General features: G+C 64.4%; 47 protein-coding genes and 2 riboswitches (1 of these 49 running past the window's edge). Of the genes, 35 read left to right on the top strand and 12 right to left on the bottom strand.

The annotated features are described in order from the left end of the window. The 8 genes from F7R19_RS24360 to F7R19_RS24325 form a co-directional block, all read left to right on the top strand. Positions 1 to 245 carry the 3' portion of a branched-chain amino acid ABC transporter permease gene (locus F7R19_RS24360; protein WP_061953380.1) on the top strand. 640 nt of this gene lie to the left of the window's left edge, so the window shows 245 of its 885 coding nt (coding positions 641-885); its start codon lies beyond the left edge, outside the window; its stop codon occupies positions 243 to 245. Then, positions 245 to 1,279: a branched-chain amino acid ABC transporter permease gene (locus F7R19_RS24355; protein ID WP_061953382.1), complete on the top strand. Its 1,035-nt coding sequence runs from the start codon at positions 245 to 247 to the stop codon at positions 1,277 to 1,279. The genes F7R19_RS24360 and F7R19_RS24355 overlap by 1 nt, the downstream gene beginning before the upstream one ends. Positions 1,280 to 1,617: 338 nt before the next feature. Continuing rightward, complete coding sequence (locus F7R19_RS30290; protein WP_223505870.1) at positions 1,618 to 2,229, top strand: hypothetical protein; 612 nt, start codon at positions 1,618 to 1,620, stop codon at positions 2,227 to 2,229. A gap of 79 nt (positions 2,230 to 2,308) precedes the next feature. Further along, the gene (locus tag F7R19_RS24345) at positions 2,309 to 3,067 is read left to right on the top strand and encodes a sulfite exporter TauE/SafE family protein (protein WP_150982282.1); all 759 of its coding nucleotides are present in this window, start codon (positions 2,309 to 2,311) and stop codon (positions 3,065 to 3,067) included. Positions 3,068 to 3,454: 387 nt separating this feature from the next. Next, positions 3,455 to 4,603: an ABC transporter substrate-binding protein gene (locus tag F7R19_RS24340; protein ID WP_061953388.1), complete on the top strand. Its 1,149-nt coding sequence runs from the start codon at positions 3,455 to 3,457 to the stop codon at positions 4,601 to 4,603. Positions 4,604 to 4,774: 171 nt separating this feature from the next. Further along, positions 4,775 to 5,827, top strand: a complete 1,053-nt coding sequence (locus tag F7R19_RS24335) for a branched-chain amino acid ABC transporter permease (protein ID WP_061953390.1) — start codon at positions 4,775 to 4,777, stop codon at positions 5,825 to 5,827. 126 nt (positions 5,828 to 5,953) lie between these two features. After that, positions 5,954 to 7,696 carry a branched-chain amino acid ABC transporter ATP-binding protein/permease gene (locus F7R19_RS24330; protein WP_407648863.1) on the top strand — a complete coding sequence of 581 codons (1,743 nt, stop codon included), beginning with the start codon at positions 5,954 to 5,956 and terminating at the stop codon, positions 7,694 to 7,696. A 9-nt stretch (positions 7,697 to 7,705) separates the two neighbouring features. Next, the gene (locus tag F7R19_RS24325) at positions 7,706 to 8,449 is read left to right on the top strand and encodes an ABC transporter ATP-binding protein (protein WP_061953394.1); all 744 of its coding nucleotides are present in this window, start codon (positions 7,706 to 7,708) and stop codon (positions 8,447 to 8,449) included. Between the two features lie 127 nt (positions 8,450 to 8,576). Here the strand turns inward: F7R19_RS24325 and F7R19_RS24320 are convergent, their stop codons facing one another. Then, entirely contained in the window at positions 8,577 to 9,497 is a 921-nt protein-coding gene (locus F7R19_RS24320; protein ID WP_150982280.1) for a LysR substrate-binding domain-containing protein, read from the bottom strand. Between the two features lie 132 nt (positions 9,498 to 9,629). On the opposite strand from F7R19_RS24320, the gene F7R19_RS24315 reads away from it, so the two are divergent. From F7R19_RS24315 to F7R19_RS24285, 7 genes are all read left to right on the top strand, one after another. After that, positions 9,630 to 10,646: a Bug family tripartite tricarboxylate transporter substrate binding protein gene (locus F7R19_RS24315; protein ID WP_150982279.1), complete on the top strand. Its 1,017-nt coding sequence runs from the start codon at positions 9,630 to 9,632 to the stop codon at positions 10,644 to 10,646. A 2-nt stretch (positions 10,647 to 10,648) separates the two neighbouring features. Continuing rightward, entirely contained in the window at positions 10,649 to 11,527 is an 879-nt protein-coding gene (locus F7R19_RS24310) for an N-formylglutamate amidohydrolase (RefSeq protein ID WP_061953400.1), read from the top strand. 233 nt (positions 11,528 to 11,760) lie between these two features. Continuing rightward, positions 11,761 to 13,716, top strand: a complete 1,956-nt coding sequence (mnmG, locus tag F7R19_RS24305) for a tRNA uridine-5-carboxymethylaminomethyl(34) synthesis enzyme MnmG (RefSeq protein ID WP_150982278.1) — start codon at positions 11,761 to 11,763, stop codon at positions 13,714 to 13,716. Further along, positions 13,717 to 14,424 carry a 16S rRNA (guanine(527)-N(7))-methyltransferase RsmG gene (gene rsmG / locus F7R19_RS24300; protein WP_150982277.1) on the top strand — a complete coding sequence of 236 codons (708 nt, stop codon included), beginning with the start codon at positions 13,717 to 13,719 and terminating at the stop codon, positions 14,422 to 14,424. It abuts the gene before it with no gap. Between the two features lie 85 nt (positions 14,425 to 14,509). Then, positions 14,510 to 15,283: a ParA family protein gene (locus tag F7R19_RS24295; protein ID WP_150982276.1), complete on the top strand. Its 774-nt coding sequence runs from the start codon at positions 14,510 to 14,512 to the stop codon at positions 15,281 to 15,283. 32 nt (positions 15,284 to 15,315) lie between these two features. Then, positions 15,316 to 16,209, top strand: a complete 894-nt coding sequence (locus F7R19_RS24290; RefSeq protein ID WP_061953408.1) for a ParB/RepB/Spo0J family partition protein — start codon at positions 15,316 to 15,318, stop codon at positions 16,207 to 16,209. Between the two features lie 444 nt (positions 16,210 to 16,653). Next, complete coding sequence (locus F7R19_RS24285; protein ID WP_150982275.1) at positions 16,654 to 17,151, top strand: ATP synthase subunit I; 498 nt, start codon at positions 16,654 to 16,656, stop codon at positions 17,149 to 17,151. Positions 17,152 to 17,220: 69 nt separating this feature from the next. Here the strand turns inward: F7R19_RS24285 and F7R19_RS24280 are convergent, their stop codons facing one another. Next, on the bottom strand, positions 17,221 to 17,403 hold the full coding sequence (locus tag F7R19_RS24280; RefSeq protein ID WP_150982274.1) for a hypothetical protein: 183 nt from the start codon (positions 17,401 to 17,403) through the stop codon (positions 17,221 to 17,223). 31 nt (positions 17,404 to 17,434) lie between these two features. Between F7R19_RS24280 and atpB the strand changes: the two genes are divergently transcribed. From atpB to F7R19_RS24200, 16 genes are all read left to right on the top strand, one after another. Next, a complete protein-coding gene (gene atpB / locus F7R19_RS24275) occupies positions 17,435 to 18,304 on the top strand; it encodes a F0F1 ATP synthase subunit A (protein WP_061953412.1) in 870 nt (289 codons plus the stop codon). A 62-nt stretch (positions 18,305 to 18,366) separates the two neighbouring features. Beyond that, positions 18,367 to 18,633, top strand: coding sequence for a F0F1 ATP synthase subunit C (atpE, locus tag F7R19_RS24270; protein ID WP_008650162.1), 267 nt, complete (start codon positions 18,367 to 18,369; stop codon positions 18,631 to 18,633). 105 nt (positions 18,634 to 18,738) lie between these two features. Continuing rightward, positions 18,739 to 19,209 (top strand): F0F1 ATP synthase subunit B, encoded by a 471-nt coding sequence (locus tag F7R19_RS24265; RefSeq protein WP_061953414.1) that lies wholly within the window; start codon positions 18,739 to 18,741, stop codon positions 19,207 to 19,209. Between the two features lie 2 nt (positions 19,210 to 19,211). Further along, complete coding sequence (locus F7R19_RS24260; RefSeq protein WP_061953416.1) at positions 19,212 to 19,754, top strand: F0F1 ATP synthase subunit delta; 543 nt, start codon at positions 19,212 to 19,214, stop codon at positions 19,752 to 19,754. A 39-nt stretch (positions 19,755 to 19,793) separates the two neighbouring features. Further along, positions 19,794 to 21,335, top strand: a complete 1,542-nt coding sequence (gene atpA, locus F7R19_RS24255; RefSeq protein WP_150982273.1) for a F0F1 ATP synthase subunit alpha — start codon at positions 19,794 to 19,796, stop codon at positions 21,333 to 21,335. Between the two features lie 71 nt (positions 21,336 to 21,406). Then, complete coding sequence (gene atpG, locus F7R19_RS24250; protein WP_061953419.1) at positions 21,407 to 22,282, top strand: F0F1 ATP synthase subunit gamma; 876 nt, start codon at positions 21,407 to 21,409, stop codon at positions 22,280 to 22,282. Positions 22,283 to 22,315: 33 nt separating this feature from the next. Then, on the top strand, positions 22,316 to 23,719 hold the full coding sequence (atpD, locus tag F7R19_RS24245) for a F0F1 ATP synthase subunit beta (protein ID WP_061953421.1): 1,404 nt from the start codon (positions 22,316 to 22,318) through the stop codon (positions 23,717 to 23,719). 135 nt (positions 23,720 to 23,854) lie between these two features. Continuing rightward, positions 23,855 to 24,271 (top strand): F0F1 ATP synthase subunit epsilon, encoded by a 417-nt coding sequence (locus tag F7R19_RS24240; RefSeq protein ID WP_061953423.1) that lies wholly within the window; start codon positions 23,855 to 23,857, stop codon positions 24,269 to 24,271. Between the two features lie 805 nt (positions 24,272 to 25,076). Further along, positions 25,077 to 26,033, top strand: coding sequence for an alpha/beta hydrolase (locus F7R19_RS24235; protein ID WP_150982272.1), 957 nt, complete (start codon positions 25,077 to 25,079; stop codon positions 26,031 to 26,033). A gap of 87 nt (positions 26,034 to 26,120) precedes the next feature. Next, positions 26,121 to 27,224 carry a uroporphyrinogen decarboxylase gene (gene hemE / locus F7R19_RS24230; RefSeq protein WP_150982271.1) on the top strand — a complete coding sequence of 368 codons (1,104 nt, stop codon included), beginning with the start codon at positions 26,121 to 26,123 and terminating at the stop codon, positions 27,222 to 27,224. 501 nt (positions 27,225 to 27,725) lie between these two features. Further along, on the top strand, positions 27,726 to 30,056 hold the full coding sequence (locus F7R19_RS24225) for a primosomal protein N' (RefSeq protein ID WP_150982270.1): 2,331 nt from the start codon (positions 27,726 to 27,728) through the stop codon (positions 30,054 to 30,056). 199 nt (positions 30,057 to 30,255) lie between these two features. Then, positions 30,256 to 34,230: a trifunctional transcriptional regulator/proline dehydrogenase/L-glutamate gamma-semialdehyde dehydrogenase gene (putA, locus tag F7R19_RS24220; RefSeq protein ID WP_150982269.1), complete on the top strand. Its 3,975-nt coding sequence runs from the start codon at positions 30,256 to 30,258 to the stop codon at positions 34,228 to 34,230. A gap of 162 nt (positions 34,231 to 34,392) precedes the next feature. Beyond that, entirely contained in the window at positions 34,393 to 35,544 is a 1,152-nt protein-coding gene (locus tag F7R19_RS24215) for a branched-chain amino acid ABC transporter substrate-binding protein (protein WP_061953429.1), read from the top strand. A gap of 224 nt (positions 35,545 to 35,768) precedes the next feature. Next, on the top strand, positions 35,769 to 37,715 hold the full coding sequence (locus F7R19_RS24210) for a tetratricopeptide repeat protein (protein WP_150982268.1): 1,947 nt from the start codon (positions 35,769 to 35,771) through the stop codon (positions 37,713 to 37,715). 152 nt (positions 37,716 to 37,867) lie between these two features. Next, on the top strand, positions 37,868 to 39,091 hold the full coding sequence (locus tag F7R19_RS24205) for a cation:proton antiporter (protein ID WP_170292645.1): 1,224 nt from the start codon (positions 37,868 to 37,870) through the stop codon (positions 39,089 to 39,091). Further along, complete coding sequence (locus tag F7R19_RS24200) at positions 39,091 to 40,206, top strand: YbdK family carboxylate-amine ligase (RefSeq protein WP_150982266.1); 1,116 nt, start codon at positions 39,091 to 39,093, stop codon at positions 40,204 to 40,206. The genes F7R19_RS24205 and F7R19_RS24200 overlap by 1 nt, the downstream gene beginning before the upstream one ends. Before the next feature lie 186 nt (positions 40,207 to 40,392). Here F7R19_RS24200 and F7R19_RS24195 read toward each other — a convergent pair whose 3' ends face one another. The 8 genes from F7R19_RS24195 to F7R19_RS24160 form a co-directional block, all read right to left on the bottom strand. Then, positions 40,393 to 40,875, bottom strand: coding sequence for a YMGG-like glycine zipper-containing protein (locus F7R19_RS24195; protein WP_061953435.1), 483 nt, complete (start codon positions 40,873 to 40,875; stop codon positions 40,393 to 40,395). Between the two features lie 152 nt (positions 40,876 to 41,027). Continuing rightward, positions 41,028 to 41,774 carry an MBL fold metallo-hydrolase gene (locus F7R19_RS24190; protein ID WP_061953437.1) on the bottom strand — a complete coding sequence of 249 codons (747 nt, stop codon included), beginning with the start codon at positions 41,772 to 41,774 and terminating at the stop codon, positions 41,028 to 41,030. Between the two features lie 67 nt (positions 41,775 to 41,841). Continuing rightward, positions 41,842 to 43,218: an L-serine ammonia-lyase gene (locus tag F7R19_RS24185; RefSeq protein ID WP_061953439.1), complete on the bottom strand. Its 1,377-nt coding sequence runs from the start codon at positions 43,216 to 43,218 to the stop codon at positions 41,842 to 41,844. A gap of 45 nt (positions 43,219 to 43,263) precedes the next feature. Beyond that, complete coding sequence (locus F7R19_RS24180) at positions 43,264 to 43,812, bottom strand: DUF421 domain-containing protein (RefSeq protein WP_061953441.1); 549 nt, start codon at positions 43,810 to 43,812, stop codon at positions 43,264 to 43,266. Between the two features lie 109 nt (positions 43,813 to 43,921). After that, entirely contained in the window at positions 43,922 to 46,846 is a 2,925-nt protein-coding gene (gene gcvP, locus F7R19_RS24175; protein ID WP_150982265.1) for an aminomethyl-transferring glycine dehydrogenase, read from the bottom strand. A gap of 75 nt (positions 46,847 to 46,921) precedes the next feature. Then, positions 46,922 to 47,302: a glycine cleavage system protein GcvH gene (gene gcvH, locus F7R19_RS24170; RefSeq protein WP_061953445.1), complete on the bottom strand. Its 381-nt coding sequence runs from the start codon at positions 47,300 to 47,302 to the stop codon at positions 46,922 to 46,924. Between the two features lie 113 nt (positions 47,303 to 47,415). Beyond that, the gene (gene gcvT / locus F7R19_RS24165; RefSeq protein WP_150982264.1) at positions 47,416 to 48,543 is read right to left on the bottom strand and encodes a glycine cleavage system aminomethyltransferase GcvT; all 1,128 of its coding nucleotides are present in this window, start codon (positions 48,541 to 48,543) and stop codon (positions 47,416 to 47,418) included. Positions 48,544 to 48,633: 90 nt separating this feature from the next. After that, a riboswitch (glycine riboswitch) is annotated at positions 48,634 to 48,753 on the bottom strand. A 21-nt stretch (positions 48,754 to 48,774) separates the two neighbouring features. Continuing rightward, a riboswitch (glycine riboswitch) is annotated at positions 48,775 to 48,862 on the bottom strand. A gap of 85 nt (positions 48,863 to 48,947) precedes the next feature. Continuing rightward, positions 48,948 to 49,172: a glycine zipper 2TM domain-containing protein gene (locus tag F7R19_RS24160; protein WP_150982263.1), complete on the bottom strand. Its 225-nt coding sequence runs from the start codon at positions 49,170 to 49,172 to the stop codon at positions 48,948 to 48,950. A gap of 272 nt (positions 49,173 to 49,444) precedes the next feature. Between F7R19_RS24160 and F7R19_RS24155 the strand changes: the two genes are divergently transcribed. The 3 genes from F7R19_RS24155 to F7R19_RS24145 all read left to right on the top strand — a co-directional run bounded on the left by F7R19_RS24155 (position 49,445) and on the right by F7R19_RS24145 (position 53,933). Continuing rightward, a complete protein-coding gene (locus F7R19_RS24155; RefSeq protein WP_150982262.1) occupies positions 49,445 to 51,538 on the top strand; it encodes a UvrD-helicase domain-containing protein in 2,094 nt (697 codons plus the stop codon). Between the two features lie 363 nt (positions 51,539 to 51,901). Beyond that, positions 51,902 to 52,633: a response regulator gene (locus F7R19_RS24150; RefSeq protein ID WP_061953451.1), complete on the top strand. Its 732-nt coding sequence runs from the start codon at positions 51,902 to 51,904 to the stop codon at positions 52,631 to 52,633. A gap of 4 nt (positions 52,634 to 52,637) precedes the next feature. Beyond that, positions 52,638 to 53,933 carry an ATP-binding protein gene (locus tag F7R19_RS24145; protein ID WP_150982261.1) on the top strand — a complete coding sequence of 432 codons (1,296 nt, stop codon included), beginning with the start codon at positions 52,638 to 52,640 and terminating at the stop codon, positions 53,931 to 53,933. Between the two features lie 125 nt (positions 53,934 to 54,058). On the opposite strand, the gene F7R19_RS24140 is transcribed toward F7R19_RS24145, so the two are convergent. Next, on the bottom strand, positions 54,059 to 55,231 hold the full coding sequence (locus F7R19_RS24140) for an ABC transporter substrate-binding protein (RefSeq protein WP_150982260.1): 1,173 nt from the start codon (positions 55,229 to 55,231) through the stop codon (positions 54,059 to 54,061). Positions 55,232 to 55,497: 266 nt separating this feature from the next. On the opposite strand from F7R19_RS24140, the gene hemN reads away from it, so the two are divergent. Then, the gene (gene hemN, locus F7R19_RS24135) at positions 55,498 to 57,018 is read left to right on the top strand and encodes an oxygen-independent coproporphyrinogen III oxidase (protein WP_150982259.1); all 1,521 of its coding nucleotides are present in this window, start codon (positions 55,498 to 55,500) and stop codon (positions 57,016 to 57,018) included. 250 nt (positions 57,019 to 57,268) lie between these two features. Here the strand turns inward: hemN and F7R19_RS24130 are convergent. After that, a partial coding sequence (locus tag F7R19_RS24130; protein ID WP_150982258.1) for a c-type cytochrome occupies positions 57,269 to 57,671 on the bottom strand: 403 nt, incomplete at its 5' end.

Below are 57,671 nucleotides of genomic sequence, written 5' to 3'. Positions count from 1 at the left end.
TGGCCGCGCCGGTGATTCAGGTGTCGCCGCTGATGGGACAGAATCTGATCATCGTGGTGTTCGCGGTGGTGGTGATCGGCGGGATGGGTTCGATCATGGGGTCGATCCTCACGGGCCTGGGGCTCGGCGTGATTGAAGGGCTGACCAAGGTGTTCTACCCGGAGGCCTCGGCGACCGTGGTGTTCTTCATCATGGTGATCGTGCTGCTGCTGCGTCCGGCAGGGCTGTTCGGAAGGGAGAAATGATGAGCGGGCAGACCGGTCAAACCGCTGTGGCGGTGCAAGCCAAGGGCTTCAAGGAAGGGACGGCTGTGCAAAAGAGGGTTCTCTACGGGCTGCTGTTGCTGGCGCTGATTGCCGCGCCGCTGGTGGGTGCGTACCCGGTGTTCGTGCTCAAGGTGCTGTGCTTCGCGCTGTTCGCCTGCGCCTTCAATTTGTTGATCGGCTTTACCGGCCTGTTGTCGTTCGGCCATGCCGCGTTCTTTGGCGGCGCGGGCTACGCGGCTGGGCATGCGATGAAGGTATGGGGCGTGACACCGGAACTGGGCCTGCTGTTCGGGACGTTGTCCGGCGCGGTGATCGGCTACGTGGTCGGTTCGCTGGCGATCCGGCGCCAGGGCATCTACTTCTCGATGATCACGCTCGCGCTGGCGCAGATGCTGTTTTTCATCTGTCTGCAGGCGCCGTTCACGGGCGGCGAGGACGGCCTGCAGGGCATTCCCCGCGGCAAGCTGTTTGGCGTGCTCTCGCTGGCCAACGATACGACGCTGTACTACGTGGCGCTGATCATCATCGTGGCCGCCTTCGCGCTGATCGTGCGCACGGTGCATTCGCCGTTCGGCCAGATCCTGAAGGCCATCCGCGAGAATGAGCCGCGCGCGATCTCGCTGGGCTACGACGTGGATCGCTTCAAGCTGCTGGCCTTCGTGATCTCGGCCGCGCTGTCCGGCCTGGCCGGCTCCATCAAGGCGCTGGTGCTTGGTTTCGGCACGCTGACCGACGTGCACTGGTCGATGTCGGGCTCGGTGATCCTGATGACGCTGGTGGGCGGCCTGGGCACGTTGTCCGGCCCGATCGTTGGCGCCTTCGTGGTGGTGGCGCTCGAGAACAAGCTCGGCGATATCGGATCGTTCCTGGCGTCGGTTACGGGCGTCAGCTGGTTCAACGCGCTTGGCGAGTCGGTGACGATGGTGACCGGCATCATCTTCGTTATCTGCGTGCTGACGTTCCGCCGCGGCATCATGGGCGAGCTGATTGCACTCACGAGCCGGAAAAAATAGCAAGCCCTGCGTGCAGATCGGGCAACATGCTCGATTTTGGGGCTAGGGTTATTGCTGACTTGTTTCAGACGCACCGCTTCGTTACATTGCTTATACGGTTTTCGCAGGTTACTTGGAGGCGGAAGCGAGGAGACGACAGGCGCGCACCCGGTGTCGGGTAGCAGCAGCCAACACGATAAAAGGCGTTGCCGGGTGATCCCCAGCAACGCCTTTTTTATTTGCGCCGGTCCACGACGTGTTTATGCCGGCATTTCATCGCCTTCCACGGGCGATGCTTTTCGTGCATGACCCGGCTGCAGGCCCCGTGCGACAATGCCGGCCTGCTTCCCGCGCGTCTCATGTTCACGATTTCCAATCCCTCAGAATCAACGCCGCCGCAGCGCTGGGTACGCCCCGCTGTGACCAAAGATGCACCTGTGGTCGACGCCTGGCTGATGCGTCGCGCCCCGCTTGGCGTCCCGGAGGCCCGCGCGCGTCGCGTATCGCTCGACGCGCTGCTCGACCAGGGCAGTCATGGCATTTGCCTGCTAGGCGGCACCAATGCGGTGCGCGACAACCTGGCCTGCCTGATGCCCGTCACCCTGATCCATAGCTTGTCCACAGGCGGCCGTATTGCAATGGTGGCGGAGTGGTGGCCGCCGGTATCGTCATCGGATTCTACGGATGCAGGGGAGCCGCCCGCGTTGGCGAGCGCACCGCGACCGCTGCAATCGCAACATTCGCCGCAATCGCTTCAATCTTCGGAATGGCCAGCGGAGACGTCCGTCCAGGCATGGCTGCAGGAATGCTGTGCCGTGCTGGCGGACTGGTGCCGTGCCCACGGCATCCGGCACATCGCCCTGGCGCAAGGTCTGGTGGATCCGGGCCAGCGCGCGCCCGATGGATTTCAGCGCGACGGCAGCGGCCTGTGGGTCCGCAGCCTTGTGCCCACACCGAAGTTTCTCGGGTAATGGCGCGGCCGCGGCCAGCCGAACCTGGCCGTCGACACGACTTGCCTGAATCCCTTCCCACCTTTCTGATGGTTCCAGCATGGAATTTGCGTTTCTGGCCGCGGCGGCCTTCCTGGCCGGCATGATTGACGCCGTGGCGGGCGGCGGGGGCCTCGTGCAGATCCCCGCGCTGTTTTCGACCTATCCAAACATGGCGCCCGCCACGTTGATCGGCACCACCAAGGTGGCGTCGATGGCGGGCACCTCCAATGCGGCGATGCGCTTTGCGCGCTCGGTCCGGATCCATTGGGGTGTCACTGCGCCGGCCATGATTGCGGCCTTCGTGTTGTCGATGGCCGGTGCGTGGACATTGACCAGGATTCCGGCCGACCCGCTGCGCAAGGCACTGCCGTTTGTGCTGCTGGTCCTGCTGGCCTACACCGTAGCGAAGAAGGACCTTGGCACCGAGCACGCGCCCTCGCTGTCCGGCGCACGCGAGCGCATTGCCGCCGTGCTGGCCGGTGCGGCGATCGGCTTCTACGATGGCGTGTTCGGGCCGGGAACGGGCAGTTTCCTGATGATCGTGTTCGTGCGCGTGTTCGGCTACGACTTCCTCCATGCCTCGGCTTCGGCCAAGGTGGTCAATCTTGCTACCAACCTTGCCGCGCTGCTGCTGTTGGCGGCCAAGGGCCACGTCTGGTGGCAACTGGGCATCGTGATGGCCGTGGCCAATGTCGCGGGCAGTCAGGTGGGCAGCAAGCTGGCGCTTCGGCATGGCAGCAGGTTTGTGCGCAAGGTGTTCATCGCCGTGGTTGGCGCGCTGATCATGAAGACCGCTTACGACGCCTTCCTGCGTTGAACCGATGCGACCGGATACGGGCCGGCGCCACGGCATTGCGAACATGCCACCGCGCCCCGCGCGCGCGCCGGTAGCCAGGACGCCGTAACCCGGACTGTTGTGCCGCCGCCGCTGCGGGTTAATCCCGCTTTTCGGATCAGATCGCTGTGTTAGACTCGATTCGCATTCCCGACCGAGCGGTCGGGTAATGCAACTGCGCAATTCCGGGGGTATCACGCGCAGGACGGGAAAAACGGGACGAACTTCGATGTTCCCGACACTGATCGGACGCCAGCGTTGCGTCTGCCAGAGAGCCTGTTGAACGGGCCGACAAAAAAACTGAAGGCATCCGGCGGCCGAAAGCCGACGGATGCCTTTTTCCGTTTCTGGAATCGAAGGAGACACTCTATGACGTTCAAGCGCGCCAGCTTGCTGGCTCTTGCTGCTGCCAGCCTGTTTGCCGGTGCGGCCAGTGCCCAGGTGAAAGTTGGGGTCACTGTTTCGGCCACCGGGCCCGCGGCATCGCTCGGCATCCCCGAAAAGAACACGTTCACGCTGCTGCCGAAGGAAATCGCCGGCAAGAAGATCGAGTACATCGTGCTCGACGACGCCACCGACACCACCACGGCGGTAAAGAACACGCGCAAGCTGATCAGCGAGGACAAGGTGGACGTGGTGGTGGGTTCCACCGTGACGCCGAATTCGCTGGCGATGGTGGACGTGGCCGCCGAGAGTGAAACGCCGATGATCTCGATGGCCGCCTCGGCCCGCATCATCGAGCCGATGGATGCCAAGCGCGCATGGGTCTTCAAGACGCCGCAGAACGATTCGCACATGGCCACGGCGCTGGCCGAGCACATGACCAACAACAACGTGAAGACGGTGGCATTCATCGGCTTTGCGGATGCCTACGGCGATAGCTGGGCGCAGGAATTCGCCAAGGTGGCGGAAATGCGCAAGATCAAGGTGGTGGCCAACGAGCGCTTTGCGCGCACCGACAATTCGGTGACGGGCCAGGTGCTCAAGATGATGGGCGCCAATCCGGACGCGGTGCTGATTGCCGGTTCGGGTACGCCTTCGGCGCTGCCGGCCAAGACGCTCAAGGAGCGCGGCTTCAAGGGCAAGATCTATCAGACGCACGGCGTGGCCAATCCCGACTTCCTGCGGGTGTGCGGCAAGGATTGCGAAGGCACATTCCTGCCGGCCGGTCCGTTATTGGTGGCCGAGCAATTGCCAGACAGCAATCCCGTCAAGAAGCCGGCCATGACGTACAAGACGGCATACGAGAAAGCGTTCGGTGGCCAGGTCTCGACTTTTGGCGGCCACGCCTGGGACGCCGGACTGCTGCTCCAGAACGCCATTCCCGAGGCGCTCAAGAAGGGCCAGCCGGGCACCAAAGAATTCCGCAAGGCGCTGCGCGATGCGCTGGAGCAGACCAAGAATCTGCCGGTGTCGCACGGCATCATCAACATGACTCCCACCGACCACCTCGGCATGGACCAGCGCGCGCGCGTGATGGTGCAGATCGTCGATGGCAAGTGGAAGTTGCAGAAGTAGGCCGGCGCTCGTTCGGCAGACAGGAGTTGGTCGCGCGGGGCAGGCGTAGCAACGCAGGGGCGCATGGATTGCCATGCGCCCTTTTTTTGCCCTTGCCGTCTTGCAATCTACGTACAACGCCGCGCAGCGATTAAGCTGACAGCGCGGACCCTTCCACGAGTCGGGGAGACAATGGATCTTTCGATTGCGGCCATCCTGGCGCAGGACGGCATTACTTCCGGCGCCATCTACGCGTTGCTGGCACTGGCGCTGGTGCTGGTGTTCTCGGTAACGCGCGTCATCTTCATACCCCAGGGCGAATTCGTGGCCTATGGCGCGCTGACGCTGGCCGCGATGCAGGCCGGGCACGCGCCTCAAACCACGTGGCTGCTGCTGGCCATGGGCGTGCTCACGTTTGTCTATGACGCGGCCGTGGTATTGCGCAGCCCGGACCTGCGCAGCATGGCGGCGCGACGGCTTGCCGTGCTGGCGGCCAAATACCTGCTGTTTCCCGTGGCCGTGCACTTGCTGGTGCAGCAGTACGGCGGCCAGCCGCTGCCGATGTTGGTGCAGGTGGCGGTGACGCTGCTGATCGTCGTGCCGCTCGGCCCAATGCTCTATCGCCTGGCGTACCAGCCGCTTGCCGAAGCCAGCACGCTGGTGTTGCTGATCGTTTCCGTGGGCGTGCATTTCGCGTTGGTCGGTCTGGGCCTCGTGATGTTTGGCGCGGAGGGTTCGCGCACGAATCCGTTTTCCGAGGCGCGTTTCGATGTCGGCAGCCTCAGCGTGTCTGGACAGAGCCTCTGGGTGGTGGCGGTGTCCGGCCTGCTGATCGCCGCGCTGTACTTCTTTTTCGAACGCACGCTGCAAGGCAAGGCGCTGCGCGCGACGGCCGTGAACCGGCTGGGCGCGCGGCTGGTGGGCATCGGCACCACGCAGGCCGGGCGACTTTCGTTCACGCTGGCGGCCGCGTTGGGCGCGTTGTGCGGCGTCCTGATTGCGCCGCTGACCACGGTCTATTACGAATCCGGCTTCCTGGTGGGCTTGAAGGGCTTCGTTGGCGCGATCGTCGGTGGCCTGGCGAGCTATCCGGTTGCGGCGCTCGGCGCGCTGTTGGTGGGGCTGCTCGAATCGTATTCGTCGTTCTGGGCGAGCGCCTTCAAGGAGGTGATCGTCTTTACGTTGATCATCCCGGTGCTGTTGTGGCGATCGCTCACGAGCAAGCATGTCGAGGAAGAGGAGTAAGCCATGACCATGCTCACCGACAAACCGATGGAAAAGCGCGTGGATGGCGAGGGCACCATCGCGTCGCAGCGGGGCGAGGCTGTGCGCGGCCATCTGCGCAACCGCATCCTGACGCTGCTGTTCGTGATGGCACTGGCGTTGCTTCCTGTGCTGCCGACGCCCGAGTTCTGGATCACGCTTGGCAACTACATTGGCCTGTACAGCATCGTGGCGATCGGGCTGGTGTTGCTGACCGGCGTGGGCGGCATGACGTCGTTCGGCCAGGCCGCATTTGTCGGGCTCGGCGCGTACAGCACCGCATACCTGACGACGCAGTTCGGGCTGTCTCCATGGGTGGGGCTCGTGGTGGGATTGATCATCACGGTGGCATCGGCCTATGTGATCGGATTGATCACGATGCGCATGTCCGGCCACTACCTGCCGCTGGCGACGATTGCATGGGGTCTGTCGCTGTTCTTCCTGTTTGGCAACCTCGAGTTTCTGGGCAAGTACGACGGCCTCAACGGCATCCCGGTGTTGTCGATCGCCGGTATCGAGCTGCAGTCGGGGCGGTCGATGTTCTATCTGATCTGGCTGGTGGTGCTGCTCGCGGTATTCGCCATGCAGAATCTGCTGGATTCGCGGCCCGGGCGTGCGATTCGCGCACTCAAGGGCGGCGGCACGATGGCCGAAGCCATGGGCGTCAACACCGCATGGATGAAGGTGGTGATCTTCGTCGTGGCCGCGATACTGGCGTGCGTATCGGGCTTTCTCTATGCGCATCTGCAACGCGCGGTGAATCCGACGCCGTTCGGACTCAACTACGGTATCGAGTACCTCTTCATGGCCGTGGTGGGCGGTGTGGGACACGTCTGGGGCGCGGTGCTGGGCGCCGGTGTGTTGACGATCCTGAAGGACGTGTTGCAGGGCGTGCTGCCCAAGTTGCTGGGGACCACAGGCAACTTCGAGATCATCGTGTTCGGCGTGCTGCTGGTGCTGTTGCTGCAGTACGCGCGTGACGGCATCTGGCCGTTCCTGCGCAGGCTGATGCCGTCGGGGCCGTCCGTGACCGCGCCCGCGCATGCTGCGGCGCTGCCGGTGCGGCAGAAGCCGGACGCCGGAGAGTTGATTCTCGATGTGCGCGCGGCGCGCAAGCAGTTTGGCGGGCTGGTGGCGGTGAACGACGTGAGCTTCCAGGTGCGCGCCGGGGAGATCATCGGATTGATCGGCCCCAACGGCGCGGGCAAGTCCACCACGTTCAATCTGGTGACCGGAGTGCTGCCGCTCACGAGCGGGGAAGTCCGCTATCGCGGCGAAGTGATTTCGGGCCTGCCTTCGCGCGAGATCGTGAAGCGCGGGGTCGGACGGACGTTCCAGCATGTGCATTTGCTGCCGACGATGACGGTGCTGGAAAACGTTGCGATCGGCGCGCACCTGCGCGGCGACTTCCGCGCGCAAGGCGGCGTATCCGCGGCGATCCTGCGCATGAACCGTGGCGAGGAACAGAAGCTGCTGTTCGAGGCGAAGCGCCAGCTCGAGCGCGTGGGGCTGGCCGACTGCATGTACATGGAGGCCGGCAGCCTGGCGCTGGGGCAGCAACGGATCCTGGAGATTGCGCGGGCGCTTTGCTGCGATCCGGCGCTGCTGTTGCTGGACGAACCAGCCGCAGGCCTGCGCTACAAGGAAAAGCAGGCGCTTGCCGATTTGCTGCGCAAGCTCAAAGGCGAAGGCATGAGTGTGCTGCTGGTGGAGCATGACATGGACTTTGTGATGAACCTGACCGATCGCCTCGTGGTGATGGAATTTGGCACGCGCATCGCCGAGGGCGTACCGGAAGAGGTGCAGAAGGATCCGGCAGTGCTGGAAGCGTATCTGGGCGGCATCGAGTGAGGATATGAGATGAGTCTGATTCTGGAAGTGAAGGACCTGCATGTCCGCTACGGCAAGGTCGAGGCGGTGCATGGCGCCAGTCTGCAGGTCGAGGCCGGCCGCATCGTCACTGTGATCGGGCCCAACGGCGCAGGGAAGTCCACCATGCTCAATGCCATCATGGGCGCGCTTCCTGCCACGGGGTCGTCGAGCGGCACGGTGCGCTATCTGGGGCACGACATGACCGGCATCCCCGTCGAGGGGCGCGTGGCGCGCGGCATGTGCCTGGTGCCGGAAAAGCGCGAGCTGTTTGCCACCATGTCGGTCGAGGACAATCTCCTGCTCGGGGCGTTCCGGCGCAAGAAGGCGGGCGAGCGCAACTATCTGGATCAGATGGACGTTGTCTACGATCTGTTTCCGCGCCTGCGGGAGCGCGCTAGGCAGGACGCGGGCACGCTGTCCGGCGGAGAACGGCAGATGCTGGCGGTGGGCCGTGCCCTGATGGCGAAGCCGCAATTGCTGATGCTGGACGAGCCCAGCCTTGGACTGGCGCCGCTGATCGTCAAGGAGATCTTTCACATCATCAGCAACCTGCGCAAGACCGGCGTGGCGACGTTGCTGATTGAACAGAATGCGAGGGCGGCCCTGCAGGTGGCGGACTACGGCTATGTGATCGAGACCGGCGATATGGCGCTGGAGGGCGAGGCCGCGGCCCTGGCCAGCAATCCCAAGGTGATCGAAACCTATCTGGGCCTGACCAGGAAAGCGGCCTGATCGTCCCGCCGCGCGCGGGGTGGCGACGTAAACTATTCGGTGTGGAGATTTTTCTGGCGTTTTGCGCCTAGATTTTATTTGCCGAATCGATGTTGTTCACAAAGATATCCACACTGTGGATAACCGGCTAAGAAGTCAGCACTTCGATATCAGTCTGAGCTACAGCAAGCAGCCACTCGCGGAAAACATGCAAGGCCGGATGCTCGCGTTTTTCGCGCGGCGAACACAGGAAATATCCCCGGCTGAGCGTAATCGGCAAATCGAACGGCGCGACCACCTGGCCCGCGTGGAGCGCGTCTCGCACCAGGCAGCGCTGCAGCACGGCGACACCCATATCGGCCTTGACGGCCTCCAGCAGAATCGACACCTGATCGAACCCGCGCGCGAGGGTTGGCGCAGCATCGGGTACGCCCGCGGCCTGCAGCCATTTCTGCCAGTTTGCGGGTGCAGTGGTGTGGAAAAGTAGGGGTTCGGCCAGCAGTTCGTGCGGAGTTTTCCACAGGTTGGCGATGCGTCTTGCATGGGCCCGCGCCGGATGACAAACCGGCACCATTTCGCGGCCGATCACATAGTCGACTTGCCATCCGGCCCACTGACTAGCCTCGCCGGCCAGTATCGCGGCATCGGGCCGTGCGCCGGAAAAATCCTCTTCCTTGCGATAGGGAACAAAGTCCAGGCGGATCTCGGGATGCCGGCGATGGAAGTCGGGCAGGCGCGGCACCAGCCAGACGCTGGCGAGCGTGGGTACGGCGGAAAGCGTCAGGTGATGCCGGCGATCTTTTTCGAACATTGCGGCGCTGGCGCCCTCCAACGCGGCAAGCGGCTCGGAAATCGCCGCCAGATAAGCGTTTCCGGCGTCGGTAAGGGTCAGCCTGTGCGCGTTGCGATGGAGCAGCGGCTGGCCGAAGTGGGCCTCCAGTCGGGCGATGGCGCGGCTGATGGCGCCTTGCGTGACACACAACGTGTCCGCCGCGCGCGTGAAGCTGCCCAGACGAGCGGCGGTAACGAACGCATGCAGCTCGGACATCGAAGGTGAGTGGAGGCGCATAGCCTTGTCGATCCGAGAATGATCTTTGGTAATGGAAGCGTGCAATATAGTCGTTTGTGCACAGCCGGTAAACTCGCGGAAACTCGTGGCTCGGTGATCCGCAAATCGAAAAAAGTACGAGGAGTTTGTCAGATGAATCGAGCCACTTGCGTGCGTGCCACGCGCCGCGAATTCTTGTTGTCCACAATGTTGTCCACAGCCGTCGGCGTCGCATTTGGCGCCATGGCGATGCCAGTTCTGGCACAGCCCAACTACCCGAGTAAACCGATCCGGCTGGTGGTGCCGTTCGCCGCTGGCGGTTCGACGGATCTGTCGGCGCGGCTGGTTGCGGAGTTCGCCGGACGCGAACTGGGCCAGACCATCGTGGTCGACAACAAGGGCGGGGCCGGTGGTTCGATCGGCATGGAGCAGGTGGCGCGTTCAGCGCCGGACGGCTACACGATCGGCATGGCGACGGTCAGCACGCATGGATCCAATCCGGCCGTCTATCCGAAGCTTGGCTACGATCCGATCAAGGATTTCACGCCGGTGACCAACGTCATCGCCATTCCGAGCGTGTTTGCCGTGCATCCCAGCATACCGGCCAAAACCATGCAGGAGTTTGTCGCCTTGGCCAAGGCCAATCCGGGCAAGTATACGTTTGCGTCGCCTGGGGCCGGATCGCTGGGCCACGTCAACATCGAGAACTTCATGATGCTGGCGAAGATCGACCTGCTGCACGTGCCCTACAAGGGCGCAGGCCTGGCGCTGAACGACGCCGTCGCGGGCCAGGTAAACGCGATCACCGATAACCTGGCGACCACGTTGCCTCACGTGAAATCGGGCCGGCTGCGCGCCTTGGCGGTGCTGGGTGCGCAGCGTTCTCCGCAGTTGCCCAACGTGCCGACGTACGCCGAGCTGGGCTACAAGGATATGGGTGAGGGCGGTTGGTTCGGCATCGTGGCGCCCGCCGGCACGCCGCAGCCGATCATTGCCAAGCTGAATGCGGCGATCCACAAGGCAATGGAGAATCCCGAGTTCAAGCGCAAGGTCGAGGAGTCCGGCGGCACGCTGGTGCCAACGACGCCCGAGCAGTTCAAGGCCCAGATCCAGCAGGCCATGGCGCGTTACGCGCGTGTGGCCAAGGCCGCCAACATCAAGCTGGACTGATCATGACGACTTACCAAGCGGTGACTGGCGATGCGCCCGGTGGCCCATTTACACTCGCATTGCCAGAGGGCGATGCAATTCCCCTGGTATGCGATTCGCCGCACAGCGGGGTCTTTTATCCATCCGATTTTGACGCGGCAGTGCCGCTGCATCGGCTGCGCGGGGGCGAGGATACCCATATCGATACGCTGTGGGCAGCCATTCCAAAGGTTGGCGGTACGCTGATCGGGGCGACATTCCCGCGCGTGTATATCGATCCGAACCGGACGCTCGATGATCTGGATCCAGACCTGCTGGCCGAGCCGTGGCCGACGCCGTTATCCCCAGGGGAGAAGACGCGGCTTGGCTACGGACTGATCTGGCGGAAGCTGGACGCTGCGACGCCGATTTACGACCGAAAGCTGACCGTGGCGGAGGTGCGTAACCGTATCGAACGCTACTACCGGCCGTATCATGCGGCGCTGGCGGAGGCGGTCGAGGCCGCATATCGGAAGTTCGGCGCACTGTGGCATCTGAATCTGCACTCGATGCCGAATAATGCCTACGAGCGTCTCAAGATCGTCAGCCCGCGGCCCTTGGCTGACTTTGTGCTCGGCGACCGGGACGGCACTACTTGCGAGCCGGGGATCGTTGATCTGGTGGAAGGCCAGCTGCGTGGCATGGGATACACCGTGGCGCGTAACGATCCGTACAAGGGCGTGCAGTTGATCGCTCAGATTGGCCGACCTGCGGAGCGCCGCAACAGCCTGCAAATCGAAATTCGGCGGCCGTTGTATATGGATGAAGCCACCAAGGCACCGAACGACGGATTCTCATCGCTGCAGCGGGATCTCGCGTCGCTCAGCGCCGCTGTCGCCGCCTATATCCGCGACCGCCTCTGACGTGTTTCACGTGAAACAGTGACTGTCTGCACAGCCCCGCGGAAGCGGGGCTTTTTGTTTGACGACGTGTTTTGCGCGTGGTGTTTCACGTGAAACACACATTCGCTCCCAGCAGGTATCGCCGACGCCATGTTCCACGTGAAACATCGTGTCCGAGCGGGGAACGACATTCGATTGCCGCTATAATTCGGCATCCTGTTTTTTCCCGCCCAGCCTCCCGGAGGAGGTGTCCCATGCTTTACCCGAAAGAATTCGACGTCATAGTCGTCGGCGGTGGTCACGCCGGCACCGAAGCCGCTCTCGCCGCCGCGCGAATGGGCTGCCAGACGCTGCTGCTCACGCACAACATCGAAACGTTGGGGCAGATGAGCTGCAATCCGTCGATTGGCGGCATTGGCAAGGGACATCTGGTCAAGGAAGTGGACGCGATGGGTGGCGCGATGGCTGCGGCTACCGATGAGGCGGGCATCCAGTTTCGGATCCTGAATTCGAGCAAGGGTCCGGCGGTCCGTGCGACCCGCGCTCAGGCTGACCGCGTCCTGTATCGGAAAGCGATCCGCACCCGGCTGGAAAACCAGCCAAACCTGATGCTGTTCCAGCAAGCGGTGGACGACCTGATGGTGGAGGGCGACCGTGTGGTCGGCGCACGTACGCAGGCTGGCATCGATTTCCGCGCGCGCGCGGTCGTGCTAACGGCCGGTACGTTTCTGGACGGCAAGATTCACGTCGGGCTCGATAACTACACTGGCGGCCGCGCGGGCGACCCGGCGGCTGTCTCGCTGTCGGCGCGTCTCAAGGAACTCAAGCTGCCGCAGGGCCGGCTGAAGACCGGCACGCCGCCGCGTATCGACGGGCGCACGATCGACTTTTCAGCAATGGAAGAACAGCCGGGCGATCTGGACCCGGTGCCGGTGTTCTCGTTTCTCGGCCATCCCGATCAGCACCCGCAACAGCTGCCGTGCTGGATTACCCACACGAACAGCCGTACCCACGACATTATCCGTGGCGGCCTGGACCGCTCGCCGATGTACACGGGCGTGATCGAAGGCGTGGGTCCGCGTTATTGCCCCAGTATCGAAGACAAGATCCACCGATTTTCGAGCAAGGAAAGCCATCAGATCTTCCTTGAACCAGAAGGGCTCACGACAAACGAGTTCTATCCGAATGGCATCTCCACGAGCCTGCCGTTCGATGTGCAGCTTGAGCTGGTCCACTCGATCCGCGGCATGGAGAACGCGCACATCCTGCGCCCGGGCTACGCCATCGAATACGACTATTTCGACCCGCGCGGGCTCAAGGCATCTCTGGAAAGCAAGGCGATCGAAGGCTTGTTCTTTGCGGGCCAGATCAACGGCACCACCGGTTATGAGGAAGCGGCGGCGCAGGGCCTGCTCGCCGGCATCAACGCTGGATGCTACGTGCGTGAACGCGACGCCTGGACGCCGCGCCGCGATCAGGCTTATCTGGGCGTGCTGGTGGATGACCTGATCACCCGCGGCGTGACCGAGCCATATCGCATGTTCACGAGCCGGGCCGAGTTCCGGCTAAGCCTGCGCGAGGACAACGCCGATATGCGCCTGACGGAAGCGGGGCGTGAATTGGGCGTGGTCGACGACGCACGGTGGGGTGCCTTCAATCGCAAGCGCGATGCTGTTTCACGTGAAACAGAGCGGCTCAAGAGCACGTGGGTGAACCCGGCGCTGCTGCCAGAAGCCGACGCGGTGCCGTTGCTCGGGAAAGTCATCGAGCGCGAGTATTCGCTGGCCGATCTGCTGCGGCGCCCGGAGGTAGGCTACGAAGCGCTGATGTCGTTGCAGGGCGGCCGGTTCGCACCGGAGGCGTCGCTATCGGATGATCCGCGCCTGGCCGAGCAGATTCGTGAGCAGATCGAAATCGGCATCAAGTACCACGGATACATCGCTCGCCAGGCCGCCGAGGTCGATAAGCTCGAAGCGAACGAAGCCACCAAGCTGCCGGCGAATTTCGACTACACCGAAGTGCGGGGGCTGGGCTTCGAGGTCAGCCAGAAACTGAACCAGCACCGGCCCGAAACCCTGGGTCAGGCCTCGCGCATTTCGGGTGTGACGCCTGCTGCGATTTCCTTGCTGCTGGTCCACCTCAAGAAGAAGGGCATGGGCCGCTCGCCGCAGACCACGCCGCCGGCGGGCAGCGGGCAGGAGGCGGCCTGAGTGGGCGGCTTTCGATATTCCGTGGTGGACGACACCGCCCAGCGCAAGCGTCTCGAAATCGGGCTCGATGCGATCGGCCTGAAGTTGGAGCCGTCGCAGATCGACACGCTGTTCGCGTACCTGACGCTCTTGCGCAAATGGAATAGCGTCTACAACCTCACGGCCATCCGTCACCCGGATGAAATGCTGACGCATCATCTGCTCGATTCGCTTGCCGCAGTGCCCGCGCTGGCGGAAGCCGCGTGCTCCAACGTCGTACCCAATGCTGCGCGGGGCAGGGTGCTCGATGTGGGATCGGGGGGCGGGATGCCAGGCATTCCGCTGGCGATTTCGGCGCCGGACGTCTCCGTGCTGATGGTCGACATCGTGCAGAAGAAAACGGCGTTTCTGACGCAATGCCGCGCGCAACTGCGTCTGACCAACGCGTCGGCCCATTGGGGACCGGTTGAAAAAATCGACGATCCGGACGGCTATGCCGTGATCACGTCGCGCGCCTTTGCCGAGTTAAGCGATTTCGTGAAGCTGTCCGGCCATCTGCTGGCGCCGGGCGGCAAATTATTGGCGATGAAGGGCGTTTATCCCCAGGACGAACTTGACCGCATGGAGGCGGCTGGCCTGATGCAGCTATGGCAGGTCGACGCAGTGCCGAAGCTGGCGGTGCCGGAACTGGATGCCGAGCGACATCTCGTCGTGTTGTCGCGGCGTTGAATCCACATTTGTGAACTATTGAGCATTATTCATCCGACGAATAAAATCGGATCGAATATGGCGCACCAAGGAGCTTCGAGCGCATATGGCCAAGGTATTCGTGATCGCAAACCAGAAAGGCGGCGTCGGCAAGACCACCACCACGGTGAATCTCGCCGCCGGTCTGGCAGCGCAGGACCAGCGTGTGTTGCTCGTCGACCTGGACCCGCAGGGCAATGCCTCGATGGGTTCGGGGATCGACAAACAGGCGCTGGAACACAGCGTGTACCAGGTGCTAGTGGGGCTGGCTTCGGTGGCGCAAGCGCGCCAGCGTTCCGAATCGGGCCGTTATGACGTGCTGCCGGCCAACCGCGAGCTGGCCGGCGCGGAAGTCGAACTGGTCGAACTGGAACAGCGCGAGCGTCGGCTCAAGCAGGCGCTGGCCGAGGTCGATGACCAGTACGATTTTGTGTTGGTCGATTGCCCGCCATCGCTGTCGTTGCTGACGCTGAACGGCCTGTGCGCGGCGCACGGCGTGATTGTGCCGATGCAGTGCGAGTACTTCGCGCTGGAAGGGCTGTCGGACCTCGTCAACACCATCAAGCAGGTCCATGCCAATCTGAATCGCGACCTCAAGGTCATCGGCCTGTTGCGCGTGATGTTCGATCCGCGGGTCACGCTGCAGCAACAGGTGTCGGCGCAACTCGAGGCCCATTTCGGCGAGAAGGTGTTCAAGACGGTGATCCCGCGCAATGTGCGACTGGCCGAGGCGCCGTCGTACGGCATGCCCGGCGTCGCGTTCGATGCGTCGTCCAAGGGCGCAAAGGCGTATCTCGATTTCGGCGCGGAAATGATCGCGCGCGTGCGGCAGCTCGGCTGAGCGCCCGCAACTTAGACAGCAAGGATGCGAGCATGGTGACCGCGAAGAAAAAGGGCCTGGGCCGGGGACTGGAAGCGCTGCTGGGCGGACCGGCGGAGATTGTCGAAACCGCGAAGCAGGAGGGCGCGCCGACGGTGTTGCGCGTCGATCAGCTGCAGCCCGGCAAGTATCAGCCCCGTACCCGGATGGACGAAGGCGCGCTGCAGGAACTCGCCGCCAGCATCCGCGTGCAGGGCCTGATGCAGCCGATCCTGGTGCGGCGCGTGGCCGAAGAAGGGCGCTACGAGATCATTGCCGGCGAACGCCGCTTCCGTGCATCCAAGCTGGCCGGACTGGACCGCGTGCCGGTGCTCGTCAAGGACGTGCCCGACGAAGCCGCGGCCGCGATGGCGCTGATCGAGAATATTCAGCGCGAAGACCTCAACCCGCTGGAAGAGGCGCAGGGCATCATGCGCCTGATCCGCGAATTCAACTTTACGCACGAGCAGGCCGCCGAGTCGGTGGGCCGCTCGCGCAGTGCGGTATCCAACCTGCTGCGCCTGCTGAATCTCGTCGCGCCGGTCCAGACCATGCTGATGGCCGGCGATCTCGACATGGGTCACGCCCGCGCGCTGCTGGCGGTGGATGGCGCCAATCAGATCACGCTGGCCAACCAGATCGTCAACAAGCGCCTGTCCGTACGCGAGACCGAAAAGCTCGTGGCCTCGACGCTCAAGCCGTTCGACCTCAAGTCGCTCAAGCAGAAACAGGGCAATGGCACGCGCGACGTGGCGCGGCTTGAGGAAGAACTGTCGGACATGCTCGGCCTAGCCGTGCAGATCAAGCTGGGCGCGCGCGGCAAAGGCCAGCTGACGATTCACTTCAGCAGCAACGACGCATTGGACGGCGTCCTCACGCGCCTGCGGGAGCCTGCGACCAGCGCCTAGCCGGTTATGCGCCGGGCGGCAACGGTTTTACCGATGAATCATTGCCGCTGTCGGCGCCACGCGACAACCGAGGGCGCGTGCACCATCTTGCAGCCAGAATCTGCGCGATAACCGCACGCACGCCCCAGCCAGGCACATCGCCGCGCTGGGTCGAGGGCGCGCCGCGGTGGGCCAAATCGCCATCGTGCCCCCATCCGGCTCCGCAATCCAATTACGTTTCGCATCGTTGCTGCGCAATATCACGCTAGCCATCATGGAAGCGTGATAGCAACCGTTGTGCGGAATTCACTGCAAGCTAACTGAAAGCACGTTGACTCGAATCAGCGATTCCTAATAGAATCGTGCGGTTTGAATTCTGGCCGGACCCAAAAAGTTCCGGCCTGGAACGAGGCTAGGCAGGTGGTGGTTCGAGACCGACAGCAGGACCGTTCGCAAGCCGGCGAGATGTCTCACGACAGTCGGCCCCGCAGCAATCATCGCGCCGATGACTGGCGCGACGACTGGGATGATGACGCCGGGCGGGAAGACGAGATTGTCGATCCGCTGTCGCACGCCGATGCGGTGAAGCTGCTTGGTGAAAGCGCGTTGCGGCCGTCGCGCATGACGCCGGCGAAGGTGGTGGTGGCGCAGTTTGCCGTTACCGTGCTGTCGGCGCTGGCGTGGGCAGTGTTCGCGCGCGACGCGGCGCCGTCGGGCTGGTCGGCCTTGTTTGGCGGATTGGCTTGCGCTGTGCCGAGCGGTTTCTTCGCACTGCGGCTGTGGTTGTCGCGCGGGCAGCCGTCGGTGGGTGGCCTGGTGGCCGGCGAGGCGATCAAGGTCTTCGGCACCGTGGCATTGCTGGTGCTGGTGATCGTGCTGTACCGCGATCTGCGTTGGATACCGATGCTGGTCACGTTCCTGTTGGCGCTCAAGACTTATTGGGTGGCGCTCGCGATCCGGTAGAACCCGGACTTTCGCGGATCCCGTCGCCCTTGGCGCCAAAAAGGCGGTGCCACGGCGTGGGATTCGGTCTCAGGTGAGGCACCCATCCGGAATATCAAGAGGTTTCACGCGCAGCGCGTCATCACGATGCAGCGCTGCGTGAGTCAGGTTTTGCCAGAACAAAAGGGCGTCCTTGCCCAGGCGGTGACCGGTCATGTGACCGAAGGCCAAAGCAAGACGCGTACCGGTTGTCGCTGAAGTCGGCGCCGACATACAAATTTCGCAATATACCGTTCGTTTCGACATGTCAGCTGAAGCTACTCAAGGCGCGGAGCACGTGCTCACACCCTCAGGCTATATCGCCGAACACTTGCAGAACTTTAATTCGGTCGGCGGCAAGCAGCATTCCGTGGTCGATTTCAGTGTCATCAACTATGACACCGTGTTCTGGTCGGTGCTGTGCGGCGCAATCGCCATCATCTTCCTGTACGCGGCCGCCCGCCGCGTCACGCCCGGCGTGCCGGGTCGCTTCCAGGCCTTCGTGGAAATGATCGTCGAGATGGTCGACGACCAGGCCAAGGGCATCATCCACGGCGACCGTTCGTGGATTGCGCCGCTGGCGCTGATGGTGTTCTGCTGGATCACCATGATGAACGCGATCGACTTGATCCCCGTCGACTGGGTCACCGGCCTGAACAACGTGCTGGGCATCTTCCACGTTCATCTTCCGCACCACCGCGCAGTGGCCACGGCCGATCTGAACGGCACGCTGGGCATGTCGTGCTCGGTGCTGGTGCTGATGATCTACTACAGCTTCAAGATCAAGGGCGCGGGCGGCTTCATGCACGAACTGTTCTCCGCACCGTTCGGCGCCAAGTGGTACCTGGCCCCGTTCAACCTGGTGCTGAACGTGATCGAGTTTCTGGCCAAGGCCGTTTCGCTGGGCATGCGGTTGTTCGGCAACATGTACGCCGGCGAGCTGGTCTTCCTGCTGATCGCGCTGCTCGGTTCGATCTGGACGTTCAGCGCCGATCTCTCCGCGCTGGGCTTCGTCGGCCACGTGGTTGCCGGCACCGTATGGGCGATCTTCCACATTCTGATCGTGCTGCTCCAGGCGTTCATTTTCATGATGCTGACGCTGGTGTATATCGGCCAGGCTCACGATCACCACTGATTTTCCGGTTCTTCGTTTTTTGGTTTTTTGGTTCTAAGTCTCTCTAAATTAAAGGAGTCATCATGCAAGCATATCTCGCCAACATCCAGGGTCTGACCGCTATCGGCATCGGCATCATCATCGGTCTGGGCGCTATCGGCGCCTGCCTGGGTATCGCCCTGATGGGTGGCAAGTACATCGAGGCATGCGCACGTCAGCCTGAGCTGATGAACCCGCTGCAAACCAAGATGTTCCTGCTGGCTGGTCTGATCGACGCTGCATTCCTGATCGGTGTGGGTGTTGCAATGCTGTTCGCCTTCGCCAACCCGCTGCTGTCGGTCATTCAGTAAGTCTTTTCGGTCTGCATGATGCTGACGGGCGGCGCAGGCCTCAGTCCGATGGCCTGGCCGCCCTTGTGCATTTATCTGTAGTTTGATTACCGAAAGGAACACACCATGAATCTGAACGCAACGTTTTTTGCGCAGATGGTCGTGTTCTTCATCCTGTGGTGGGTTGTTGCCAAATTCATTTGGCCGCCGCTGGTGAAGGCGCTCGACGAACGCGCAAAGAAGATCGCCGATGGCCTCGCCGCTGCCGAAAAGGGCAAGGCGGAGCTTGAACTCGCCAACAAGCGTGTGGACCAGGCCATGGCCGAAGCCCGCACCGAAGGCGCGCAACGTGTGGCCGACGCTGAGAAGCGCGCCCAGATGGCCGCCGACGAGATCAAGCAGAACGCCCAGGCAGAAGCCGCACGCATCATTGCCCAGGCCAAGGCCGAGGCAGAACAGCAAGTGACCCGGGCACGCGAAACGCTGCGCGACCAGGTTGCCGTGCTGGCCGTCAAGGGTGCCGAGCAGATCCTCAAGCGTGAAGTGAACGCGCAGGTGCACGCAGACCTGCTCAATCAACTCAAGGCTGAGCTCTAATCATGGCTGAAACCGCAACCATTGCCCGTCCCTACGCCGAGGCGCTGTTCCGCGTCGCGAGCGAAGCCGGTGCAGGCAACCTGGGTGCATGGTCCGAGCTGGTGTCGGAGATGGGGCAGGTAGCCGCCAACCCCGACATGCAGGCGCTCGCCACCGATCCGAACGTTCCGGGCGAGAAGCTCCAGGAAGTGTTCCTTTCGGTGCTGAAGAGTCCGGTGAACGACGAAGCCCGACGCTTCGTGACACTGCTGGTGGAAAACAACCGCCTGACAGTGTTGCCGGAAATCGCCGAACAGTTCCATGCGCTCAAGAACGCCCGCGAGGGGTCGTCCGACGTCGAAATCACCAGCGCATTCCCGCTGGACGATTCGCAGACGAACGAACTGGTCGCCGCACTCGAACGGAAGTTCGGTCGCAAGCTGCACGCAAAGGTGGCGGTGGACCCGTCGCTGATCGGCGGCGTAAGCGTCAAGGTCGGCGACGAAGTGCTCGACACCTCCGTGCGCGCGCGCCTGGCTGCCATGCAAGCCACGCTGACCGCCTGACCGCAACGGCCGACGGATTGAAGAATTAGGAGCATTGTGATGCAACTGAACCCCTCAGAAATCAGCGAGCTGATCAAGTCCCGCATCTCGGGTCTTGGCGCCGACGCTGAAGTGCGCAACACCGGCACGGTGATTTCCGTGACCGATGGTATCTGCCGCGTGCACGGCCTGTCTGGCGTGATGCAGGGCGAGATGCTGGAATTCCCCGGCAACACGTTTGGCCTGGCCCTGAACCTCGAGCGTGACTCGGTGGGTGCGGTGGTGCTGGGTGAATACGAACACATTTCGGAAGGCGATACGGTCAAGTGCACCGGCCGCATTCTGGAAGTGCCGGTTGGCAAGGAACTGCTGGGCCGCGTGGTGAACACGCTGGGCCAGCCGATCGACGGCAAGGGCCCGATCAACGCCAAGGAAACGGACGTGATCGAGAAGGTCGCGCCGGGCGTGATCGCACGTCAGTCGGTGAGCCAGCCGGTGCAGACCGGCCTGAAGTCGATCGACGCGATGGTGCCGATCGGCCGTGGCCAGCGCGAGCTGATCATCGGCGACCGCCAGACCGGCAAGACCGCCGTGGCCGTCGACGCGATCATCAACCAGAAGGGCAAGGGCGTCTTCTGCGTGTACGTGGCGATCGGCCAGAAGGCTTCGACGATCTCCAACGTGGTGCGCAAGCTCGAAGAGCACGGCGCCATGGAATACACGATCGTCGTGGCCGCAACGGCTTCGGACTCGGCAGCCATGCAGTACCTGGCCGCCTACGCCGGCTGCACGATGGGCGAATACTTCCGCGACCGCGGCGAAGACGCGCTGATCGTTTATGACGATCTGACCAAGCAGGCCTGGGCATATCGCCAGGTCTCGCTGCTGCTGCGCCGCCCGCCGGGCCGCGAAGCCTACCCGGGCGACGTGTTCTATCTGCACTCGCGTCTGCTGGAGCGTGCCGCTCGTGTGAACGAAGACTACGTGGCCAAGTTCACCAACGGCGCCGTGAACGGCAAGACCGGTTCGCTGACCGCGCTGCCGGTGATCGAAACGCAGGCCGGCGACGTGTCCGCGTTCGTGCCGACCAACGTGATCTCGATTACCGACGGCCAGATCTTCCTGGAAACCGATCTGTTCAACGCCGGCATCCGTCCCGCCATCAACGCGGGTATCTCGGTGTCGCGCGTGGGCGGTGCTGCCCAGACCAAGGTCATCAAGAAGCTGTCGGGCGGTATCCGTACCGATCTGGCCCAGTACCGTGAACTGGCTGCGTTCGCGCAGTTCGCTTCGGACCTGGACGATGCCACCCGCAAGCAGCTGGAACGCGGCCGCCGCGTGACGGAACTGCTCAAGCAGCCGCAGTACCAGCCGCTGCAGGTGTGGCAACTGGCCGCGTCGCTGTATGCCGCGAACAATGGCTTCCTCGACAACGTCGACGTGAAGGACATCCTGCCGTTCGAAAAGGGCCTGCACGACCACCTGAAGACCAAGTTCGCCGACCTCGTCAACCGCATCGAAGAGACCAAGGATCTGTCGAAGGACGACGAAGCCGCCCTGCGTGCCGCGATCGAGGATTTCAGGAAGTCCGCCGCGTTCTAACCGCGTGATTCCACGGACCGCGCCGTCATCGCCGCAAGGTGGGCGGCGCGGCACGAATGGAGAGGAAAGATATGGCCGGAACGAAAGAGATTCGAACCAAGATCAAGAGCGTGCAGAACACGCGCAAGATCACCAAGGCGATGGAGATGGTCGCCGCATCCAAGATGCGCAAGGCGCAGGAACGGATGCGCAACGCCCGCCCGTACGCCGAAAAAGTGCGCAATATCGCAGCGCATCTGGCCACTGCCAACCCCGAGTTCAAGCATCCGTTCATGGTGGGCCGCGACATCAAGCGCGCCGGCATGATCGTGGTGACGACCGACAAGGGTCTGTGCGGCGGCCTGAACACGAACGTGCTGCGTGCGGTGACCAACGAACTGAAGACCCTGCAGGGCCGCGGCGTGGAAGTGCAAGCCACCGCCATCGGCACCAAGGGCATGCAGTTCCTGGGCCGCATCGGCGCCAAGGTGGTCTCGAACGTGGTGCACCTCGGTGATACCCCGCATCTGGAAAAGCTGATCGGCGCGATCAAGGTCCAGCTGGACGCCTTTACCAACGGCGAAATCGACGCGGTGTACTTGGCATATACCAAGTTCATCAACACGATGAAGCAGGAGCCGATGGTCGAGCAACTGCTGCCGCTGGCGGCCGACAAGCTGACCCAGACCGAAGATGAAAAGCGCGCCTACTCGTGGGATTACATCTACGAGCCCGACGCCCAGACGGTTGTGGAAGAGCTGCTGGTCCGCTACGTCGAAGCGCTGGTGTACCAGGCCGTGGCCGAAAACATGGCGTCGGAACAATCCGCGCGCATGGTGGCCATGAAGGCGGCTTCCGACAATGCCAAGAACGTGATTGGCGAACTGCAGCTGGTCTACAACAAGACCCGCCAGGCAGCGATCACGAAGGAACTGTCGGAAATCGTCAGCGGCGCAGCTGCGGTCTAAGGCGTCAAGAATTCAAGCTATCGGAGATACGAAATGAGTATCGGAAATATTGTGCAGTGCATTGGCGCCGTGGTGGACATCGAGTTCCCGCGCGACGCAATGCCGAAGGTGTACGACGCGCTCGTGCTCGAAGAGGGCAACGACAAGTCGTTTGCCGAGAAGGGTCTGACCTTCGAAGTGCAGCAACAGCTCGGCGACGGCGTGGTGCGTACCATTGCGCTGGGTTCGTCGGATGGCCTGCGCCGCGGCATGGCAGTGAAGAGCACCGGCGCCCCCATCTCGGTGCCGGTTGGCCACGGCACGCTGGGCCGCATCATGGACGTGCTGGGTCGCCCGATCGACGAAGCCGGTCCGATCGCCGCGGACGAAAAGCGCGCGATTCACCAGAAGGCCCCGAAGTTCGACGAACTGTCGCCGTCGGTTGACCTGCTGGAAACGGGCATCAAGGTGATCGACCTGGTCTGCCCGTTCGCCAAGGGCGGCAAGGTGGGTCTGTTCGGTGGCGCCGGCGTCGGCAAGACCGTGAACATGATGGAACTCATCAACAACATCGCCAAGCAGCACAGCGGTTTGTCGGTGTTTGCAGGCGTGGGCGAGCGTACCCGTGAGGGCAACGACTTCTACCACGAAATGAAGGACTCGAACGTGCTCGACAAGGTGGCCATGGTGTTCGGCCAGATGAACGAGCCGCCGGGCAACCGTCTGCGCGTGGCGCTGACCGGCCTGACCATGGCCGAGCGTTTCCGTGACGAAGGCCGCGACATCCTGTTCTTCGTCGACAACATCTACCGCTACACGCTGGCCGGTACCGAAGTGTCGGCACTGCTGGGCCGTATGCCTTCGGCCGTGGGCTATCAGCCGACGCTGGCTGAAGAAATGGGCAAGCTGCAGGAGCGCATCACGTCGACCAAGACCGGCTCGATCACGTCGATCCAGGCCGTGTACGTGCCTGCCGATGACTTGACCGACCCGTCGCCGGCCACCACCTTCCTGCACTTGGACTCGACCGTCGTGCTGTCGCGTGACATCGCCGCGCTGGGTATCTACCCCGCCGTCGATCCGCTCGACTCGACCTCGCGCCAGCTGGATCCGCAAGTCGTTGGCACGGAACACTACGAAGTGGCCCGCCGCGTCCAGCAGACCCTGCAGCGCTACAAGGAACTGCGCGACATCATCGCGATTCTGGGCATGGACGAACTGTCGCCGGAAGACAAGCTGGCCGTGTCGCGCGCTCGTAAGATCCAGCGTTTCCTGTCGCAGCCGTTCCACGTGGCCGAAGTGTTCACGGGTTCGCCAGGCAAGTACGTGCCGCTGAAGGAAACCATCCGTGGTTTCAAGATGCTGGTGGACGGCGAATGCGATCACCTGCCGGAACAGGCGTTCTACATGGTGGGTTCGATCGACGAAGCCTTCGAGAAGGCCAAGAAGCTTCAGTAAGCGGCGTTCGCCGCCTTGGCCCACGGCAGCGGCGCGCGGACAGTTCCACGTCCGCGGCAGCCGCGCCAGCGCTGAAGGCGGAGTACGTGCTTCCTGATATCGGGAAGCAAACGCTTTCTGGAGAAAGGATCTTATATGGCAACCATTCTTGTAGACGTCGTCAGCGCGGAAGCTTCGATCTTCTCCGGTCAGGCGAAGTTCGTGGCGCTGCCGGGCGAGACGGGTGAGCTGGGTATTCTGCCCGGCCACACGCCGCTGATCACCCGTATCCAGCCGGGTGCAGTGCGCATCGAGAAGGAAGACGGCAGCGAAGAATTTGTGTTCGTGGCCGGCGGCATTCTCGAAATCCAGCCTCAGCACGTCACCGTGTTGGCCGACACCGCCATCCGCGGTTCGGACCTGGACGAAGCCAAGGCTCAGGAAGCCAAGCGCGCCGCAGAGGAACTGATGCAGAATCAGAGCGGCGACCTGGACCTGGCTCGCGCCCAGAGCGAGCTGGCAGTAGCGGCCGCGCAACTGGCTGCTATCGCCCGCCTGCGTCGTAAGAAGTAAGCATGACACTGCAGGGACTGCGCTGTTGTATTTTGAGCGCAGCAGTAAAAAAGGCAGCCAGTCGGCTGCCTTTTTTTTCGGACGGGCGCTATATTTCCCAGCCTGGACCACAAAAAAAAGCGCGCGGGCCGGGGAGGCTCCGCGCGGACGGGAAAATCCCTTCGAGGGGTCAATTCGAAGGAACGGGTTCGGTCCAGGAATCACTTACAAGCGCAACGGAACTTTCTTTCCGCAATCTCGGCGAGATTCCAGTTCTCGGAGTCTCAAGCCTCGCGCTATCGGTCTTCCTGGTATTCCGGATCAGTGGATTGCACTCCGCTGATCCGGAAAAATCGAGGTACTGCTCAGGCTTTCTTCCACATCCCCTTATTATTCAATGCTTTAGCGGCAGGGATGCCCCACACCAAGGGCTGGTGTGTCAATGCATTGTGGGGGAAACTTATGGCGATGGCAGTAACAAAATGTATCGGTTTGCAAGTAGATGAAAGTGCGGCGCGTCAGAAGACGGCGTTTTGAACACTTTTATCCGATTATGAAACCGATTTCACTATCGCTTTCCCATTTCTCTACGCCGGTGAATGTTAAGACAATTTGTTGCTAGCGTACTGAATGCATTACGTTTTTTCTGGCGAGCTCTTTGGTAATCCCTTCTTTCGAGGGGTGCGATAAAACCGGCGTCGGCAATTGTGTTCGCTAGCGCATTCAGCGTTACGATTCGAAACGGTTGCCGTGGCGCTTTTTCGCACCAACACCTGCCTCCGGTGCCATTACACTGGCGGCCGTTCTTTCCACATGACGCGCTGCCATGGCCATCGATCCCCAACTCCAAGCTTATTACCTTCGCATGGCCGAGCGCTACGCCGGCGCGCCCGCGGCGGTTGACGCCCCCGCGCGCCGTGCACGTTTCGAGGATGTAGCGGCACAGTCGCAGTGGCCCGATCCTGACAATATTGCAGTCAGCGATCTGCTGATCGATGGCGGCGCCGGACAGTTGTCCGCGCGCTTATTTCGCCCGTCGAATATCGACGCGCCGCGCCTGATCGTCTATTTCCACGGTGGCGGATGGGTGGTCGGATCGCCGCGAACCCACCACACGGTCGCCGCGCTGCTGGCCGCCGATACCGGATGCGCCGTCGCCAGCGTCGACTACCGCCTCGCGCCGGAACATGCGTTTCCGGCCCCGGCCGACGATGCATTGGCGGCCGTGCAATGGTTTGCCGACGCCCGCGCGCGACTTGGATTTGCCCCGGACTTTTTGGCAGTTGCCGGCGACAGTGCCGGGGCGCATCTGGCGGCGACAGCGGCACGAGCCATCAACGATGCCGCCAGCCAGCACGTCGTGCGTGCGCAACTGCTGATCTATCCGGTAGCCGCGCCCGTGCTCACCACGGAAAGTTATCGCGCATTTGCCGATGGGCCAGGCCTGACCCGGGACGAAATGTCGTGGTTCTGGACCCAGTACATCGGCGCCGAGGCACTTGCCCGTGGCGCAGAGCACGCGGATCCGCGCGTGCATCTGATGGCCACGCCGCCCCGGTGGCGGCCGCCGGCCAGCGTCGTGATGGTGGCGGCCAACGATGTCTTGCGCGACGACGGGCTGGCCTACGCCGATTTCCTGGTGCGTCACGATGCGCCAGTCATCACCATCGAAGCCAGCGGCATGACGCATGGATTCGCGCGGCTGCAGCCTGACGCGCCACGCGCGCGCGAATGGATGCGCCGCGCAGCGCATGCCTTCGTCGACAGCTTCGACGACGTTTGAAAGCTGCCGCAAGGATGACGCTTATCACGCCGGCCTAGCCGGAAGCAGGCGTCGTTCCCGTAGAATGGCGGTCTTACGAGGATGACCATGACCGCATTGCAGAACGACACTTTCCTGCGCGCATTGCGCCGGCAACCTACCGAATACACGCCGCTGTGGCTGATGCGCCAGGCAGGCCGTTATCTGCCGGAATACAACGCCACGCGCGCCCGCGCCGGCAGTTTCCTGGGCTTGGCCAAGAACCCGGCCTATGCCACCGAGGTCACGCTGCAACCGCTGGATCGATACCCGCTCGATGCGGCCATCCTGTTCTCCGATATCCTCACCGTGCCCGACGCAATGGGCTTGGGCCTGTCGTTCGCGCAGGGCGAGGGTCCGCGCTTCGCGCATCCGCTGCGCACCGAGGCGGACGTGGCCAAGCTTGCGGTGCCTGACATGTCGTCGCTGCAGTACGTGTTCGACGCGGTCAGCGAAATCCGTCGCGCTTTGGTTCAAGGCGGCAAGCAGCGCGTGCCGCTGATCGGCTTTTCGGGCAGCCCCTGGACGCTTGCCTGCTACATGGTCGAAGGCGGCGGATCGGACGATTTCCGCACCGTGAAGGCCATGATGTATGGCCGGCCGGACCTGATGCACCGCATCCTCGATATCAACGCCCAGGCCGTCACGGCATACCTTAACGCCCAGATCGACGCCGGCGCGCAGGCCGTCATGGTGTTCGACACATGGGGCGGCGCCCTGGCCGATGGCATGTACCAGGCGTTTTCGTTGCATTACATGCGCCGGGTGCTGCAAGGGCTCAAGCGCTCGCATGATGGCGAGCAGATTCCGGTCATCGTGTTTACAAAGGGCGGCGGCATCTGGCTGGAACAGATTGCCGAGATCGAGCCCGACGCGATCGGACTGGACTGGACCGTGAACCTCACGCAGGCGCGACGCCGTACCGGCGGCCGCGTGGCGCTCCAGGGCAATATCGATCCGACCGTGCTGTTTGCGCCCGAAGCGGCCATCCGCGAACAGGTGCGCAACGTGCTCGACAGTTACGCCGCGGGCGGGGGCAGTGACGGTCATATTTTTAACCTTGGACACGGCATCTCCCAATTCACACCGCCCGAAAATGTTGCGGTGCTGGTCGACGAAGTGCATCGCCATAGCCGCAAGCTGCGTCAGGTGTCAACTGTTGCGACCGTCTGAAGCGACTGTTTTCCCTGCGGCGCAGCGTCGAGCGGGCCGATTGCCCCATAGTGCCGGGAGAGGCGCTGCCAGGGATCTGTCAAGTAAACTATTTATCGATTTTTCGCCAAAAAGGTGCCGGGCGTTTGCTGTCAAGGCTTGACTTATGCACACCGATAGGTTTGCGGCACTGCACGAGCGGGTTACCCCTTAACTCACTTGGGGGATCTGTGCAAATCCTTGATTTGTAAGGCTTTGAATCTTCTTCAAGCGATGTTGCAAGGTCGATGAAAGCCTTATTTCGTGCGCCTTGGCGGGAAGTTGGTGCGACTTTTCAACAAAGTTATCCACAGGCCGGACCGATCAGGTGGAAAAGCATCCATGGATCATCGACTTAGGGTCACATTTGAAGTTTTACTTTAAGTTGATGTTGCGCCGCACACAGACCTCGCCGCCCCGATGTGCCTTGCTGCGCATGCACAACGATGGCGCTCCGTCGCTGCACCAAGCTGGAGTGAAGGCATGACTCCGGACAGCTTTTCGGCACACGATCAGCCGGCCGCAAGTGTGGCGTATACGGAACGGCGCGACGAACAGCCGCAAGCGCCATCGGGTGGCGGACACATCGTCCGCGTGGCGCTGGACACCCCGGCGGACGATTGTTTCGACTATCTCTCTACGGGCGACGAAGTCCCGGGCGATCTCGTCGTGGTGCCCTTCGGCAAACGAGCCGTGGTGGGCGTCGTGGTCGCGCGTGTAGCCACTTCGGATGTCCCGGAAGACCGGCTTCGCCCCGTGGCCCGGCGCGCGGGCTGGCTGCCGCCGCTGAACGCTGACTGGATCGCCCTGGCACGCTTCGCCGCGCGTTATTACCACCGCCGCCTTGGCGAAGTGATGCTGCCCGCGCTTCCGCCGTCGCTGCGCGAGGCTGACACCTGGGACCGCCTGGGCCAGCGCGCGCAGACCACGCAATACCGCTTGCGTCCCGACAGTGCGGAAGCCTTGCTCGAGGCCGCGCCCAGCCGCGCGCGCACCGTGCGGGCGTTGGCCGACGCATTGGCGGCGTCGCAGGACTGGGTACGCCTGTCGGACGCGCGCGAGATCTGCACCGCGGCCCCGGCGCGGCTGGCCGAGTGGGAATCGGCTGGCTGGGTCGAATGCGCGCACGCGGATCGCCCGTTGCTCGACGTCGACACGAGCCGCCCGCCGTCGGTGGCGCCGCCGCTCCATGACGAACAGCGGCAGGCCGTGGCGGCCATCGCCGCCGCGCCCGGTTACGCGGCGTTCCTGCTGTATGGCGTGACCGGCAGCGGCAAGACCGAGGTGTATCTCCACGCGATCGCCGAGCGCCTCGCGGCGGAGCCGTCGGCGCAAGTGCTGATGCTGGTCCCCGAAATCAACCTGACGCCGCAGTTGCAGGCGCGTATCGCGGAACGCTTTCCGCACCTGCCGCTGGCCGTGCTGCACAGCGGCCTGGCCGACCAGGAGCGCAGCCTGCAGTGGCTCGCTGCGCATCGTGGTGAAGCGCGCATCGTGCTGGGCACGCGCATGGCGATCATGGCGTCGATGCCTAATCTCAGGCTGATCGTGGTCGACGAAGAGCACGATACGTCCTACAAACAGCAGGAAGGGTTGCGTTACTCCGCGCGCGATCTCGCCGTATGGCGCGCCAACCAGTTGAAGGTGCCGATTGTGCTGGGCTCGGCCACGCCGTCGATGGAGACGTGGCATCGGGCCGAGCAGGGCGCGTACCGCAAGCTCGTATTGCGCGAACGCGCTCAGGCCGATGCAACGCTGCCCACCGTGCGGCTGATCGATCTCAATCACGAGCGCCAACGTCAACGCGCGCTCTATGAAGGGCTGTCCCAACCGCTGCTAGACGCCCTGGCGCAGCGGCTCGAACGCGGTGAGCAAAGCCTGTTGTTCCTGAATCGGCGCGGATACGCCCCGGTGCTGGCGTGCGACAGCTGCGGATGGCTGTCGGGATGCCCGCGCTGTTCGGCCTATATGGTGCTGCACCGGCCGGAGCGGCGCCTGCGCTGCCATCACTGCGGGCTGGAGTCGCCGGTCCCGCATCATTGTCCCGACTGCGGCAACGTCGATATCGCGCCCTTGGGGCGCGGCACGCAGCGCATCGAGGAAGCGTTATCCACACGTTTTCCACAGGCTCGCATCGCGCGTATCGACGCCGACTCGACTCGGCGCAAGGGCAGCGCCCAGGCGATGTTCGACGAAGTGCACGCCGGTGAGGTCGACATTCTCGTCGGCACGCAAATGGTGGCCAAGGGACACGACTTCCAGCGCGTCACGCTGGTTGGCATCGTTCATCCGGATGCAGCCATGTTCAGCCATGACTTCCGCGCCGCCGAGCATTTGTTCGCGTCGCTGATGCAGGTGTCCGGCCGCGCCGGCCGGGCCGGTCTGGGCGGTGAGGTACTGATCCAGACCCGTTATCCGGATGCGCCCGCGTTGCAGGCACTGGCGCGCCATGACTATGATGGTTTTGCGGCAAGCCAGTTGCGCGAACGCCGTCAGGCCGGGTTGCCCCCGTTCGCCTACCAGGTACTGGTGACCGCCGAACATGCGCAACTGGAACGGGCGCTGGCGTTTCTGCAGGCGGTCCGCGACCAGGCCGACGCCTGCGCGATGGCGCCGGAGGTGCAACTGCATGATCCGGTGCCGATGTCGATGGTCCGACTATTCAACAAGGAGCGCGCGCAAATGTTGGTGGAAGCCGGCTCGCGCCCCGTGCTGCAACGGTTTGTTAGTGAGTGGGTCCAAACTTTCGATGCGGCGGGCCGGCACGCGAAAGGCGTGCGCTGGCAGCTGGAAATCGATCCACTGCGGATTTGAAATTGCGCAGCAAAATGCGCAAAGCGTTGCTTTAGTGCAACCCGAAAACTCCGGAAAAACTAAGTGGTTGCACTAGGTTGCACCTAGTAAAACTCCGATAGTAAGATCGCGCCAGTCCGGCACGCTGGACGGTGCGCGCACGCGCGCATCGTTTAAGCCAATGCCAACCCGATCCCAAGATCCGCTGGAGAATCCCCGCATGGCCACCACCACCCTCGGCGTCAAGCTCGACGACGCTTCGCGCGAACGGCTCAAGCGCGCCGCCCAATCGATCGATCGCACGCCGCACTGGCTGATCAAGCAAGCCATCTTTACGTATCTGGAACAGGTGGAACGCGGTCATCTCCCTCATGAAGCCGGCGCCGCGGCGCTCAACGAGGTAGACGGGGCCGATGCGGGCGATCACGCGCAGAGCGATGGCGCGCCGCAGCCGTTCCTGGAATTTGCGCAGAGTATCCAGCCGCAATCGGTGCTGCGCGCGGCCATCACGTCCGCCTATCGCCGTCCGGAAACCGAGTGCGTGCCGGTGCTGCTCGAACAGGCGCGCCTGCCGCAGGCGCAGGCCGATGCCGCCATCAAGATGGCCAAGGCGCTGGCGCAGAAGCTGCGCGAGCAAAAGGTGGGAACGGGCCGCGAAGGGCTGGTGCAGGGGTTGATCCAGGAGTTCTCGCTGTCGTCGCAGGAAGGCGTGGCGCTGATGTGCCTGGCCGAGGCGCTGCTGCGCATTCCCGACAAGGCCACGCGCGACGCGCTGATCCGCGACAAGATCAGCGGTGCCAACTGGCAGTCGCATCTGGGCCAGAGCCCGTCGCTGTTCGTCAACGCCGCCACCTGGGGACTGTTGCTGACCGGCAAGCTGGTGGCCACACACACTGAATCGGGGCTGTCGAAGGCGCTCACGCGCATCATCGGCAAGGGCGGCGAGCCGCTGATCCGCAAGGGCGTCGACATGGCCATGCGCCTGATGGGCGAGCAGTTCGTGACCGGCGAAACGATTTCCGAAGCGCTGGCCAACGCCCGCAAGTACGAGGCCGAAGGTTTCCGCTATTCGTACGACATGCTCGGCGAAGCCGCGATGACCGAAGCGGACGCGCAGCGCTACCTTGCGTCGTACGAACAGGCCATTCACGCCATCGGCCAGGCGTCGCGCGGGCGCGGCATCTATGAAGGCCCCGGCATTTCGATCAAGCTGTCGGCGCTTCATCCGCGCTACAGCCGCGCGCAGCATGAGCGTGTGATTTCCGAACTCTACGGGCGCCTGAAGTCGCTCACGCTGCTGGCGCGCCAGTACGACATCGGCATCAATATCGACGCCGAGGAAGCCGACCGCCTGGAGATTTCGCTCGATCTGCTCGAGCGCCTGTGTTTCGAGCCCGAACTGGCCGGCTGGAACGGCATCGGCTTCGTGGTGCAGGGATACCAGAAGCGCTGCCCGTTCGTGATCGACTACCTGATCGACCTGGCGCGCCGCAGCCGTCACCGCCTCATGATCCGCCTGGTCAAGGGCGCCTACTGGGACAGCGAAATCAAGCGCGCCCAGGTGGACGGGCTGGAAGGCTATCCGGTGTACACGCGCAAGGTGTTCACCGATGTGTCGTACGTGGCCTGTGCGCGCAAGCTGTTGTCCGTGCCCGACGCGATCTATCCGCAGTTCGCCACGCACAACGCGCACACGCTGTCGGCCATCTATCAGATCGCCGGCCAGAACTATTACCCAGGCCAGTACGAATTCCAATGCCTGCACGGCATGGGTGAGCCGCTGTACGACCAAGTCGTCGGGCCGGTGGCGCAAGGCAAGTTCAATCGGCCGTGCCGCATCTACGCACCGGTCGGCACACATGAAACGCTGCTGGCATACCTGGTGCGCCGATTGCTGGAAAACGGCGCGAACACGTCATTTGTGAACCGCATCGCCGACGAGACGATTCCGCTGGACGAACTGGTGGCCGACCCCGTCGCCGTGGTCGAGCAAATGCACAAGACCGAAGGCGTGCTCGGCATGCCGCACCCGCGCATTCCGCAGCCGCGCACGCTGTACGGCAAGTCGCGCGCCAATTCCGCCGGCATCGACCTGTCGAACGAACATCGGCTCGCGTCGCTGTCGTCGGCACTGCTGGCGGGCACCAGCGAGACGCTGCGTGCCGAGCCGCAACTGGGCGTGGAAGTCGCGCGCGCCGATGCCACGTTCGCACCGGTATTGAACCCGGCCGACCATCGCGATGTGGTGGGACAGGTCAGCGAGGCCACGCCGGCCGAGATCGAGGCCGCGCTGAACGCCGCCGTCAACGTTGCGCCGATCTGGCAGGCCACGCCGCCCGAAGTGCGCGCCGCCGCGCTGGAGCGCGCGGCCGACCTGATGGAAGCGCAGATGCAGTCGCTGATGGGCACCATCATGCGCGAGGCCGGCAAGACCTTCTCGAACGCCATCGCCGAAGTGCGCGAAGCCGTGGACTTCCTGCGCTACTACGCGGTGCAGGTGCGCGAAACGTTCTCGAACGACACGCACCGTCCGCTGGGCCCGGTGGTCTGCATCAGCCCGTGGAATTTTCCGCTGGCTATCTTTACCGGCCAGGTTGCCGCCGCGCTGGCTGCCGGCAATCCGGTGCTGGCCAAGCCGGCCGAGCAGACGCCGCTGATTGCCGCCGCCGCGGTGCGGGTGCTGCGCGAGGCGGGCGTGCCGGCGGCCGCAGTGCAGCTCTTGCCCGGCCGTGGCGAGACCGTTGGCGCGGCGCTGGTGGGCGACGCGCGCGTCAAGGGCGTGATGTTTACCGGATCCACCGAAGTGGCGCGCCTGCTGCAGCGTAATGTCGCGGGCCGGCTCGACGCCGCGGGCCGTCCGATCCCGCTGATCGCCGAGACTGGCGGCCAGAACGCGATGATCGTCGATTCTTCGGCGCTGGCCGAGCAGGTGGTCGGCGATGTGGTGTCATCGGCGTTCGATTCGGCCGGTCAGCGCTGTTCGGCGCTGCGCGTGCTGTGCCTGCAGGAGGACGTGGCGGACCGCATCCTCGAAATGCTCAAGGGCGCGATGGGCGAGCTGACGCTCGGAAATCCCGACCGTCTTTCGACCGACGTCGGCCCGGTGATCGACGAGGAAGCGCGCGGCAATATCGTGCGCCATATCGAAGCGATGCGCGCCAAGGGCCGCCGCGTCTACCAGGCGGCGCCGCAGGGCGAGGCCGGCGCGGCGCAGGCGGCGGCCTGCCGTCATGGCACCTTCGTGCCGCCGACGCTGATCGAGCTCGATTCGATCGCCGAATTGCAACGCGAAGTGTTCGGTCCCGTGCTGCATGTGGTGCGCTTCCCGCGCGCGGAACTCGACGCAATGATCGGCCAGATCAACGGCACCGGCTACGGGCTTACGCTCGGCATCCACACGCGTATCGACGAGACCATTGCACATATCGTGGATCGCGCGCAGGTGGGCAATCTCTATGTCAACCGCAACATCGTTGGCGCAGTGGTCGGCGTGCAGCCATTTGGCGGTGAGGGCTTGTCCGGCACCGGTCCGAAGGCGGGCGGCCCGCTTTATCTGCATCGCCTGCTGTCCGTCTGTCCGCAGGATGCCGTGGCGCGCGCGGTCCGCGCCTCAGACGTTTCCGGCGCCCCGGCCAATGCGCCGGTATCGCCGGAACTGGCGGCGCTGAAAGCCTGGGCACAGTCCGGGCAGCCCGAACTGGCGGCGGCATGCGATCGCATGGCCGCGGCGTCGCCGTCGGGCCTGACGGCAACGCTGCCCGGTCCCACCGGCGAGCGCAATACGTATTCGTTGCTGCCGCGTGACCACGTGCTGTGCCTGGCCCAGCAGGAAGGCGATCTGGCGCTGCAACTGGCGGCGGTTCTGGCGGTTGGCGCGCAAGCGTTGTGGCCAGACACACCGATCGCGAAGTCGCTGTTGGCGCGCCTGCCGGTGGCAGTACAATCGCGCGTCCGTGTCGTTTCTGACTGGAAGGCATCGGACATCGTTTTTGATGCAGTGCTGCACCACGGCGATTCCGACCAGCTACGCACCGTATGCGAACTGGTGGCGACGCGCCCGGGCCCGATTGTCGGCGTCCAGGGCCTTGCGCAGGGTGAACCGAATATCGCGCTCGAGCGTTTGTTGATCGAGCGTTCGCTGTCCGTCAATACGGCGGCTGCGGGCGGCAATGCAAGTTTGATGACGATCGGCTGAGGCTCGGCCTTTTCCGAAGCGCGTCAGAGGCAAGTGCGCGGCAGGGACCGGCGATCCCGACCCTGTCCGCGCAGTTCAGGAACGGGCGGTGCTGCCAACGCCGATCCGAAAATATGCCGACACCGGCACTATATGGCACCCTATGGGACCCAAGGAGAACTGATGAGCTCGACATTCCGCAAGACGGCCATGACCGTCGCCATGGCCGTTGCCGGCCTGACCGCCGCCTCCGCCGCGTTTGCGCAGGCACAGGAAATCAAGCTGGGCTATGCCGGCCCGCTGACCGGCGGCCAGGCGCAATACGGCAAGGACATGCAAAACGGCATCGTCCTGGCCATCGACGACATGAACGCCACCAAGCCGAAAATCGGTGGCAAGGATGTCAAGTTCGTACTGATCTCCGAAGACGACCAGGCCGATCCCAAGACCGGTTCGGTGGTGGCGCAGAAGCTGGTGGACGCGGGCATCCAGGGCATGCTCGGCCACTTCAACTCGGGCACCAGCATCCCGGCCTCGATGGTCTACAACCGCGCCGGCATTCCGCAGATCGCCATGGCTACGGCGCCCGAATATACGCGCCAGGGCTTCAAGACCACGTTCCGCATGATGACCTCCGACACCCAGCAGGGTTCGGTGATCGGCGCCTTCGTGGTGAAAAAGCTGGGCGCCAAGAATATCGCCATCGTCGACGACCGTACCGCCTACGGCCAGGGCCTGGCCGATGAGTTCGAAAAGGCTGCAAAGGCCGCCGGCGGAAAGATCGTGCGTCGCGAATTCACCAACGACAAGGCAGTCGACTTCAAGGCGGTGTTGACCAACATCAAGCGCAGCAATCCGGACGTCATCTTCTATGGCGGCGCGGAAACGCAGTCGGCGCCGATGGCCAAGCAGGTCAAGGAACTGGGCATGAAGTCCCCGCTGGTGTCGGGCGAAATGTCCAAGACCGACAACTTCCTGAAGCTGGCGGGCCCGGCTGCAGAAGGCACCGTGGTGTCGCTGGCCGGCCTGCCGCTGGACCAGATGCCGGGCGGCGCCGCCTACGAGAAGAAGTACGAGAAGCGCTTCGGCTCGAAGGTGCAGACCTATTCGCCATACGCCTATGACGGCGCCACGGCGATGATGACGGCCATGATCAAGGCCGGTTCGGCCGATCCGGCGCGCTATCTGCCGGTGCTGGCCGCGACCAACATGCAGGGCGTGACCACCAAGACGCTGGCCTACGATGCGCGCGGCGACCTCAAGGACGGCGGCATCACCGTCTACAAGGTGCAAGGCGGCAAGTGGACCGTCCTGGAAACCGTGGGCGGCAAGTAAGTCCTTACGGATCCAACCTCGGCGCGTCGTACGTCTTTCCTGCGTACGGCGTTGCCAGCAGAACTGGCGCCATCGCGGAGTGCTCCGCGGTGGCGTTTTTTATGGGTTCGCTGCGAAGTCAACGGTAATCAAATTGATATTACTTGTTGATGTTCTCTGCAAATCACGGCGCGCCGTTGGCGCATAATCGCGCTTTTGCTGAATTCTTGAACAAGGAGCGGACCGTGCAGGATGTTCGTTATGAACACGCGATCGCGCTAGCCAATGCCGGGCGCCACGACGAGGCGTTGAAGATTGCCGACCAACTTTGGGCCGAGCATCCGGAAGTGGTCGACTATGCCGCGCTGCGCGCACAACTGCAGTCCGACCGTGGCGATATCGCCGCCGCTCTCGCGGCGCTGGACGAAGCGATGCAGCAACTGCCCGAGCTGCCGCTGGAGCCGATGCACCGCTGGGCCTCGCGCGGCGCGCTGGCCCATCTGTACGGCACGCTGCTGATGCGCGCTGGCCGCGATACCGAGGCGCAGCCGTGGCTCCATGAGGCCGCGCGCCGCAACGGCCTCGCCACTGGTGAATGGGCAGCGCATTTCTACGCGGGCTTCGTGGCTTTCCGGCTCAATGATTTCGCGCTGGCCGGCCGTTACTGGCACGACCTCCTCTATCGATCGCCCGACCTTGGCTCTGGCGACATCCTGCCGCTGGTGCAGGACTACGTCGCGCGCAGCGACGCGGCAGGCGTGCTCGGCGAGCCGCTGCTGCGCGTTTGCCTGGGACGCATCGCGCTCGATTCCCCGCATGTGCTCGAGATGACCGCGGCCGAGGGCGATGCGCTGGCCGCGCAGCAGGCCGAACGCGTGCTCGCCGAGCTGCCCGACCATCCAGAGGCGCGCCGGCTGCGCGCGCCTCTGCGGCTTGGCATCGACCCCGCCGCCGCGCTCGACGATATCGACACATACCTGCGGCAGGTGCCCGATCCGCTGGCCCAGGTTCGCGCGCTGTCGTGGCGTCAGCAGATGCACCGCGACGCCGGCGCCAACGCGCCGGCGCAGCCGGCGTGGGCCGGGTTCGCACTCACGGCGGATGCCGACGACGGCGCCCTGTACTTCGATGCCGCGGTCTGGCTGGGCAGTTTTCTCGATGAAGTGCCCGCCTCGCAGGCCGCGCTCAAGCCCACGCTGGAAGCCGCGTGTCGCAAGGGCCTGGCGTGCTTCGAAGCGTATTTCGCCACGGGCGAAGGCGACGCGCAGGGCCACGGTGGCAATGCCGATCCGCATCTCTATTCGCTGCTTTGCCGCCTGCTGGCGCGCACGCTGCCCGCCGATGCGGCGCATCTCGAAGAGAAGGTCGCGCTGCATCGCAAGGGCATGGCGGCCAGCGACTTCATCGAGCACTGGATCGACCTGCTCGACGCGTACGCGTCGGCCGGGCAGCATCAGCAGGTCGTGGACCTGGCCGGTCAGGTGCTGAACCGCTATCCGGTCGAGCGCAATCCCGCCGACGTAAGTTGGGCGTTCAGCCGGCTGGTGGCGGCGTGGGCAGCCATCGGCGGCCGCGAAGCGACGGAATCGGCCAGTGCGGCGCTGGCGCACATGGATGCGCGTCTGGACGCGTTGCCCGTGGAAGCGCGCAGCGAAGGCGCGCACGCCATGGCCCATGCACGGGCGCACTACGGCGCGCTGCTGCAGGCCGGCATGGCGTCGATGGACGAGCATGACAAGGCCGACGCCATTGCCGAACTCGAAGCCTTGCAGCGTCGTTCGCTGCTGGTGGAGGACAGCTGGCTGTGCAGCCGCTTCGGCCAGATCTGGTACGACCTTGGCGACCACGAACGCGCGCTGCCACTGTTCGAGCAGGCCGTGGCGCTGGCCGACGGGGACGCGCGCAAGCAGGCCGCCGCGCGTGTGCAACGGGCGAAAGTGCTGGTCGATCAGCAGCGCCACCCCGAAGCGCTGACCGATTTCCAGATGGCCTTCGCGACGCACGACGATTGGGATGCACAGACGCGGCTGCTTGCCGTTCTGGCGGCGCTTGGTATGCGACAGCGCGAGATGGCGCTGGCCTGGTTCGACCATGCGCGCGGCGCCAACACTGGCGCCACCCGCGGGCTCTATGCCAAGGCCGAGGCTGGCCTGAAAGCCACCCGGCCGTGGTGGAAGATCTGGGGCGTGTGAGCCAGCGCACAAGACAAATCTGATTCTGAAAGTCTTACAAAAGCGTCATCGCAGCAGATGGCGCTTTTTGTTTGTAGAAGGCAGCATTTGGCAGCGCATTGAAGAAAGTGTCGGACAAGCACTGACACTTAAAGGTGTGTGCTTCCGTTACCATGTCGCGCATGAACGGACTGAGCCAACTTTTCCCCACGCTGCCGCTGGCCCCGGGCGGCCTATTCTGGGTCGGCCTCGCGCTGGTCGGCGCCGGCCTGGCCGGCGAGGTCTGTCGTCGCTGGCTCGGTTGCCCGCGCATCGTCGGCTATGCGGTGATCGGGCTATTCGCCGGCATGCTCGGCCGCAGCATCGTCGACGAAAACATGATTGCGCAGACGCGCATCCTGATCGACATGGCGCTGGCGTTGGCGCTGTTCGAACTGGGCCATCGCGTGTCGCTGTCGTGGCTGCGCGCAAACCGCTGGCTGCTGTTCACCAGCGCCGCCGAGAGCCTGCTGACCTGGGGTCTGGTAGCCACGGCGCTACAGTGGCTCGGCGCCTCGCCCGGCGTGGCGATCCTGGCGGGCGGCATCGCGGTCAGCACCTCGCCGACCATCGTGCTGCAACTGAAGAACGAATTGCGCGCCGAAGGGCAGGTCACCGAACGGTTGATGGCCATGGCGGCGCTGAACAGCATCTACGCCGCGGCGATCGTGCAGGTGGCCACTGGCTGGCTGCACTCCGAGTACGGCAATCTCGGCGCCGCGCTGTTGCATCCGCTCTACCTGCTGGTGGGGTCGTGCCTGCTGGCATGGGTGGTGGGCAAGTTCGGCCACGCGCTGTATGCGCGCATGTCTGCCGACGATCACTACAGCTTCCTGGTGTTGGTTGGGCTCGTGCTGTTCACGCTTGCGCTCACGCGGCTGTTAAAGCTGTCGATGCCGCTCACACTGATGCTGGCCGGCGTGGTGTTCAAACACCAGGATCGCCAGCCGCACGTGTGGCCCACGCATTTCGGCAGCGCGGGCAGCCTGCTGATCATCGTGATGGTGGTGTCGCTGGGGCTGCCGCTGACCGCACATGACTGGGTGGTGGGCGGTACGCTGGCGGTTGCGCTGGTGGTGTTCCGCCATGTGGCGAAGCTGGTGGGCGTGGTATCGCTGGGATCGTTTTCGGGACTGAGCCTACGCCAGTGCGCGGCGCTCGGTCTGGCGCTGGCGCCGATGTCGGGGCTGGCTTATCTTTTGATGAGCGACGTGGCTCGCCTGTATCCAGGCACGGGCGCGCCGCTTGCGTCGATCATCCTGTGCGCGCTCGCGATCGAGCAACTGCTGGGCCCGATCATCGCGGCGTGGGCGCTGCGCTATGCGGGTGAGGCGCGGGAAAATGGAGGAGGGCGCTGATGTCGCTCGAACCGTTCAAGCATTCCGAAGCGCTGACATTCGGCGTGGAGCTGGAGCTGCAGCTCGTCAACCGGCACGATTACGATCTCGCGCCGTTTGCGCCCGATCTGCTGCGTGCACTCAAGGGCGCGCAGCACGCCGGCGACATCAAGCCTGAAATCAGTCCGTCGATGATCGAGATCAGCACCGGCATTTGTCGCGATTACGCGCAAGCGCTGGAAGAGCTGACCGTGATGCGGGACCTGATGCTCAATGCGTCGCGTGGGCTCAATCTCGGTATCTGCGGCGGCGGCACGCACCCGTTCCAGGTCTGGTCGGATCGCACCATTTCGGACTCGCCTCGCTATCAGTACATCTCGGAACTGTACGGCTACCTCGCCAAGCAGTTCACGGTATTTGGCCAGCACGTGCACATCGGCTGCCCCAGTTCGGACGAGTCGCTGTTCCTGCTGCACGCGATCGGCCGCTATGTTCCGCATTTCATTGCGCTGGCGGCGTCGTCGCCGTATGTGCAGGGCGTCGATACCGGATTTGCGTCTGCGCGGCTGAACTCGGTGGCGGCGTTTCCGATGAGCGGTCGCGCCCCGCACGTGCTGACGTGGGATGCCTTCAAGGCCTATTTCGACAAGATGCACGCCACCGGCGTGATCGAAAGCATGAAGGACTTCTACTGGGATATCCGTCCCAAGCCCGAGTTCGGCACGATCGAAGTCCGCGTCATGGACACGCCGCTGACGGTCCAGCGCGCGTGCGACATCGCCGCCTATATTCAGGCGTTGGCGCGCTACCTGCTGCTGTCGCGTCCATTCATGCCGCAGGAAGACGACTACCTGGTGTACACGTTCAACCGCTTTCAGGCATGCCGCTTCGGTCTGGAAGGGGAATATGTGCATCCGAACGAGCTGACGCGCATGCCGATTGCCGACCACATCCTGTCGATCTGCGATGCGTTGGAGCCGCACGCCGAAGCGCTTGGCTCGCTCCAGGCGCTGGCCAACATCCGCGCCCAGGCTGCCAGCCGTGACAATGATGCGCACTGGGTGCGTACGGTCAACGGGGAAGCGCACAGCCTGCGCGATACCGTGCGACGCACCTGCGAACAGTGGGAAGCTTGAAACGACACTGACGCGCTCAGGACCCGCGACATCGGTGACATCGGTGCCCCGGTGGCATCGGCAGACATCAATGACATCGGCGTCTCAGTGAGATAGGTGTCTCAGTGAAATAGGCGGCATCGGTGCATCGGCGCAGAAGGGCGCGCCAGCAGTCGTGCAGCGCGCTGTCGCCCGCCCCGGGGCGCGTCACTGCACCGAATATCCCTTGCCCGACATGCAGGCTTTCCACGCCTGCCAATAGGTTCCCATCGCCTGATCCTTGCCGGCCTCGGCCTGCGTGTTGACGGCCGCCGCTTGCCGGCGTTCCTGCCGATGCGCCATGCCGCCTGCCACGGTGCCTGTCGCGGCGCCAATGGCCGCGCCCTTGCCCGCATCGCCGCCGATGGCACCGGCGACCGCCCCCATCGCGGCACCCCCCGCTGCACCACGCACCCGTTGGCCGCCATGGGCCTGGGCCGGCGGCGGGGCCTGCGCAAGCATGGCCGGGTCGATGCCCGTCTGCTGTTTCGACCAGCTGTAGCAGGCGCCGTCGTCGCTGGCCTGCTGCTGGGCCGACTGGCCTTTTGCGGGATAGGCGACTGGCTTTGCCGGCATGGTTTGCGCGTGCGCCGTGGCGGCTGCCATGACAGCGCTTGTCAGTGCCAGATACCAGTGCTTACGGATTGTCATCTTCGTTCTCCTGCCGGGCGAGGGCCGGCGTTTTTGCGCAGAACAGTATTGCAGCGGAGAAAACGAAGTCAATTGAATAAGTTCGTGGGCGGTCTTACAGAAATGCCGCTTGCGCTGCGTCGGCCGACGCGACGCAGCGTCGGGACGCCGCTTCAGGCGCCGTGTGGCACGGTGGCGCCGTCGCGGCCGGGAACGAGCCCGAGCTGCTGGTTGGCCGGCACCGCGATATCAATCAGCTTCGGGCGCGGCAAATTGAGATTGCGCATCATCGCGACGAATTCGTCGCGCGTGCGCCCGGCCACGCGGCTGTTGGTAGCGCGCTCGCGGCCGATGGTCGATTCGGTGCGGCCCTTGTAGTCATGCGCGGGATAGACGCGCGTGTCATCGGGGAGGCGAAACAGCTTCTGCGTCAGGCTGTCGAACAGCGTGCCGGCATCGCCCGACTGGAAATCGGTCCGTCCGCAGCCGTCGATCAGCAGCGCATCGCCGGTGAAGATGCGGCGCACCACGCCGTCCGGCGTCGCTTCCTCCCACAGGTAGCTCATGCTGCCCGCGGTATGGCCCGGTGTATGGATCGCGCGCAGCACCTGGTTGCCGAAGGCGAGCGTGTCGCCGTCTATCAGCTGCTTCAGCGCGGGCTTGATGTCGCAGCCCGAGGGCGCCGCGGTGCGCGCGCCGGTCAGTTGGGCAAGGTGGCCGGCAGACGTGATGTGATCGGCGTGCGCATGCGTTTCCACCACCCACGCAAGCCGTGCGCCCGTCTGGTTCAGAACATCGAGGTCGCGCGCGCACTGGCAGTCGACCGGATCGATCAGGATCGCGCCGCGCGTGTCTGCGTCGATCAGCAGATAGGTGAAGGTGGACGACGTTTCGTCGAAAAGCTGATGGAAGGTCTGCATGGCAGTATTTTTATTGGCAAACCGAAGTGCTTCCATCATACGTCGCCGGCGTGCGACGGCAACCGCGTCAGCATTCGACGATGTTGACGGCCAGTCCGCCGCGCGCGGTTTCCTTGTACTTGGTCTTCATGTCGGCGCCGGTTTCGCGCATCGTCTTGATCACGGAATCCAGCGAGACGTAGTGCGTGCCGTCGCCGCGCAGCGCCATGCGCGCCGCGTTCACCGCCTTGACCGAAGCCATCGCGTTGCGTTCGATGCACGGAATCTGCACCAGCCCGCCCACCGGGTCGCAGGTCAGTCCGAGATTGTGTTCCATGCCGATTTCCGCCGCGTTTTCGACCTGTTCGGGCGATCCGCCGAGCACCGCGGCCAGCGCGCCGGCTGCCATCGAGCAGGCCACGCCGACTTCGCCCTGGCATCCCACTTCCGCACCCGAAATCGACGCGTTCAGCTTGTAGAGCAACCCGATCGCGCCGGCCGTCAGCAGAAAATCCACCACGCCCTGCCGGTTTGCGCCGGGCACGAAGCGGTCGTAGTAATGCAGCACTGCGGGGATGATGCCGGCCGCGCCGTTGGTGGGTGCGGTCACCACGCGACCGCCGGCCGCGTTTTCCTCGTTGACGGCCATCGCGTAGAGGTTGACCCAGTCCATCACCGACAGCGGGTCGGACAGCGTGCGCTCGGCGCGCAGGGTCAGGTTGCGATGCAGCTCCGGCGCGCGGCGCTTCACCTTGAACGGGCCGGGCAATTCGCCGTCGGTCCGACAGCCGCGCGCCACGCATTGCTGCATCACGTCCCAGATATGTAGCAGACCGTCCACCACCTCCTGCTCGGAGCGCCAGGTCAGTTCGTTCTCCATCATCAGTTGCGCGATCGATTTGCCGCTGGCGTGCGCCATGTCGAGCATCGCGCGGCCGCTGCGGAACGGATGCGGCAACTGATTTTCGGCGGCCTGCAACTGCGTGTTCGGCGCACCGGCGGTGACGACGAATCCGCCGCCGACCGACAGGTAACGCGCTTCGCGCAAGGCCGTGCCATCGGCATTGCAGGCGTGGAATTTCATGCCGTTGGGATGTTCGGCCATCGCCTCGCGCCGGTAGAACACGATGTGCTCGCGTTCGGCAAAAGGCACCGTATGCTTGCCCAGCAGAGTCAGCAGCTTGGCGGACCGCATGGCGGCCAGTTTTTCGTCGATGGTGTCCGGATCGACGGTGTCTGGCGTTTCGCCCATCAGGCCCAGGATTACGCCCTTGTCGGTGCCGTGGCCCTTGCCGGTGGCACCCAGCGACCCGTACAACTCCACGCGCACGCTGGCCACGTCGGCCAGCAGGCCGTCGCGGTCGAGTCCCTGCGCAAACATCAGCGCCGCGCGCATCGGCCCAACCGTGTGGGAACTCGACGGGCCGATGCCTACCTTGAACAGATCGAAGACGCTGACTGCCACGACGCACTCCAGGAATATGCCGGTGCCTGAGCGCGCTCGAGCGCGCTAGACCGGCGTGTTGTCGATATCGAACTTGTCTGGCTGTCGCCACAATTCGCCCGGGGCCGGATGGTCCGACGCGTTGCGCGAGCCTTCTTTCATCTTGACGCTGATCGTGCCGTCGGTCTCAAGGATGGCGAAATGCACTTCGTCGACGCGCGTGCAGCCGTTGCGGCGCAGCGCCTTGTGCAGTTCCGGCGCACTGATCCGCTCCCGACGCATCACGTCGTCAAGCACCTGCCCCTGATGGATCACGATCTGCGGCCGTCCGGCCACGATCGACTCGATGCGCCGACTACGCCAGGTCACATACCCGAGCGCGGTGTCGGCCAGGAACAGCGTGGCGGCCAGGATCAGTCCGGCCAGCACCGAGTTGTCGCCGGCGTTCATCGCGTTCTGCACGGCGTTCGAAATGATCAGCAGCAAAACCAGATCGAACGGCGTCAACTGCCCGATCTGCCGCTTGCCGGACACCCGCATCAAGACCAGGATCGACGCGTAGACAATCAGGCCGCGTAGCACGAACTCCCACCAGGGAGCACTCAGATTCCACATGAAAGAGACCTCCGCTCAAGCGGCGCGCCGCACGCCGGCGGCCGCAACTTGAGCATAGCCCGTCGGCGACGTCCGCGTGTATAGGACGTCGCCTGACGCAGCCGCGGCCTCACGCGTCGGCGTACTCGCTCATCGGCACGCAGGAGCAGAACAGATTGCGGTCACCGTAGACGTTGTCGGCACGGCCCACCGGCGGCCAGTACTTCTGCGTGCGCAGCGAGGCTAGCGGGTAAGCGGCTTCCTCGCGCGTGTACTTGCGATCCCAGTTGTCGGCCACCACCACGGCCGCTGTGTGGGGCGCGTGCTTGAGCGGATTGTCGTCGCGATCGAAGCTGCCGTCTTCCACCCGCGCGATTTCGCCGCGGATGGCGATCATGGCGTCGATGAAGCGGTCGAGTTCGTACAACGATTCGCTCTCGGTCGGCTCGATCATCAGCGTGCCCGGCACCGGGAAGCTCATGGTCGGGGCGTGGAATCCGTAGTCCATCAGGCGCTTGGCCACGTCTTCGTTGCTGATGCCGGTCGACTTCTGCAGCGGGCGCAGGTCCAGGATGCACTCATGTGCGACGAGCCCGTGCTGGCCCGTGTAGAGCACCGGGTAGTGCGGCGACAGGCGCCGCGCGACGTAGTTGGCGGCCAGGATCGCGTTCTCCGTGGCGGCGGTCAGACCAGCCGAGCCCATCATCGCGATGTACATCCAGGAGATCGGCAGGATGCTGGCCGAGCCGAACGGCGCGGCCGATACGCCGCCAATGCCGTTGTCGTCGCGACGATAGCCGACGCTGTCCTGGTTCGGCAGGAAATCGGCCAGATGCGCGCCGACCGCCACCGGACCGACACCCGGACCGCCGCCGCCGTGCGGAATGCAGAACGTCTTGTGCAGGTTCAGGTGCGAGACGTCGCCGCCGAATTGTCCCGGCGCGGCCACGCCGACCATCGCGTTCATGTTTGCGCCGTCGACATAGACCTGGCCGCCGTGCCTGTGCACGATGTCGCAGATCTGCTGCACGCCCTGTTCGAACACGCCATGCGTGGACGGGTACGTGATCATGATCGCGGCGAGGTTCTTGCTGTGCTGCTCGGCCTTGCGGGCGAGGTCTTCGAGATCGACGTTACCGTTCTCGTCGCACGCCACCACCACCACCTTCATGCCGGCCATCTGCGCCGACGCCGGATTGGTGCCGTGGGCCGACGACGGAATCAGGCAGATGTCGCGATGGCTTTCGCCGCGGCTGGCGTGATACGCATGGATGATCAGCAGGCCGGCGTATTCGCCCTGCGAGCCGGCGTTGGGCTGCAGGCTCACCGCGGCATAGCCGGTGGCGGCGCACAGCATGGCTTCCAACTGGTCGATCATTTCGCGATAGCCGACGGTCTGGTCCAGCGGCGCGAACGGATGGATGTTGCTGAACTCGGGCCACGTCACCGGAATCATCTCGCTGGTGGCGTTGAGCTTCATCGTGCAGGAACCCAGCGGAATCATCGTGCGGTCCAGCGCCAGGTCCTTGTCGGCCAGGGAGCGCAGATAGCGCAGCATCTCGTGCTCGGCATGATGCGTGTTGAACACCGGGTGCGTCAGGTATGCGCTCTGGCGCGCCAGCGCGGCCGGGAAGCCATCGGCGACCGAGGCCTCGGTCTTGTCGAAGTCGGGCGTGGGCTTGCCGTGCGCGAAGATTTCCCACAACGCGATGACGTCGTCGCGCGATGCGGTTTCATCTAGCGAGATGCCGATGCGCGTGGCACCCGCGTGGCGCAGGTTGATGCCGCGCGCCGTGGCGGCCGCGTGGAACGCTTCGGTGTTGAAGCCGGTCTCCAGCGTCAGCGTGTCGAAGTAGGTGTCGTTCAGCGGGGCGTAGCCCAGCGTCTTCAGGCCGGCCGCCAGCGTGGCGGTCAGGCGATGCACGCGCTGCGCAATGCGCTTGAGGCCCTGCGGGCCATGGTAGACCGCGTACATCGACGCCATCACGGCCAGCAGGACCTGCGCCGTGCAGATGTTCGACGTGGCCTTCTCGCGGCGGATATGCTGCTCGCGCGTCTGCAGCGCCAGGCGATACGCCTTGTTGCCTTGCGCGTCGATCGTCACGCCCACCAGACGGCCCGGCATCGATCGCTTGAAATCGTCCTTCACGGCCATGTAACCCGCATGCGGACCGCCGAAGCCGAGCGGCACGCCAAAGCGCTGCGAGTTGCCGACGGCGACGTCCGCACCCCATTCGCCGGGCGCGGCGATCAGCGTGAGCGCCAGCAGGTCCGCGGCTGCCACCACCAGGCCGCCCGCGGCGTGCACGGCGTCGGCAATCGCGCGATAGTCGGCCACGTCGCCGTTGACGCCCGGGTATTGCAGCAGCACCCCGAACGCGTTGGCCTGTGCGGCGTCCACGGCGGCGCCAACCTTGACCTCGATGCCCAGCGGCAGCGCGCGTGTGCGGATCACTTCCAGCGTCTGCGGCAGCACGTCGTCCGCCACGTAGAACGTGTTCGACGCATGCTTGTTCACGCGCTGCAGCAGCGTCATGGCTTCCGCGGCCGCGGTGCCTTCGTCCAGCATCGAGGCGTTGGCGATATCGAGGCCGGTCAGGTCCGTGATCATCTGCTGGAAGTTCAGCATCGCTTCCAGGCGGCCCTGCGAGATTTCAGGCTGGTACGGCGTGTACGCGGTGTACCAGGCGGGATTCTCGAAGATGTTGCGCAGCACCACGCCCGGCGTGATCGTGTTGTAGTAGCCCTGGCCGATAAAGCTCTTGAGCACGCGATTCTTGCCGGCCAGGCCGCGCAGCTTGGCCAGCGCGGCTTCCTCGGTCAGCGGGGCGGTGAATTCGCCGAGCGACATGCCGTCGCGGCGGCGGATGGCGGCGGGCACCACGGCGTCGATCAGCGCCTCGCGGCTGTCGTAGCCAAGCACCTTGAGCATGTGTTGCTGTTCGGCGGCGTCCGGGCCGATATGACGGGAAGCGAAGGCGTCGCGCGCCTCCAGTTCGGCCAGCGTGGGCCGTGCACCTTGTGCGGCAGCGTTCATGGGAAGCGGGGCGTTCATGGCAAGAATCTCGTGGGGGGCGCGGCGGCCGGTGGTCGGCCGGACCGCCGCGCGGGGCATCAAACCGTCGGGGCGTCAGGCGCCGACGCTGGCCTTGTAGGCGTCGACGTTCATCAGGCCGTTCACGTCGTCGGCGTTGGCCGGCTTGAGCTTGAACAGCCATGCGTCGAAGGCGTTGGCATTGACCGATTCGGGCGAGGCCGACGCGGCGTCGTTGGTGGCGATGACTTCGCCGGCCACCGGGGCATAGATGTCGGAGGCCGCCTTGACGGACTCGACCACGGCCAGTGCGTCGCCGGCGCCCACCGACTTGCCTACCTCGGGCAGTTCCAGGAAGACGATGTCGCCCAGCGCATCCTGCGCGTGATCGGTAATGCCGATGGTCAGCGTGCCGTCGGCTTCAACGCGCACCCATTCGTGCGACTCGGTGTATTTCAGGTCAGCGGGGAAATTCATGAGGTTCTCCGTCAATGCAGTGTGATTCTTGTTTCCGGCACCCGGCCGCTGCCAAAGGGCTCGCGCAGCGCGGGTGAAAGGGCGACCGTTGGATGTGAAGCGGGGCCGATGCCTCAGCTCACGAGTGCCTTGCCATTGCGCACAAACGGCAGTTTAACCACAGTCGCGGTCAGTTTGCGGTCGCGGATTTCTACTTGTACGTCGGTGCCGGGCGCAACGTCCTTGGGCAGGCTGGCAAAGGCGATCGATTGCTGCAGCGACGGGCTGAAGGTGCCGCTGGTGATTTCCCCGGGGCCGGCCGCGGTGATCACTTTCTGGTGCGCGCGCAGCACGCCGCCCTTGTCGCGCAGGATCAGCCCGGCGAAGGTCTTGCACTGGCCGCTGGCCAGCAGTGCCGATTTGCCGACGAAATCGCGCTCGCTCGCCAGATCGACGGTCCACGCCAGCCCGGCGTCGAGCGGAGAGGTGTGGATATCCATGTCCTGGCCGTACAGGTTCATGCCGGCTTCCAGGCGCAGCGTGTCGCGTGCGCCCAGGCCAGCCGGGCGCACGCCCGCGGCCGACAGCTTTTCCCAGATGCCCGCCACATTCTCCGCGGGCACCACCAGTTCGAAGCCATCCTCGCCGGTGTAACCGGTGCGCGCGATCATCAGTTCGCCCATTTCGGGGTCTTGCACGACCAGCGCGTTGAACGGCTTCAGGGCGTCGGCAGGTTGCGTGGAAGGGAAAGCCTGGTAGACCTTGGCGCGCGCATTCGGGCCCTGCACCGCCACGATGGCGAGCTTGCCGACGCTGGCCGGCGCCACGTCACCGCGTCGCGGTGTGATCGTCACGCGGGCGTCGGTGGCCACGTTGCGCGACTGGATCCACTCGATGTCGCCGATGGCGGTGCTGGCGTTGACGACCAGACGGAAATGGTCTTCGGCGAAGAAGTAGACGATCAGGTCGTCGATCACGCCGCCTTTTTCGTCGAGCATGCACGAATACAGCGCCTTGCCCGGCGTTTGCAGCTTGTCCACATTGTTGGCCAGCAGGCCGCGCAGGAATGTGCGGGTGTTGGCACCGGTCAGGTCGACCACGCACATGTGCGAGACGTCGAACATGCCGGCGTCGGCGCGTACGGCGTTGTGTTCCTCGATCTGCGAACCGTAGTTCACCGGCATGTCCCAGCCGCCGAAGTCGACCATGCGGGCGCCGAGTGCGCGGTGGATGGCATTGAGGGGCGTGGCCTGGAGCGTCATGGATATCCTCGGGGGCGGTTTCGAAAACGAAAAAAGGGTCATCCGCCGCAGCGCTCGGCCGCACAAAAGTGCGAACGATCCGCTGCGGCGGATGACCCCTCTGTCCTCGATACCTGAGAGATTACGAAGCCTTGGCTTCGTGCGCCCCTTCGGTGGACATGCTCACCAGGCGTGACGCCGTGGCGGATGTCGCTCTCCAGAGTGCGGCATGCATTGTGTGCATGTTGCATGCCGATCCGGTCGGTCCATGGTGCCTGAGAGTTTTCGGGTGGTTCCCCTTCGGCGGCGCAGTCGCTGCGCGCTCTCCCGGCCGGATGCGCGAGAATGTACGGGACCGTCCTACCTTTGTCAAACGGCCCCTGACAAAGGAGATGCCGGTCCCGTCCGTGCGCCGCGCAGGGCTATCAGCGGCGGTCCTTGGTCACCACGTTACCCGCCACGCCGCCCACGGCCGCGCCGCCGAGCGTGCCGAGCGCGCTGCCGTCGGTCAGGACCGCGCCGCCCAGCGCACCTGCGCCCGCACCGATCGCGGTGTTGCGCTGCTTGGGCGTCATGTCCGCACAGCCGGCAAAGGTCACAAGCGTTGCGCCGATCAGGGCGACTTTCGAAAGGGTGCGAAGCGTCTTCATGTTGGGCTCCTTCTTTTCATCGAATGCCATCGTTTGCGATGTGTTGAGTGTCCGCCGCGCCGGTCGCGCAACGCGCAAAACCGCGCGGTCGTGACAGGTAAGAGGCAATCTCCATGCCCCAACCGAGCCCGATTTACGATTGTTACCTGCCTGAAACGCCTCCTGTCGGACGCCGCCCGACACCGTAGCAGCGTGTTAACATCCTCGCCTCCGCCGCGCGGTCTTTCGCGCGTGCATCTTTCGTCATCCCGCCTGTTTCGATTTCCCGCCCCATGACCCACGGACTGAACGCCGCGCAATCCGAAGCTGTGCGCTATCTGGATGGCCCCTGCCTTGTGCTGGCGGGCGCCGGCTCGGGCAAGACGCGCGTGATCACGCAGAAAATTGCGCACCTTATCGAGGACAAGGGGTTCGAGCCGCGCCATATCGCCGCCGTCACATTCACCAATAAAGCGGCGAAAGAGATGCAGGAGCGTATCGCGAAGCTCATGGAGGGCAAAACCACGCGGGAAGGTAAGCGCATTCCGCTCAAGCAGCTCACCGTTTGTACGTTTCACTCGCTCGGCGTGCAAATCTTGCGCATGGAAGCCGAGCATGTCGGGTTGAAGCCGCAGTTTTCCATCATGGATTCGGACGACTGTTTCGGCCTGGTGCAGGAGCAGCTTGGCACCACCGACAAGAAGTTGATCCGCCGCGTGCAAAGCACGATTTCGCTGTGGAAGAACGGCATGGTCGATCCCGAAACCGCGCTGGCACAGGCCGCCGATGCCGACGAGCACCAGGCCGCGATGGTGTATCGCAACTACGTGGCGACGCTGCACGCTTACCAGGCGGTTGATTTCGACGACCTGATCCGCCTGCCGGCCGAGTTGTTCGCGCGTGACGAGGCGGTGCGTCTGAAATGGCAGAACCGGCTGCGCTATTTCCTGGTCGACGAATACCAGGACACCAACGCGTGCCAGTATCAGTTGCTCAAGCTGCTGGCCGGCGGATCGCATCTGCGCGCGGCGGCCTTCACGGCCGTGGGCGACGATGACCAGGCCATCTATGGCTGGCGTGGCGCCACGCTCGATAACCTGCGCCTGCTGCAAACCGATTTCCCGGACCTCAAGGTCATCAAGCTCGAACAGAACTACCGTTCCACGGTGCGCATCCTGGAAGCGGCCAACGCGGTGATCGCCAACAATCCGAAACTGTTCGACAAGAAGCTGTGGTCCGAGCACGGCATGGGCGATCCGATCGCCGTGCATCCGATGAACGACGAGGAGCACGAGGCGGAATCGGTGGTGTTTCGCCTGTCGGCGCACAAGTTCGAACGCCGCGCGCAGTTTCGCGACTACGCGATTCTCTATCGCGGCAATCACCAGGCGCGCCTGTTCGAACAGATTTTGCGCCGCGAGCGGATTCCGTATGTGTTGTCGGGCGGCCAGAGTTTCTTCGACAAGGCGGAAATCAAGGACATCTGCGCCTATCTGCGCCTGATTGCCAATCCCGACGACGATCCCGCGTTCATCCGTGCCATCACCACCCCGCGCCGCGGCGTGGGCAACACCACGCTGGAAGCCTTGGGCACGTTTGCGGGGCAGGCCAAGGTGTCGCTGTTCGAAGCGGCGATGATGGGCGGCATCGAGGCCAAGCTGCAGCCGCGCCAGCTGGAACCGCTGCGCGTGTTTTGCGAATCGATGGTGCGGCTGGCCGATCGCGCCGCGCGCGACCCTGCCACCGTGGTGCTCGACGACCTGATGGAAGGCATCCACTACGAGGCGTACCTGTACGACACCTTCGACGAACGCCAGGCGCAATCGCGCTGGACCAACACGCTGGAATTTCTCGACTGGCTCAAGCGCAAGGGCACGCGCCCGGAGCCGGACGGCGAGGGCGAGGCCACCGGTTTCGACAACGCCGATGGCTTTGCCGACGAGGGCAAGAACCTGCTCGAACTGACGCAGACCGTGGCGCTGATGAGCATGCTAGAAGGCCGCGAGGAAGACCCCGACGCGGTGCGGCTGTCGACGCTGCATGCGTCCAAGGGCCTCGAATATCCGCACGTATTTCTGGTTGGCGTGGAGGAGGGCATCCTGCCTCACGCGCGCGAAGACGAAGAGATGGGCGACGACAAGATCGAGGAAGAGCGCCGCCTGATGTACGTCGGTATCACGCGGGCCCAGCGCAGCCTGCAGATCACGTGGTGCAAGAAACGCAAGCGCGCGCGGGAGACCTATTCGTGCGAGCCGTCGCGCTTCATCGCCGAAATGAAGCTCGAAGACGGCCCCGCGCCGCAGGACCAGACGCCGGCGATGAGCCCGAAGGACCGGCTGGCCGGGCTGAAGGCGCTGCTCGGCAAGCCCGCCACGGGCGGCGCCTGATACAAGCCCGACAAGATTCCGGGCATCAAGCTCAATAGGATTGGCGTCGCGCGAAACGTCTCGACGTTTCTTGCGCCACACCGCGCCTACCCTTCGGTGGCGGTGTAGCTGGGCGAGCATGCTGGCCCGGCTTCTTCCCTGTTGAACGCTCCCGGCTGCGGCAGCACCGGGGGCGTTTTTTTCTATGCGTCGCGCGCTCGCGCATGGCGAATACCGCACGTATCAGGATTGATACAAAACCGGCATCGCCTGTAAGAAGCAAGCTGGTAAATTGGCGCTCCTGACAGTGTCCGGCGCCGACCGGCGCTGCCTGGCTTTTCGTCTGGTTTGCCCCCGCGGCCACACCCGCACTGCGCTCTCATCATGGATCTGTCTCCCGCTCTGCCCATCCGCCTCCTGGTTGTCGACGACGATCCCCAGATCCGCACCATGCTGGCCGAATATCTCGCCACGTTCGGCATGGAAGCCGACGGCGCGGACGGCGGCGCCGCCATGCGCACCGCCATGACGCAGCACGATTACGACCTGCTCATCCTGGACCTGTCGCTGCCCGGGGAAAACGGCCTGACGTTGTGCCGCGAGATTCGCGATAGCAGCGACCTCCCGGTGATCATGCTGACCGCGCGCACCGAACTGGCCGACCGCGTGGTCGGTCTCGAAGTCGGTGCCGACGACTATGTGACCAAGCCGTTCGAAATGCGCGAACTGGTGGCGCGCATCCACACCGTGCTGCGGCGCAGCCGGGGCGAGACACGACGTCCGGCGCCGGTGACGGGCGGCCATGAAACGCGCTTTGCGAATTGGCGCCTGAACACCACGCTGCGCCAGTTGGTGGACGCGGAAGACACCGTGGTGCCGCTGTCGAACGCGGAGTTCCGCCTGCTGCTGACCTTTATCGAGCATCCCAATCGCGTGCTCGATCGCGAGATGCTGATCAACAATGCACGCGGGCGCGACCTCGACGTCTTCGACCGCAGCATCGACTTGCTGGTCTCGCGCCTGCGTCAGAAGCTGCGCGACGATCCGCGCGATTCGGCCTTGATCCGCACCGTGCGCGGCGAAGGGTACGTGTTCACCGGCAACGTGGAGCACTGATCCGATGGCCGCCGTCACTCCGCCGTCCGCCGACGCCGACGGCGTCGCGGCCATCAAGCCCGCTTCCGGCAGCGACGCCCGCGTGCCGCGCAGACGCTTCAACTCGATGTTCATGCGGCTGTTCTTCGTCATGGCCGCCATCATGCTCGCCGTTCACATCCTGGGCGTGACCGTGATCGAGAACGTATTTCCGCGCCCTGGATCCGAGCGCTACATGGAACGCATGCGACGCGCCGCATCCGAAGCGCAAGCGGCCGGTTTGCCACGTCCGGCAGCGCCCCCGCCCAATCTGCTCGACCGCATGCTGGGGCGGGCCGGTGGCCCTCCTCCGAGCGGCAACAATGGCGACGGCCCGCCGCGTGCCGATGGCGTGCGCCCGCCGCCGCCGGGCATGTTCGCGCCGCCGCGCGGACAACAGGGGCCGCCACAGGGCTTTCACATTCGCGGCATCTGGCCGCCGCACCTTGGCATGCTGTTTCAGTTGCTGGCGATCCTGATCGCCTCGCTGGTCGGCGCCCGCCTGCTGGCGCGGCCCGTGCAGCAACTGGCCAGCGGCGCCAATCGCCTGGCCCAGGACGTCCACGCGCCGCCGCTCGATGAAGACACCGGCCCCGCGGAAGCGCGCGAGGCGACGCGCGCGCTGAACCTGATGCAGCAACGGATCCGCACCCAGCTGGCGCAGCAGTCGCGCTTCCTGGCCGCCGTCTCGCACGACCTGCGCACGCCGCTGACGCGCATGAGCCTGCGCATCGAGCGCATCGAGGACAACGACGTGCGGTACCGGCTGCGCCAGGACTTGGCCGAGATGAACGGGCTGATCGACGCCACGCTTTACTACCTCCGCGAGCGCGACGACGCCACGGGTCCGCGCCAGCGCGTAGATGTGCTGGCGCTGCTGCAGGCGATCGTCGACGACGCGCAGGAATTGGGACAGGACGTGCGGCTGTCCGGCGAGGCCACGCCGCTGCTCGCGTATCCCGCCGAACTGCGCCGCGCGGTGGTCAATCTCGTCGAGAACGCGCATCGCTACGGCGGCGCCGCGCATATCATCCTGGCCGATAGCCCCGAGCGCGTCGCCATCGATGTGTGCGACAACGGTCCCGGCATTCCGCCGGCCGAACTGCAGCGCGTGCTGGAACCGTTCTATCGCGTGGAATCGTCGCGCAGCCGCGCCACCGGGGGCGTGGGCATGGGCCTGTCGATTGCTGCAGATATCGTCGCGCGTCATGGCGGCGAACTGACATTGACCAATCGCGCCGAAGGCGGTTTGCGCGTCAGCATCACGCTGCCGCGCGGCTGAGCGACGCCGCCGCGCCCGCCGCGCCGACGGATAAACGGATGGCGATGGGTCGATGTGTCGACGAATCGACAGCCCGCGGCCAAGCGATGGCGACGCGTGCCCGGGCCACGCGGCCTTGACCGGGCTCAGGCGCGTTGCGGCAGGCCGCTCTTGCCGATCGGCGCCAGTTGCACGTATTGCGAACCGCGCAGCCCGCGCGTGAAATCGAGCGTGAAATCGCCGACATCGATGCGGGTCTGCAAGACGCGCCGCAATTCCACGACGCCATTGGTCCGCATGCCGGCCGCTGCACGCACCAGCCATGCCGCGCCAATGTAGCCAGCCAGCGTGGCCGGCGACGGCGGTTCGTCGAGATATTGCTTCATGCGCGCCACGTGTTCCTTCACCACGCGCAGCGTCGATTCCTGCGGCCCCGGCGCAATCTGCGTCACCACCATGCCGCCCGCGTAGTGCGCACCAAGAATCTCGCGCGCCGACGCCGGACTGACCGCCGACAATCCCACCAGAAAACCGTACCAGTTCCGTGCCGCCAACGCGCGTCCCAGGCTGCCGTAGGCCAGCGTGTCGCCTGCCACCACCACCGCGCCCGGCCGTGCCGCCGCAATGCGCCGCGCGCAATCGTCGGCGTTGCCGGTCAGGGGCACGGCGCGCGTGGACATTGCCGTTTCCAGCCGCGTCAGCCAGGGCGAGCCCGACGCAAGCGTACCCGCGGCGAAGTCCGGCGACACCGCCAGCGCGATCCCGCTCAAGCCATAGCTGTGCAACTGCCGCACCGCCGCGTCGATTTCGGACTGATAGTCGGCCCGGGTGAACCAGACGTTTTCCGCGGTGAGGGCCAGACCCGATAGCGGCGCGACGATCTGCACGCCGCGTCGCGCCAGTTCGGGCGAAGCGGCCAGCGCGGGCAGCACGGCATCGCCCGGCCCGAACAGGATGTCCGCGCGCTCGGAGTCGGCCAGCGCGGTGGCCTGCGCCACAGCACCGCGCGCATCGGGATCGGCATCGCGAACCACATGCACGATGCGCAGGCCGCCATAGCTTCCCGGCGACGCATTGACTGCATCGAACATCACCTTCGCACCGGCCAGGTAGTCGCGGGCGAGGTCGGCCTGCGAACCGACCCGATCGACCAGGTGACCCACCACCAACTGACGGCGCGCGACCGTCATGGCCGGCTGGGCCAGCGCTTGGGGCAACGCGGCGGCCGAAGCCAGCGCCGCCAGCCCCTGCAGGGCGCGGCGTCGGCCGGCCGATGCGGGCGCGCAAGACGATATCGACTGCGGCAAGGCTGGGCGCATGGCAGCGGACTCTGAAAGTGCGATGGAATCGGGAAATGGTTATGCGGCGGACACAGCGACCACGGCGGATACAGCGGCGCTTGTGCGAGCCGGGCCGAGACTATCGGCGCTTGATGACCGTTCCGTGACTTTCGACAGACTTCGTGCCCCACTTCGGCGGGCTATCCGGCGCAGCGTTGCCCCGGGTTTGACGCGCATCAATGTTGCGCCGCGAGGCAAGGCATAGCATCGATCGCTAATTGCGCCCACGATCTCGAAAATCCACTATGTCCGCCCCCCAATCCGCCTCTCAGCCCGCACTGCGATCCGCGCCTCGATCCTCTTCCCCATCCACGTCGCCGATATCCGATGCCACGGCCTTTGACCGTTGCGCGCTGGCCGATTTTCGCAGCCTCGCCGGTCGCATCGACGGCAACGGGCCGCGTTATACGTCCTACCCTACCGCCGACCGCTTCCACGCCGAAATGGGCGACGCCGGCTACCTGCGGGCGCTGGACTTCTGCCGCGCTAATGCGCCGGCGCCGTTATCGCTATACGTCCACATTCCGTTCTGCGAGAACATTTGCTACTACTGCGGCTGCAACAAGATCATCACCAAGGATCACGGCCGTAGTGCGCAATATGTCGACTATCTGGCGCGGGAAATGGCGATGGTGTCCGACCGGCTGGGCCAGCGCCGCGCCGTCATGCAGTTGCACTGGGGCGGCGGCACGCCGACATTCCTTGACCCGGACGAGATGCGCGGCGTAATGGCGGCGCTGCGCCGGCATTTCGACCTGCTTGCCGACGGCGAACATTCGATCGAAATCGACCCGCGCCGCGTCACCGACGCGCGCATGGATTTATTGTCGGAACTGGGCTTCAACCGCATCAGCCTGGGCGTGCAGGATTTCGATCCCGAGGTACAGGCGGCAATCCATCGTGTGCAGTCCTATGACGAAACGCGCGCCGTGGTCACGGCGGCGCGGCGGCTTGGGTTTCAGTCGATCAGCATGGACCTGATCTACGGCCTGCCGCACCAGACGACCGCGCGTTTCAACGCCACCATCGATCGCGTGCTGACGCTGCGTCCGGATCGGCTGTCGGTCTACAGCTATGCCCATCTGCCGCACGTGTTCAAGCCGCAGCGTCGTATTGACGCCGCCTCGCTGCCGCCCGCGGCCGAGAAGCTCGATATTCTGGTGTCGACGATCGAACGATTGACCGCCGCCGGGTACGTTTACATCGGCATGGACCATTTCGCGCTGCCCGACGACGACCTTGCCATCGCCCAGCGTGAAGGGCGTTTGCAACGCAACTTTCAGGGCTACGCCACGCACGCCGGCTACGACCAGATCGGCCTGGGCGTATCGGCGATCGGCGCTGTGGCCGGGCATTACGTGCAGAACGCGCGCACCACGGACGACTACTACGCCGCGCTCGACGCCAATCGGCTGCCGATCATCCGGGGCTTCGAGATGTCGCCGGACGATCATCTGCGCAAACGCATCATCGGCGCGTTGATGTGCAACGGCGTGCTCGATATTGCGGCCGTGGAGGCAGAGCATCGGATCGATTTCGGCACGACGTTCGCCGCGGAACTGGCCGATCTCGACGCCCTGGCGCAGGACAATCTGGTGCGACGCACGCCCGCGCGCATCGAGATCACATCGCTCGGCCGCCTGCTGGTGCGTCGCGTGGCAATGGTTTTCGATCGTTACCTGCGCGATGACGCAGCGCGCCCGCCGCAGGCCACGGCCGTCGGCGACGCTAAGCCGATTCCGCTGCGCTATTCGCGCGTTGTCTGAGCGGCGTCGGGTAGCGCCGCGCATCCGGCGGAGCGACCGGTCACGTCAGGTGCGCCCGATCGCACGCAGCCAATGGCTGGCGGTGGGTCGAGAGCAGTCGGCGAATGGTTGATGGCGAACCGTCGATGACAGGCGGCCGTGGCCCGGCGCAAAGAAAAAGCCCGCGAACTTCTTCGCGGGCTTTTTGCTGGATCGGTGACCGATATCGGCTGGCCAACCCGGCCACCTGTTCGGCGGCCGATTCGTCGGCTTACTTTGCGGCGTTGGCCATGTAGTCGGCAGCGGCGATCACGTCCGCGTCCGGGCCGGCATAGCCACCCTTGGGCGGCATCACGCCCTTGCCCTTGAGCGCATAGTTGTGCACGGCGTCCATGCCTTCCTTCAGACGCGGCGCCCAGGCCGCCTTGTCGCCGAACTTGGGCGCGCCGGCAACGCCAGCGGCGTGGCAAGCGGCACAAACCTGTTCGTAGACTTTCTTGCCCGTATCGGCCGACGCTGCTGCCGGAGCCGCAGCAGGAGCCGCCGCAGCGGGTGCCGGAGCCGGTGCTGCAGCGGCCACAGGCGCTGCTGGCGCGGCGGCAGCCGCAGCGGCCGCTTCAGGCGCTGCCGGAGCCGAGGCCGCGGCCTGCGTGGCTGCGCCAGCCGCCGGGGCG

The organism is Cupriavidus pauculus (assembly GCF_008801835.1).
Taxonomy (GTDB): Bacteria; Pseudomonadota; Gammaproteobacteria; order Burkholderiales; family Burkholderiaceae; genus Cupriavidus; species Cupriavidus pauculus.
This window is presented reverse-complemented; position numbering and strand designations above follow the sequence as displayed.

Excerpts from the sequence above, each read along its gene's own strand:
- F7R19_RS24355 (WP_061953382.1), top strand. The coding sequence starts at position 245 with ATGAGCGGGCAGACCGGTCAAACCGCTGTGGCGGTGCAAGCCAAGGGC.
- F7R19_RS30290 (WP_223505870.1), top strand. The coding sequence starts at position 1,618 with ATGTTCACGATTTCCAATCCCTCAGAATCAACGCCGCCGCAGCGCTGG.
- F7R19_RS24345 (WP_150982282.1), top strand. The coding sequence starts at position 2,309 with ATGGAATTTGCGTTTCTGGCCGCGGCGGCCTTCCTGGCCGGCATGATT.
- F7R19_RS24340 (WP_061953388.1), top strand. The coding sequence starts at position 3,455 with ATGACGTTCAAGCGCGCCAGCTTGCTGGCTCTTGCTGCTGCCAGCCTG.
- F7R19_RS24335 (WP_061953390.1), top strand. The coding sequence starts at position 4,775 with ATGGATCTTTCGATTGCGGCCATCCTGGCGCAGGACGGCATTACTTCC.
- F7R19_RS24330 (WP_407648863.1), top strand. The coding sequence starts at position 5,954 with ATGGCACTGGCGTTGCTTCCTGTGCTGCCGACGCCCGAGTTCTGGATC.
- F7R19_RS24325 (WP_061953394.1), top strand. The coding sequence starts at position 7,706 with ATGAGTCTGATTCTGGAAGTGAAGGACCTGCATGTCCGCTACGGCAAG.
- F7R19_RS24320 (WP_150982280.1), bottom strand. The coding sequence starts at position 9,497 with ATGCGCCTCCACTCACCTTCGATGTCCGAGCTGCATGCGTTCGTTACC.
- F7R19_RS24315 (WP_150982279.1), top strand. The coding sequence starts at position 9,630 with ATGAATCGAGCCACTTGCGTGCGTGCCACGCGCCGCGAATTCTTGTTG.
- F7R19_RS24310 (WP_061953400.1), top strand. The coding sequence starts at position 10,649 with ATGACGACTTACCAAGCGGTGACTGGCGATGCGCCCGGTGGCCCATTT.
- mnmG (WP_150982278.1), top strand. The coding sequence starts at position 11,761 with ATGCTTTACCCGAAAGAATTCGACGTCATAGTCGTCGGCGGTGGTCAC.
- F7R19_RS24295 (WP_150982276.1), top strand. The coding sequence starts at position 14,510 with ATGGCCAAGGTATTCGTGATCGCAAACCAGAAAGGCGGCGTCGGCAAG.
- F7R19_RS24290 (WP_061953408.1), top strand. The coding sequence starts at position 15,316 with ATGGTGACCGCGAAGAAAAAGGGCCTGGGCCGGGGACTGGAAGCGCTG.
- F7R19_RS24285 (WP_150982275.1), top strand. The coding sequence starts at position 16,654 with ATGTCTCACGACAGTCGGCCCCGCAGCAATCATCGCGCCGATGACTGG.
- F7R19_RS24280 (WP_150982274.1), bottom strand. The coding sequence starts at position 17,403 with ATGTCGGCGCCGACTTCAGCGACAACCGGTACGCGTCTTGCTTTGGCC.
- atpB (WP_061953412.1), top strand. The coding sequence starts at position 17,435 with ATGTCAGCTGAAGCTACTCAAGGCGCGGAGCACGTGCTCACACCCTCA.
- atpE (WP_008650162.1), top strand. The coding sequence starts at position 18,367 with ATGCAAGCATATCTCGCCAACATCCAGGGTCTGACCGCTATCGGCATC.
- F7R19_RS24265 (WP_061953414.1), top strand. The coding sequence starts at position 18,739 with ATGAATCTGAACGCAACGTTTTTTGCGCAGATGGTCGTGTTCTTCATC.
- F7R19_RS24260 (WP_061953416.1), top strand. The coding sequence starts at position 19,212 with ATGGCTGAAACCGCAACCATTGCCCGTCCCTACGCCGAGGCGCTGTTC.
- atpA (WP_150982273.1), top strand. The coding sequence starts at position 19,794 with ATGCAACTGAACCCCTCAGAAATCAGCGAGCTGATCAAGTCCCGCATC.
- atpG (WP_061953419.1), top strand. The coding sequence starts at position 21,407 with ATGGCCGGAACGAAAGAGATTCGAACCAAGATCAAGAGCGTGCAGAAC.
- atpD (WP_061953421.1), top strand. The coding sequence starts at position 22,316 with ATGAGTATCGGAAATATTGTGCAGTGCATTGGCGCCGTGGTGGACATC.
- F7R19_RS24240 (WP_061953423.1), top strand. The coding sequence starts at position 23,855 with ATGGCAACCATTCTTGTAGACGTCGTCAGCGCGGAAGCTTCGATCTTC.
- F7R19_RS24235 (WP_150982272.1), top strand. The coding sequence starts at position 25,077 with ATGGCCATCGATCCCCAACTCCAAGCTTATTACCTTCGCATGGCCGAG.
- hemE (WP_150982271.1), top strand. The coding sequence starts at position 26,121 with ATGACCGCATTGCAGAACGACACTTTCCTGCGCGCATTGCGCCGGCAA.
- F7R19_RS24225 (WP_150982270.1), top strand. The coding sequence starts at position 27,726 with ATGACTCCGGACAGCTTTTCGGCACACGATCAGCCGGCCGCAAGTGTG.
- putA (WP_150982269.1), top strand. The coding sequence starts at position 30,256 with ATGGCCACCACCACCCTCGGCGTCAAGCTCGACGACGCTTCGCGCGAA.
- F7R19_RS24215 (WP_061953429.1), top strand. The coding sequence starts at position 34,393 with ATGAGCTCGACATTCCGCAAGACGGCCATGACCGTCGCCATGGCCGTT.
- F7R19_RS24205 (WP_170292645.1), top strand. The coding sequence starts at position 37,868 with ATGTCGCGCATGAACGGACTGAGCCAACTTTTCCCCACGCTGCCGCTG.
- F7R19_RS24200 (WP_150982266.1), top strand. The coding sequence starts at position 39,091 with ATGTCGCTCGAACCGTTCAAGCATTCCGAAGCGCTGACATTCGGCGTG.
- F7R19_RS24195 (WP_061953435.1), bottom strand. The coding sequence starts at position 40,875 with ATGACAATCCGTAAGCACTGGTATCTGGCACTGACAAGCGCTGTCATG.
- F7R19_RS24190 (WP_061953437.1), bottom strand. The coding sequence starts at position 41,774 with ATGCAGACCTTCCATCAGCTTTTCGACGAAACGTCGTCCACCTTCACC.
- F7R19_RS24180 (WP_061953441.1), bottom strand. The coding sequence starts at position 43,812 with ATGTGGAATCTGAGTGCTCCCTGGTGGGAGTTCGTGCTACGCGGCCTG.
- gcvP (WP_150982265.1), bottom strand. The coding sequence starts at position 46,846 with ATGAACGCCCCGCTTCCCATGAACGCTGCCGCACAAGGTGCACGGCCC.
- gcvH (WP_061953445.1), bottom strand. The coding sequence starts at position 47,302 with ATGAATTTCCCCGCTGACCTGAAATACACCGAGTCGCACGAATGGGTG.
- gcvT (WP_150982264.1), bottom strand. The coding sequence starts at position 48,543 with ATGACGCTCCAGGCCACGCCCCTCAATGCCATCCACCGCGCACTCGGC.
- F7R19_RS24160 (WP_150982263.1), bottom strand. The coding sequence starts at position 49,172 with ATGAAGACGCTTCGCACCCTTTCGAAAGTCGCCCTGATCGGCGCAACG.
- F7R19_RS24155 (WP_150982262.1), top strand. The coding sequence starts at position 49,445 with ATGACCCACGGACTGAACGCCGCGCAATCCGAAGCTGTGCGCTATCTG.
- F7R19_RS24150 (WP_061953451.1), top strand. The coding sequence starts at position 51,902 with ATGGATCTGTCTCCCGCTCTGCCCATCCGCCTCCTGGTTGTCGACGAC.
- F7R19_RS24145 (WP_150982261.1), top strand. The coding sequence starts at position 52,638 with ATGGCCGCCGTCACTCCGCCGTCCGCCGACGCCGACGGCGTCGCGGCC.
- F7R19_RS24140 (WP_150982260.1), bottom strand. The coding sequence starts at position 55,231 with ATGCGCCCAGCCTTGCCGCAGTCGATATCGTCTTGCGCGCCCGCATCG.
- hemN (WP_150982259.1), top strand. The coding sequence starts at position 55,498 with ATGTCCGCCCCCCAATCCGCCTCTCAGCCCGCACTGCGATCCGCGCCT.